Below are 57,017 nucleotides of genomic sequence, written 5' to 3'. Positions count from 1 at the left end.
GTCTCGTTCATACCGGCCATCTGCATCTCGTAGTCGAGATCGGTGCCGTCGCGCAGGCCACGGATCATGATCGAGGCGCCCTGCTTCCTGGCAGCGTCGATGACCAGCCCGTCGAAAGCGACGACCTTGATGCGCGCGCCGTCGCGACCGAATTCGGCCTTCGTCGCAGCTTCGATCAGGCCGACCCGCTCCTCGAACGAAAACAGCGGTTTCTTGCCCGGATGAACGCCGATCGCCGCATAGACGGTGTCCGCCACGGCCAGCGACGCCTTCAGCACGTCGAGATGGCCGTTGGTCAGCGGGTCGAAGGAGCCGGCATAAAGGGCGATGCGTTCGGTCATGGCAGGTGCTTCTAGCGAGCCTCTCTCGCAAAGGCAAATCCGATCGGCGAGCCGCCAATGCATGTCGCCGCAAAAGCATGCCCTCGGGCCTGACTCAGGGCCTGACCCGAGGGTGCGCAGCGGTTTGGAACAACGGCATCCATCCAAACGGGGACTTCAAGCCCATCGCCTGAGCCACGGTAATCGCAATGCGCTTTCAGTGAACGTTTTGGCCGAGATGAACGACCAATGAATGGGCCGATCACGAAGGCTTCACGCAGCGTTCATTAGATTGCAGCTTCAGAAGATGAAACCAAAACCCCATTTGATCGTTGCTAGGTGCAGGAGAACACGCACATGCTGATCTACATGCTCGCCACCGCAATGACCGTCGCCATGCTAATCGCCACCGTATTCGGGCTGCATCAGGAAGCAGAGCGCGTCCGCGCCAAGTCCAATGCCAAGCAGTTCGGAGGCTTCGGTATCCGCAATCCTCAACGGCACTTCTAAACCGGCCGCTATCTGTTGACGGCGCCGGTCCATCGGGCCGGCATTGCCCACCCATCAAGACCTACTCGGCGTTATTGTCCGGGCCAACGCCTTCAGTACCGGTATCCAGAGTTGCGTCGCCCTCGACACTCTCTTCGGCTTCCTCGTCCGGTTGCGGTTCGGATATCCGCTCCACCGAAACGACCTTCTCGCCGTCGGCCGTGTTGAAGATGGTCACGCCCTTGGTGGCGCGGCTGGCGAAGCGAATGCCATTGACCGGCACGCGGATGACGGTGCCGCCATCCGAGACTAGCATGATCTGGTCGTCATTGCCGACCGGGAAAGTCGCCACCAGACGGCCGATCTCAGCCACTTTCGACACATCGGTGGCGCGGATGCCCTTGCCGCCGCGCCCTGTCAGGCGGAAATCATAGGAAGACGAGCGCTTGCCGTAGCCATATTCCGTCACCGTCAGCACGAACTGCTCGTGTGCCTTAAGGAATTCGTAGCGCTCGTCGGACAGCTCCGTCTCCTCGCCGACCTCCTCGTTGGTGAGCTGGAAGTCTTCGTCCTCGCCCGCCGCAATGCCGGCGGCGAGCCGCCGTTCGGCCGCCACCCGCTTGAGATAAGCGGCGCGCTCGGCCGGCGGCGCATCGACATGTTCGATCACCGCCATCGAGATCACCCGGTCGGTGGCAGCCATGGCGATGCCGCGCACGCCGACCGAGTTGCGGCTCTGGAAAACGCGCACGTCGCTGACCGAAAAGCGTATGCACTGGCCGGAGCTTGCGGTCAGCAGCACGTCGTCATTGTCGGTGCAGGTTTCGACGCCGAGTATCTCGTCGCCTTCCTCTTCCAGCTTCATGGCGATCTTGCCGTTGCGGTTGACCTGGACGAAGTCCGACAGCTTGTTACGGCGCACCGTGCCGCGCGTTGTGGCGAACATCACGTCGAGCTCGCCCCAGCTGGTCTCGTCCTCGGGCAGCGGCATGATGGTGGTGATGCGTTCGCCCTGCTCCAGCGGCAGCATGTTGATCAGCGCCTTGCCGCGCGACTGCGGGTTGCCGATCGGCAGGCGCCACACCTTTTCCTTGTAGACAATGCCGCGCGAGGAGAAAAACAGCACCGGCGTGTGCGTGTTGGCGACGAACAGCCGGGTGACGAAATCCTCTTCCTTGGTCGACATGCCGGAGCGGCCTTTGCCGCCGCGGCGCTGCGCCCGGTAGAGCGACAACGGCACACGCTTGATGTAACCGGAATGGCTGACCGTCACGACCATGTCCTCGCGCTGGATCAGGTCCTCGTCTTCCATATCTGCCCCGCCCTCGGACAGCTCGGTGCGGCGCGGCGTGCCGAACTCGTCGCGCACCGCGGCAAGCTCGTCCTTGACGATCTGCTGAATGCGGGCGCGCGACGACAGGATGTCCAGGTAATCCTTGATCTCGTCGCCGATCGTGTTCAACTCGTCGGCGATCTCGTCGCGGCCGAGCGCGGTCAGCCGCTGCAGGCGCAGTTCGAGGATGGCGCGGGCCTGTTCCTCGGACAGATTGTAGGTGCCGTCCTCATTGATGCGGTGGCGCGGATCGTCGATCAGCAGGATCAGCGATTCGACGTCGCCCGAGGGCCAGCGCTGCTCCATCAACTGCTCGCGCGCCGTCTGCGGGTCCGGCGCGCTGCGGATCAGCTTGATGACCTCGTCGATGTTGGCGACGGCAATGGCAAGGCCAACCAGCACATGGGCACGGTCGCGCGCCTTGCGCAGCAGGAATTTCGTGCGCCGGCTGATCACGTCCTCGCGGAAGGCGACGAACGCCTTCAGCATGTCGGTCAGCGTCAGCAATTCCGGCTTGCCGCCGTTCAGCGCCACCATATTGGCGCCGAACGACGTCTGCAGCGGCGTGAAACGGTAGAGCTGGTTGAGGATGACGTCGGCGACCGCGTCGCGCTTCAGTTCGATGACCACACGGTAGCCCTGGCGGTCGCTCTCGTCGCGGATATCGGAAATGCCCTCGATGCGCTTGTCGCGCACCAGCTCGGCCATCTTCTCGATCATCGACGACTTGTTCACCTGGTAGGGAACCTCGGTGATGACGATCGATTCACGGTCGTTGCCGCGCGCCTCGACGTTGACGCGCCCGCGCATGACGATGGAGCCGCGGCCGGTCGAATAAGCGCTGTAGATGCCGGAACGGCCGAGCACGATGCCGCCGGTCGGGAAATCCGGCCCTGGAATGATCTCCATCAGCGCCGGCAGATCGATCGCCGGATTGTCGATGAGGGCAATGGCACCGTTGCAGACTTCGCCCAGATTGTGCGGCGGGATGTTGGTGGCCATGCCGACGGCGATGCCGCCGGAGCCGTTGACCAACAAATTGGGAAAGCGCGCCGGCAGCACTTTCGGTTCGCTGCCGGACGCATCATAAGTGTCCTGGAAATCGACGGTGTCCTTGTCGATGTCTTCCAGCAACTCATGCGCGACCTTGGTCAGCCGCGATTCGGTGTAACGCATCGCCGCCGGCGGATCGCCGTCGATGGAGCCGAAATTGCCCTGCCCGTCGATCAGCGGCACGCGCAGCGACCAGTCCTGCGCCATGCGCACCAGGGCGTCGTAGATCGAGGCGTCGCCGTGCGGATGGTATTTACCCATCACGTCGGCGACCGGACGCGCCGATTTCACATATTTGCGGTTCCAGTGATAGCCACTCTCATGGGCAGCGTAGAGGATGCGGCGATGCACCGGCTTCAGGCCGTCGCGCACATCAGGCAGCGCACGGCTGACGATCACACTCATGGCGTAATCGAGATAGGAGCGCTGCATCTCCTCGATGATGGATATCGGCTCGATGCCGGTGGGGCCGCCGTCGGCGCCGCGCGGTGTCTTCTGGTCGGTCAAATCAGGTCACAATCTAATCGGGAATCACCCGGTGCTTATATAGGAAGCCGGGTCGAAACTCCAACGTCCGCGGCAGTTTTCCAGTGTCGATTTTTGTGGTGATTTCAAAAGGATATCACTGATTGCGACGATATGGCCGAGGGGCTTTTCGTGTCCATCGCGGCAAAGCTCATTGTCAGGCCAATTTTGCTTCACAAAGCCGGAACGGCAGATGTGTTCGGCGCTTTATCGCCTCGCTGCCGGAGCCGGTAGGCGCCGGGCGCCTCTCCCATCACGCGCCGGAAACGGCGGTTGAAGGTCGACAAATCGTTGAACCCCGCTTCAAAGGCGATCGTCGAGATTGGCTCGTCCGACATGCGCAGCCGCACCGCTGCCCTGTGCAGCCGGGTTTTCAGCAGGAACTGGTAGGGCGTCATGCCCGCGACGTGTCGGAAGGTGCGCAGGAAATGGTAGGGACTGGTCGCAGTCTCGCTTGCAAGCTCGGCAAGCGAGACCGGCCTTTCGGCATCCTTTTCGATGCGCCGTACCGCCTCCGTGATACGTTACTGGTCGCGGCGGCTCGGTGCCTGGGCAGCAGGCGTGTCGCCGGAGGCGACGGCTGCGCCGGCAATCCGCAAACCGAGTTCCTCGAACGCCGCGATGTCGGCCATCTCGCGCGCGGCTTCCGCTTCGGCCAGCAGCGGTGCCAGCGCCGGCAAGGGCGGCAGTCGCGGCGTCTCGAAGGCCAGCTTCATCGTGCCCGGCGTGTCGGCGACGATCTGTTCCATATAGGCCGGCCCGAAATGGAAGGAGAGGCAGCGGTCGCCGGCGCCATGCTCGTGCCCACACTCGTAGCAAGTGCCAGGGTTGCCGAGCAGGAGCGCGCCCGGCATCAGCATCGCCGTGCCCTGGCGTACGCGGTAGCGGAAGGTGCCGTTGGTCACCACGGCGACGCAGAAGTTGCGATGCTCTTCCTCGAACGGGCGATCGGCGGCGCCGGCAGTGCAGACCACGTCCGACACCCGCCAGCCTCGTCCGGACGCCAGTGTTTGCGCGCTCGTTGTCATGGCTTGAAAGATAGCAATTTTTCCCAAGCACAGAACCCTGTTGCCACCTACTCGTTCGAGTCTCCTGACAAGATGAGGCCGAAATCATGTTCAATTCATCTTCCTTCGCCGAGGCCTTGCACAGCGACGGGCCAGCCGCGAACCTTGCCGAGAAACTGAACCTTTACGGCCGCTTCGTCGGCGCCTGGACGTTCGACGCCACGCGCCATCTCGAAGACGGGCAGGTGCTGACCGGGCGCGGCGAGGTGCATTTCGGCTGGGTGCTCGAGGGCCGCGCGATCCAGGACGTATGGATCCTGCCCGCGCGGAACACTGGCGCACAGGCTTCCCTCGGCGCCTGGACCTTCTATGGCACGACGCTGCGCGTCTATGACCCCGGCGTCGACGCCTGGCATATCTTCTGGAGCGATCCGCGCACCCAGTATTACAGCCGCCAACTCGCCCGCGCCGAGGGCGACACCATCGTCCAGCAAGGCGCTGACGGCAGCGGCGCCTCGGTGCGCTGGAGTTTTCTAGGCATTACCGAAAATTCGTTCCGCTGGCTGGGCGAACGCTCGCAGGACGGCGGCGCGACTTGGCGGCTTGAAGTCGAGTTCCTGGCTCGACGCGCCGCCAGCATTTGACCTGCACGGTTTCCGCTGACGCCGCTTTGCTCTACCAATGCTGGGGTCTCGGGCACGGCCCGGCGGGGAGGGTCAGAGATGCCGAGCTTCGACAGCCTGTTCAACGCCTTCGTCACCATTCTGGTGACCATCGACCCGCCTGGCCTAGCGCCGCTCTTCCTCGCCGTGACGCGCGGCATGAACCGCGAGGAGCGCAACCAGGTTTCCGTGCGCGCCTCTATCATCGCTTTCCTGGTTATGGCGCTGTTTGCAATCGCCGGCGCATCGATCCTGTCGGTGTTCGGCATCACGCTGCCGGCGTTCCGCGTCGCCGGCGGGTTCCTGCTGTTCTTCATCGCCTTCGAAATGGTGTTCGAGCGCCGGCAGGACCGCAAGGAGAAGATCGGCGACGTCGCCATCACCAAGGACATGATCCACAACATCGCCGCCTTTCCGCTGGCGATTCCGCTGATCGCCGGCCCGGGAGCGATTTCAGCGACCGTCCTGCTGTCCGGCTCGTTTCCAGGTTTTGGCGCGCAGGCAGCCCTTGTCGGCATCATCGCGATCTGCCTTGTGATCACCTACCTGGTGTTCGTGCTAGCCGAGCGCATCGACCGGGTCCTCGGCCAGACCGGCCGCTCGATCCTGACCCGGCTGCTCGGCGTCATCCTGGCGGCGCTTGCCGTGCAGTTCGTCGCCGACGGCGTCAAGGCACTGATGGCAGCATGAAAATGAAAGCGCCCTCGCGCTTGATTGCCGGCGCCGTCATTTTCGTCGTCCAGCTCGCGCGACGAACCGCCGCCACTGGGCGCTATCCTACTTCGCCGCTGTATCGACAACCTCGAAATCATGCGTGACGGTGGCGGTCTTGGCCATCATCGCGGTCGCTGAGCAGTATTTTTCGATCGACAGGTCGATCGCCCGCCTGACCTTGTCATGCGAAAGCGCTCGGCCCTTGACGATGAAATGCATATGGATGCGGGTGAACACCCGCGGCTCCTTCTCCGCCCGGTCGGCATCGAGTTCGACCACGCAGTCTTCGACCGCCTCGCGGCCCTTTTCGAGAATGTGGACGACATCATAGGCCGAGCAGCCGCCAGTGCCGAGCAGCACCAGTTCCATCGGGCTCGGCCCCGGCGTCTTACCATCCGGTCCGAACGCGGTTCCCAGCACCACCTTGTGACCGCTGCCGGACTCGCCGACGAAAGTGCGCTCCTCGACCCATTTGATCCGTGCTTTCACCTGATACGTCCTTTCACCGCACAACGCTCAAACGCACAACGTCCCGAAAATCCGAGACAGATTTTCGGGACGCCAATGCGTGGCCTCAAATAGCTGGGTGTCAGCTCGCGCAGAGCCGCTCGCTCCGAGGGATCAGAACGGAATTTCGTCGTCGAGTTCGCGCGACGAACCGCCGCCACCCTTGTTGCCGCCACCGCCGCCGCGATCGAAACTCTCGCCCGGGCCGGATTGGCCGAAATCGGAACCGCGGCTGCTGCCGCCACCGGCGTAGCTGCCGACCTGACCGCCCTCGCCTTGCCCGCGTGCGTCGAGCATCTGCAGCTCGCCACGGAATTTCTGCAGCACGATTTCGGTCGTGTAGCGGTCATTGCCGGTCTGGTCCTGCCATTTGCGCGTCTGCAATTGGCCCTCGACATAAACCTTGGCACCCTTCTTCAGATACTGCTCGGCGACCTTGGCGAGCTGCTCGTTGAAGATGACGACATTGTGCCACTCGGTCTTTTCCTTGCGCTCACCGGAAGTCTTGTCGCGCCAGCTTTCCGAGGTGGCGACGCGGATATTGACGACCGGCTCACCCGAATTTAAACGGCGGATTTCCGGATCCGCCCCGAGATTGCCCACCAGAATGACCTTGTTGACGCTACCCGCCATGATACTTCTCCGCGCTCATCCGAAACAAATTAATCTCGCTCTCACCTTATAGACTGCGGACATTCCCCGCCTGCCGTGGCTGGCTTTTCCCACAAGGTTTTTGTTCTCTTTTCGTTCTTAGGCTCATCAATCTCTACTGTCAAGGAATGTCAGCAATCGATTGGGTCCGCCGCTCCATTCCATACGGGCGCGAAAAAGACTGCTTGCCAAACCAATAAGTGTCCACTTATGCTTTGACCATGATCGAAGCAGAGATTTTTCGAGCGCTTTCCGACCCGACGCGACGCGCCGTCTACGAACGGCTCGCCGCCGGCGAGATGACGGTGTCGGAACTGCGCAGCGGCATGGCCGTGTCGCAACCGGCCGTCTCGCAGCATCTCGCGGTGCTGCGCGGCGCCGGCCTGGTGGCCGAGCGGCGAGCCGGCCGCAACGCCTATTATCGCGCCGATCCGCAAGGGCTTGACCCTCTGCTCGGCTGGATCGAGCGTTACCGAGCGTTCTGGCCCGAGCGTATCGAACGGCTCAAGGCGGTTTTGAAGGATATGGACCAATGACGGCAAAACAGCATTCAAACATGGCGGCAGACTCGATCGAGTTCGAGTGCGAGCTTCCGGACCCGCCGGAAAAAGTGTGGCGGGCGCTGATTGTGCCGGACCTGCTCGTAGCCTGGATGATGCCGAACGACATCAAGCCGGAGATCGGCAGCCGCTTTGCCTTTGCCACGGCTGATGGTCAGATCGAGTGCGAAATCCTCGACGCCGAGCCCGAACGCCTGCTGCGTTATTCCTGGCGGGAGCGGCCGGCGCCTGGCAATACCGCGGATCCGCTCACCAGACCGCTGGACAGCCCAATGGATAGCCCAATGGATAGCATCGTCACCTTCACGCTCGACCGCACTGTGTCGGGCGGGACGCATCTGCATATCGTCCACGACGGATTTGCGCGAGTAGTTACGCCTGCGGTTGCCGGCGCCGGTTGCCGGCTTTCACTCAACGCACACAACCCCAGACAGACCATACCCGCAAACACGCCTCGCCTCGTCCTGCGCGCGGCCTGAGCGGCACAACGGAGAAAAGCGATGAGCGGTTTTGCCAATCTGGTGCCGATGGTGATCGAGCAGTCGAGCCGTGGCGAACGCGCCTTCGACATTTTTTCGCGGCTGCTACGCGAGCACATCGTTTTCATCAACGGTCCGATCGACGATGGTGTGTCGGCGCTGGTCTGTGCCCAGCTCCTGTCGCTGGAATCCGACAATCCAGACAAGGAGATATCGCTCTACATCAACTCGCCGGGCGGTGTGGTGACCAGCGGCTTCGCCATCTACGACACGATGCAGTACGTTTCTTGCCCCGTATCCACCGTCTGCATGGGCTTTGCTGCGTCGATGGCCTCCTTCTTGCTGATGGCCGGCACACCGGGGCGACGCATCGCGCTGCCCAACACCAGCATCGTGCTGCACCAGCCGCTGGGCGGCTTTCAGGGCCAGGCTTCCGATATCCAGCGTCACGCCGAAGGCATCCTGCGCACCAAGAAGCGCATGACCGAACTCTATGCGCATCACTGCGGCCGCACCTATGAAGAGGTCGAACGCACGCTTGACCGCGACTATTTCATGACCGCCGCGGAGGCAAAGACATGGGGCCTTGTCGATCATGTCTTTGATAGGCGCAAACAGGCGGCTTGAAAGCTATGCGGCGATATGGTCGTTCAATGTTCGACAAGTTTTCACGCGCCCGCTTGAACCGGCTGATCGTCGGCATCACCGTCGCGGCGATGACCTCCGGCGCGGCGTTCGCCGAAGACAATTCGGCCCCTTTGCAGAACGGCACGCTGCCCGGCGTGGCCGACGACTATCGCATCGCCAAGCCGGCTCCAGAACCTCATGATGCCGTGCCCGCCGGCGGCAAGGCCAGGTCAAGATGGTGATACCGATGTCAGGATTTCCGGCAGCATGAGCTTCGGCGCCGGCGCGATCAAGGCGCCGCGCCGATAGGGTCCATCGGCCATCATTGCTGCTGGAATGCAGGCACTCGTGCGCGCTTGCACCACTACAAACGAACAGCCCCGCCGTTGCTTCCGCAAACGGTCGGGGCTTTCTTGGATCTGAAATCCAACTGCCGGGAGCGCACTGCCGGCTTTTGATCTCGGATGCTTCGCGGCGTTCGGCCGACGATCCGACTAGTAGTCTCTGATTTTTATTGGGATCGGCAGGTCACGGTTTGTCGGGCGGCGCAAACGCCTGGCCCTGGCACTTATGCCTGCCGCGGCTCCAGCGACAGGTGGAGCCTCAAGGGACTGTCCGGTGGAGTCATTCCTCTGCTCTCCTCTTCTGTCCATTGCGACTGGTGTCGTCCGAAGCGCATATCGCAAAAGCCTGCGGCGTCTCGCAGGCCGCCTTAGGCGGCGAGGCCATCGATAGACGGACGGCTTCGGGTGACGTCTGGAGTCTGACTCCCTGACGCGTAGACGTCAACAGTTGGATAGTCGATTTACCAAAAACGTGATCGCTTGTGTGGCGAATCCGAAATTTGCATCCGCTTTGAGCAGCGGCGTCGGCCGTGGATTACATGACGCATTTTGTCAGGAGCTTGTTCGGCCTTTGTTCTTTCCGCTTGCTCGCCCGCGCGAAAGACGGTTAAAGGCTTGGTCGAGAGTTGTGGCGTCTCTCGAAATGGTGGCGAAAATACCTACATGGGAGATGGCCGGGACAACCCGCCATCCCACGAGATTCCAGATCTGAGGCGGCGACCGGCGATGGCCGACCATAAATATCTTTCCATTCGCGGGGCGCGCGAACACAATCTGAAGAATGTCGATCTCGACCTGCCGCGTGACAGCCTGATCGTCATGACAGGCCTGTCGGGATCCGGCAAGTCGTCGCTCGCCTTCGACACCATCTATGCCGAGGGCCAGCGCCGCTACGTCGAGAGCCTGTCGGCCTATGCGCGGCAATTCCTCGAAATGATGCAAAAACCTGACGTCGACCAGATCGACGGATTGTCGCCGGCCATCTCCATCGAACAGAAGACCACGTCGAAGAACCCGCGCTCGACGGTTGGCACCGTCACCGAGATCTACGACTATATGCGGCTGCTGTTCGCGCGCGTCGGCATCCCCTATTCGCCGGCCACCGGCCTGCCGATCGAGAGCCAGACGGTGTCGCAGATGGTTGACCGCGTGCTGGCGGTCGATGAAGGCACGCGTCTGTTCATCCTGGCGCCGATGGTGCGCGGCCGCAAAGGCGAATATCGCAAGGAACTGCTGGAACTGCAGAAGAAGGGTTTTCAGCGCGTCAAGGTCGACGGTGTCTTTTACGAAATCGCCGACGTGCCGGCGCTGGACAAGAAGTACAAGCATGATCTCGACGTCGTCGTCGACCGCGTCGTCGTGCGCGGCGATCTGGCGACGCGGCTTGCCGATTCCATCGAGACCGCGCTGAAGCTCGCCGACGGGCTGGCGGTTGCCGAATTCGCCGACCGGCCGCTCGACGCCAGCCAGACCGGCGAGGATTCGGTCAACAAGTCGAAGAACGAGACGCATGAGCTCATCCTGTTCTCGGAAAAGTTCGCCTGCCCGGTGTCCGGCTTCACCATTCCCGAGATCGAGCCGCGGCTGTTCTCCTTCAACAACCCGTTCGGCGCCTGCCCGACCTGCGACGGCCTCGGCAGCCAGCGCGCCATCGACGCCAGCCTGATCGTGCCCGACGACAATCTGTCGCTGCGCGGCGGCGCCGTCAGCCCATGGGCGAAATCGACCTCGCCCTATTACGTGCAGACGCTGGAGGCGCTGGGCAAGGCTTATAGCTTCAAGCTCGGCGATAAGTTCCGGGACCTGACTGAAGAGGCAAAACAGGCCATTCTGCACGGCACCGGCGAGCGCGAGGTCACTTTCCAGTATGATGACGGCCTGCGCTCCTACCAGACGACAAAGACCTTCGAGGGTGTCATCCCCAATCTCGAGCGGCGCTGGAAGGAAACCGAATCCGCCTGGATGCGCGAGGAGATCGAGCGCTTCATGTCGGCGACGCCTTGCCCGGCATGCCACGGCTACCGGCTGAAGCCGGAAGCGCTTGCGGTGAAGATTGCCGGCAAGCACATCGGCGAGGTCACCGAGCTGTCGATCCGCAAGGCCGACCAATGGTTCACCGAGCTGCCCTCCGCACTCAGCGACAAGCAGAACGAGATCGCGGTGCGCGTGCTCAAGGAAATCCGCGAGCGGCTGCGCTTCCTCAACGATGTCGGGCTCGACTACCTGACGCTGTCGCGCAATTCCGGCACGCTGTCGGGCGGCGAGAGCCAGCGCATACGGCTGGCCTCGCAGATCGGCTCCGGCCTCACCGGCGTGCTCTATGTGCTGGACGAGCCGTCGATCGGCTTGCACCAGCGCGACAATGCGCGCCTGCTCGACACCCTGAAGCATCTGCGCGACATCGGCAACACGGTGATCGTCGTCGAGCATGACGAAGACGCCATCCTGCATGCCGATTATGTCGTCGATATCGGCCCGGCTGCCGGCATCCACGGCGGCCACATCATCGCGCAGGGAACGCCGCAGCAAATCATGGCCAGCCCGGCCTCGATCACCGGCAAATATCTGTCCGGCGAGCTCGAAGTGGCGACGCCGGCGGTGCGGCGCGAGGCCAAGAAGAACCGGCGCCTGAAGATCGTCGGCGCGCGCGGCAACAATCTGAAGAACGTCACCGCCGAAATCCCGCTCGGCACCTTCACCGCCGTCACCGGCGTCTCCGGCGGCGGCAAGTCGACCTTCCTGATCGAGACCTTGTTCAAGGCGGCGTCGCGCCGCATCATGGGCTCGCGCGAGCACCCGGCCGAGCACGACCGCATCGAGGGCCTCGAGTTCCTCGACAAGGTCATCGATATCGACCAGTCGCCGATCGGAAGGACGCCGCGCTCCAATCCCGCCACCTACACCGGCGCCTTCACGCCGATCCGCGACTGGTTCGCCGGCCTGCCGGAGTCCAAGGCGCGCGGCTATCAGCCGGGCCGCTTCTCGTTCAACGTCAAGGGTGGCCGCTGCGAAGCCTGCCAGGGCGACGGCGTCATCAAGATCGAGATGCACTTTTTGCCGGACGTCTATGTCACCTGCGATGTCTGCCACGGCAAGCGCTATAACAGAGAGACGCTCGACGTCCTGTTCAAGGGCAAGTCGATTGCCGACGTGCTCGACATGACGGTCGAGGAAGGCGTCGATTTCTTCGCCGCCGTGCCCGGCGTGCGCGACAAGCTGGAGACGCTGAAACAGGTCGGCCTCGGCTACATCCATGTCGGCCAGCAGGCGACGACTCTGTCGGGCGGCGAGGCGCAGCGCATCAAGCTGGCCAAGGAACTGTCGCGCAAGGCAACCGGCAAGACGCTCTACATCCTCGACGAGCCGACCACCGGCCTGCATTTCCACGATGTCGCCAAGCTGCTTGAGGTGCTGCACGAGCTGGTCGACCAGGGCAACACGGTGGTCGTCATCGAGCACAATCTGGAGGTGATAAAAACCGCGGACTGGGTGCTCGACCTCGGTCCCGAGGGCGGCGACGGCGGCGGCGAGCTGGTGGCCTCAGGCACGCCCGAGGATATCGTCCGCGAAAAGCGCAGCTATACCGGCCGGTTCCTTAGGGAACTTTTGGAGCGGCGGCCCGGAGGCAAGCGCGAAGCGGCGGAGTGAGTGAAGGCTGGCTGGCGTTTGAAAGAACCTTCAAATGAAGATCAGAAGAGCGCTTGCCGGTGATCTTGATGCTGTCGACCGGCTGACGGAAGCCGCCGATGCGCCGCCCTACGCCCAATCCGCTTTTCGACATGGCTAAAGCTGGGGAAACGATCGCTACGGCCTGATCTATTTCAACCCGGGAGGACGACAGTGACTCAATCTGGAAAAATCCGCGCCGGCATGGGCGGCTGGACCTTCGAGCCATGGGACGCGTCCTTCTACCCGGACAAGTTGTCCAAGGCGAAGCAGCTGCACTACGCAACCCGGCAGGTGCCGAGCATCGAGGTCAACGGCACCTATTATTCGAGTTTCAAGGAGCCGACCTTCGTCAAATGGGCAAACGAGGCGCCGGATGGCTTCGTCTATTCGCTGAAGGGCAACCGTTTCGTCACAAACCGCCGCGTGCTCGGAGAGGCCGGCGAGTCGATGACGCGTTTCCTGGGATCGGGCGTCGTCGCGCTCGGCGACAAGCTCGGGCCGATCCTGTGGCAGTTCGCGCCGACCAAAAAATTCGACGCGGACGATTTCGAGGCTTTCCTCAAGCTGTTGCCTGAAAAGCAGGACGGCATTGCGCTGCGCCATGCGGTCGAGGTGCGCAACGACAGTTTCGTCGTGCCGGAATTCGCCGCACTGGCGCGCCGATACAAGGTCGCGATCGTCTACGCCGACCACGCCAAATATCCGGCAATCGCCGACGTCACCGGCGATTTCGTCTATGCCCGGCTGCAGACCGGCAGCGACGACAATCCCGACTGCTACACGCCAAAGGCGCTCGACGAATGGGCGGCGCGGACAAAGACCTGGGCGCAGGGCAAGGCGCCGGCCGACCTGCCGCGCGCCGATCCCTCAACCGAAGCACAGGTCAAACCGCGGGATGTGTTCGTCTACTTCATCACCGAAGGCAAGGCCCGCGCGCCGTTCGGCGCCATGGCGCTGATGAAGCGCGTCACAGGCTGACGTTGGCGGCACAGCGCATCCACCTTCTGTCACGCCGCCACCACGACTTCGTTGTAGGCATCGAGATCGACGAAGAACACCTTGGTTAGCTCCGCGATCAGTTGGTCGTGGTCGTATCCTTGCGATTTCAGAATATCGATGGCGTTCATGATGTCGACGCGCTCGGTAAGCCGTCGTTTCTGGTAGTCCTCGAGGTAACGTTCCATCGGCTGCCCTGGCCAAGTGCCCCAAATGCGTTTGAACAACGATCAGATCGCAGTTGGGGGCTGCTTGCACGGAACGTGCCGGCTGAGCCTGCGCCTCACCTTGATCTGTCAACGAGACTGATACGGAAAGCGGCCGACTCAACAAGGCCAAGTAAAGCCTAGCATGCAATCTTCAGCGCGCCAGAGGCGTTCAGGAAAGACTGAGCGGGCCTTCGTGATTTTCGTCATCCTTGGGCGCAGCGACGCGAAGCGGAGCGAAGACCCAAGGATCCATCCGTAACTTCAGAGCGTCGCCACGGGGCAGAATCCAGGATGGGTGCGCCGGAGAACGGGGCTATCTTGACCGCTGCACTCTTTGGCTGACGGCACGGCATGGATCCTGGGGTCTCCGCCGCGTCGCTTCGCTCCTTGCTTCGCCCTAGGATGACGACGGGAGAGATGGTTCGGCTAATCTCGGGGGTCTGCGATTAAACGGTCAGGAACTTGCGGACATCCGCCCGGTCGAGATCCTCGGCCGGGCCGGTGTGGACGATCAGGCCGCGGTCCATGATGTTGACTTCGTCGGCCAGTTCCCGGCAGAAATCGAGATACTGTTCGACCAGCAGCACGGCGATGTCAGCCTGATCGCGCAGATAGCGGATGACGCGGCCGATATCCTTGATGATCGACGGCTGGATGCCCTCGGTTGGCTCGTCGAGCACCAGCAGTTTCGGCCGCATCACCAGTGCCCTGCCAATGGCAAGCTGCTGCTGCTGGCCTCCGGACAGGTCGCCGCCGCGGCGCGCGAGCATCTGCTTCAGCACCGGGAACAATTCGAAGACGTGGCCGGGAATGTTGCGGTCGGCGCGCTTCAATGGTGCAAAGCCCGATTCGAGGTTTTCCCGCACGGTGAGCAGCGGGAAGATCTCCCTGCCCTGCGGCACGAATGCGATGCCCGACCGGGCGCGATCATACGCCGCGCTCCGGTCGAGCGCCTTCCCCTCGAAGGCAACACTTCCACTCGTCAGCCGGTGGTGGCCGACGATCGATCTCATCAAACTGGTTTTGCCGACGCCGTTGCGGCCGAGCACGCAGGTGATCTTGCCGGCGCCGGCCTTCAGCGAGACGCCACGCAGCGCCTGGGCGGCGCCGTAGTGCAGCGTGGCGTTGGAGACTTCGAGCATGGTCAGCGCCTTCTCCAACGCCTGAAGAACGAAAGGTCGAAATGATGGAACGGAACGCGCCAGACCATGATCATCTCCCCAGATAGACTTCGACGACACGCTCGTCGGCCGAAACGAAATCGAGCGAGCCTTCGGACAGGACCGAACCTTCGTGCAGGCAGGTGACCTTGACGCCGAGCTCGCGCACGAAATGCATGTCGTGCTCGACGACGATGACCGAGTGGTCGCGGGCAATATCCTTGAGCAGCCGCGCGGTTTCCTCGGTCTCGGCGTCGGTCATGCCGGCGACCGGTTCGTCGACCAAAAGCAGCTTCGGATCCTGCGCCAGCAGCATGCCGATCTCGAGCCATTGCTTCTGTCCGTGGCTGAGATTGGCGGCGAGCTCGTCGCGCTTGTCGCCGAGCCGGATGATGCCGAGGATGTCGTCGATCTGCCGCGCCTCCGCCGCCGATCGGCGATGGAACAGTGCCGGGAAGATCGAGCGTGGGCCCTTCAGCGCCAGCATCAGGTTCTCCTCGATCGTGTGGCTTTCGAAGACCGTCGGCTTCTGGAATTTCCTGCCGATGCCCATCATGGCGATCTCGGCCTCGTCATGTTTCGTCAGGTCGACCTGCCCGTCGAAGTAAACCTCGCCCACGTCGGGGCGCGTCTTGCCGGTGACGATGTCCATCATCGTGGTCTTGCCGGCGCCGTTCGGACCGATGATCGCCCGCATCTCGCCCTTGTCGAGCACCAGGGACAAATTGTTGATGGCGCGAAAGCCGTCGAAGGAGACCGAGACCCCGTCGAGATAGAGGATGGTGTTGCTCTTAGACATCGCTCACTCCGCCGGCTGCGGTTCGGGGCCCGACGCGGACCAGTCGCCAGGCGTTCTCGCAGCCGAGCGAATGATCTTCGGCGGTGGCGGGACGGCAGGATGGGTGCCAGACTCCTCATTGATCGAGGCCGCGCGTAGCGCCCTGGCATTGCCCCGCCAGGAATCCCACATGCCGACAATGCCCTTGGGCAGGAACAGCGTGACGGCGACGAACAGTCCGCCCAGCGCAAACAGCCAGAACTCCGGCAGAACGCCAGTGAACCAGGATTTGCCGGCATTGACCACGAGCGCGCCGATGATTGGCCCGACGATGGTGCCGCGTCCGCCGACGGCCGCCCATACCACGACCTCGATCGAATTGGACGGCTCGAACTCGCCTGGATTGATGATGCCGACCTGCGGCACGTAGAGCGCGCCGGCAATGCCGGCCATGACGGCCGACACGGTGAAGGCGAACAGTTTGACGTTCTCGGCGCGCCAGCCGAGAAAGCGCGTGCGGCTCTCGGCGTCGCGCACCGCCATCAGCAGCTTGCCGTATTTGGAACCGACGATCGCCCAGGTGACGAGGACGGCGAGCGCCAGCGTGACGGCGCTGGCCGCGAACAATGCCGAGCGTGTCGCATCGGCCTGCACGTTGAAGCCGAGAATATCCTTGAAATCGGTCAGGCCGTTATTGCCGCCGAAACCCATGTCGTTCCGGAAAAACGCAAGCAGCAGCGCATAGGTCATCGCCTGGGTGATGATCGACAGATACACGCCGGTGACGCGGCTGCGGAAGGCGAACCAGCCGAAGACGAAGGCGAGCAGGCCGGGCACCGCCAGCACCATGATCGCGGCAAACCAGAAATGATCGAAACCGTACCAGAACCATGGCAATTCCCCATAATTCAGGAACACCATGAAGTCCGGCAGCAGCGGATTGCCGTAGACGCCGCGCGAACCGATCTGGCGCATCAGATACATGCCCATCGCGTAGCCGCCGAGCGCGAAGAAGGCGCCGTGGCCGAGCGAAAGGATGCCGCAGTAGCCCCAGACGAGATCGAGCGCCAAGGCGAGCAGCGCGTAGCAAAGATACTTGCCGGTGAGCGCGACGACATAGGACGGCACGTAGAAGGAACTTGTCGGCGCGACCGCAAGATTGAGCAGCGGCACGATGATGGCGACCGCCAAAAGGATGAAGATCGTGATGGCGATGCGGCGGTCGGCGCCGGCGGCGAAGAAGCGTCCCGTGATCATGCTTCCACCGACCTGCCCTTCAGCGCGAACAGGCCGCGCGGGCGTTTCTGGATGAACAGGATGATGAGGACCAGCACGACGATCTTGCCGAGGACCGCCCCGGCATAGGGTTCGAGAAACTTGTTGACGATGCCGAGCGAGAAGGCGCCGACCAGCGTACCCCAGAGATTGCCGACGCCGCCGAAGACGACGACCATGAAGCTGTCGATGATGTAGCCGCGGCCGAGATTGGGCGAGACATTGTCGATCTGGCTGAGCGCGACACCGGCGATGCCGGCAATGCCAGACCCCAGCGCAAAGGTCAGCGCGTCGACCCACGGCGTCCTGATGCCCATCGAAGCGGCCATGCGGCGGTTGGCGGTGACGGCGCGCATCTGCAGGCCCCAGGGGGTGCGCTTCATCACATAAAGCAGCACCGCGAACACGCCGAGCGCGAAAACCAGTATCCAGAGCCGGTTCCAGGTCACGGCAAGCTGGCCGATGCCGAACGAACCCGACATCCATGACGGGTTGCCGACCTCCTGGTTCGTCGGCCCGAAGATGGTGCGCACGGCCTGCTGCAGGATCAGCGAGACACCGCATGTCGCCAGCAGCGTCTCCAGCGGCCGGCCGTAGAGAAAACGGATCACGCCCCGCTCGATGACGAGGCCGACGAGCGCCGCGACCGAGAAGGCCAGCGGCAGCGCGATAACCAGCGACCAGTCGAACAGGCCGGGAAAGGAGTTTCGGATCACCTCCTGCACGACAAAGGTCGTGTAGGCGCCGAGCATTACCATTTCGCCATGCGCCATGTTGATGACACCCATGACGCCGAAGGTGATGGCGAGGCCGATCGCCGCCAGCAGCAGCACCGATCCGAGGGAAATGCCGTACCAGATGTTCTGGCCCGCATCCCACAGCGCCAGCGTCGAATTGATGTTGGCGATCGCCGCCGTCGCCGCGTCCTTGACCGCGCCTTCGGAATTGGCCTCGACGGCGGTGAGCAGGGACAGCGCGTTGCGATCGCCGCGCCCGCCGATCAGGGCGACCGCCGCCAGTTTGTCGGCCTCCGGCCTGTCGGAGACCAGAACCGATGCGGCGCGGGCCTGTTCGAGCAGCGCTTTGACGCTTGCCACGCCCTCGCTGGCGATGGCGGCATCGAGCGGCTCGATGTTTGTCGCGTCGGGCGTCTTGAACATGGTGTCGGCGGCGGCAATGCGCGCGGCCGGATCTTTCGCGCCGAGCGTCAGCGTGCCCAGCGCATCGCGGATGGCGCGGCGCAGCGTGTTGTTGACCTTGATCTTGGTGATCTCGCTTTTGGCCGCGTCGCCCGATTTTTCACCGCTCAGCGGGTCGAGCAGCGCAACGCTGCCGCCAGCTGCCTTGCCGATGAAAACCAGCGAATCGGCCTTGCGGACGTAAAGATCGCCCTCGGCAAGCGCGCCAAGCGGACGTTCGACGGCAGTGTCACCGGTGGCGACGAGCTCGCGCACGACAGCTTCGGTGGCCGAGAAATTCGAGGCAGTGGCAAATTTGGCGATGATGGCGCGCAGATCCGCTTCGGCAGCGTTCGACGGCGACAGCATCCCCAGGAGGAGCAGCAGCGTCAGGCCGATCGCGCGGGTGAAGACCATCGATTTCTGGCGACTCTTGAAGGTTGAAACTTCGCGTCCGGGCGGACTGGAGGAGAGGACGAGCTCGCCCGGACGCGTCGCGGTCCAGGTCGTGGAGAAATCCACGACCGTCAGACCCGGGAGGATCAGTTGGTTCCCTTGCCGCCGCACTTGCCGGTTGCGACATTGAAGTTGCCGCAGGACAGAGGCGCGCGCCAGTCGGAGATCAGGTCCTTCGAATCAGCCAGATAGTCGGACCATTCGTCACCCATCACCAGGCCAGGCGTCTGCGAGACGGTCTCGAACTGGCCGTCGGCCTGGATTTCGCCGATCAGCACCGGCTTGGTGATGTGATGGTTCGGCATCATGGTCGAATAGCCACCGGTCAGGTTCGGCACCGAGACGCCGATCACGGCGTCGATGACCTTGTCAGGATCGGTGGTGCCGGCCTTCTCGACCGCCTTCACCCACATGTTGAAGCCGACATAATGGGCTTCCATAGGGTCGTTGGTGGTGCGCTTGTCGTTCTTGATGAACTTGTGCCAGTCGGCGATGAACTTCGCGTTCGCGGGCGTATCGATGCTCTGAAAATAGTTCCAGGCGGCGAGATGGCCGACGAGCGGCGCGGTGTCGAGACCGGCAAGCTCTTCCTCGCCGACCGAGAAGGCCATGACCGGGATGTCCTCGGCCTTGATGCCCTGGTTGCCGAGCTCCTTGTAGAACGGCACGTTGGCGTCGCCATTGACCGTCGAGACGACGGCGGTCTTCTTGCCGGCCGAGCCGAACTTCTTGATCGCCGAGACCTCGGTCTGCCAATCGGAGAAGCCGAACGGCGTGTAGTTGACCATGATGTCTTCGGCGGCGACGCCCTTGGCTTTCAGATAGGCTTCGAGGATCTTGTTGGTGGTGCGCGGATAGACGTAGTCGGTGCCTTCAAGCACCCAGCGTTTCACCGAACCGCCGTCCTCGCTCATCAGATAGTCGACGGCCGGAATTGCCTGCTGGTTCGGCGCCGCACCGGTGTAGAACACGTTGCGCTCGCTCTCCTCGCCCTCATACTGGACGGGGTAGAACAGGATGTTGTCGAGCTCGCTGAACACCGGCAGCACTGACTTGCGCGACACCGAGGTCCAGCAGCCGAATACCGCCGCGACCTTGTCCTTGGAGATCAGCTCGCGCGCCTTTTCGGCAAACAGCGGCCAGTTCGAAGCCGGATCGACGACGACCCCTTCGAGTTTCTTGCCGAGAAGGCCGCCCTTTGCATTCTGCTCGTCGATGAGCATCAGCATGGCGTCCTTCAGCGTCGTCTCCGAAATCGCCATGGTACCCGACAGCGAGTGGAGAATACCCACCTTGATCGTGTCGTCAGCCGCCCTGGCCGGGAAACTCATCATCAGGCCGGCCGTGACCGCGCCTGCCGAAAGCATTTTTGTTATTGTCGAGAAACTGCCCCTCATATTTCAAAACTCCCTAGCTGGTTGATCGCATCGCAAACAGACCATGCAACGGCTGTGCCAATCGCGGGGGCAAAATCAAGTGGGCTTGGATTTCCCAGCCCTATCAGCCGGTTAATATATTAGCCGCCAAAGATAAGCGCCGCCGCCCGTGCTCTGCTTGAGAAAAAATTCCCCGCTCTCGCCTAATTTTTGATCACTCGCGAATTAACGCACCAATTTTGAGCAGAACCAGATCAAAGACGGCGAACCGTTGCAGCGCAGCAGGAAAATGGGGCAAGTTCGATCTTCAAACGAGCGACGTCATGGCCTCCAGGATTTCTTGTATTTTCAGCACCATGCTTCTGGCTGCAGCGAGCGGCAGTGCACACGCCGACTTCACAGATGGCAAATTGCCGGACGGCGCCTATCACTGCGAAGTCTATCTGCTTGGCATGTTCCTCAGCCTTGGCGACATCACCGTCAAGGGCAATGTCTATAGCGGCCCGGTGAGCTTCGGAACCGCCCGGCAGGGCTACAACTATCAGATGGATGCCAATGGCGAGATCACCTGGTTGGGCCCCTTGGGCGGCTACACGACCGGCGGCAACTCGATCTCGCTCACGCAAGCCACGTTGGACGGTCAGATCAGCCCGTCCTTCGACATCATCATGAAGCAGCCCGACGGCGCCTTCACCGCCTCGACCTGCACGAAGCGTTGAACAGCCGACAAGAAGAGGCGCGAAACCTTGTGGGGTTCCGCGCGAGCAGGCAGTCGGGAGGGTATGGCTAAATGCTTTTGGCCGACATTTGTCCGGCAATGTACTCGGCCTGACGGATCGCCAGCGACACGATCGTCAATGTCGGATTTTCAGCCCCGCCCGTGGTGAACTGGCTGCCATCCGACACGAACAGGTTCTTGATGTCGTGCGCCTGGCCATGCTTGTTGACGACGCCGTCGGCCGCCTTCTCGCTCATCCGGTTGGTGCCGAGATTGTGGGTCGACGGATAGGGTGGCGTCGGCAAGGTCCGCGTCGCCCCGACCGCCTCGTAGAGCGCCGAGCCCTGTTTGTAGGCGTGGTTGCGCATCGCCGTGTCGTTGGAATGGTCGTCGAAATGGACGTCCGCCACCGGCATGCCGTGCTCGTCCTTGATATCGGCATGCAGCGTGATGCGGTTTTCCTCGCGCGGCATGTCCTCGCCGACGATCCACATGCCGGCCATGTGGTCGTAGTGGTCGAGCGCCGTGGTGAAGGAACGCCCCCAGCCGCCGGGATTGAGGAAGGCGGCCATGAACGGCAGGCCGAGCGACAGCGTCTCGAGTTCGTAGCCGCCGACGAAGCCGCGCGAGGGATCGTTGCGGGCCTCATCGCGGATGATACCGGCCATGGTGGTGCCGCGATACATATGCACCGGCTTATCGAAGATGCCGTAGACCGAGCCGGTGGTGTGGCGCATGTAGTTCTTGCCGACCTGCCCCGACGAATTGGCAAGGCCGTCGGGAAACTGACTCGATGCCGAATTGAGCAGCAGTCGCGGGCTCTCGATCGAATTTCCGGCGACGGCGACGATGCGGGCCTTCTGTTCCCTCAGTCTGCCGTCCTTGTCGGCATAGACGACGCCGGTTACCTTGCCTGACGCATCGTGGTTGATGTTGATGGCCATGGCATTCGGCCTGACCTCGAGATGGCCGGTCGCCTCGCCCTTGGGAATTTCGCTGTAGAGCGTCGACCATTTGGCGCCCCATTTGCAGCCCTGGAAACAGAAGCCGGTCTGCTGGCAGGCATTGCGGTCGTCGCGCGGCTCGGAATTGATTGCCATCCGGCCGGTGTGGCACTCCTTGTAGCCGAGCTTGTCGGCGCCGGCCTTCATCACCTTGAAGTTGTTGTTGCCGGGAAGGCCTGGGATGTTGTTAGTGAGCGTCACGCCCAGTCTGTCTTCGGCCTTTGCGTAGTAGGGCTCCAGCTCGGCAAGCGTCATCGGCCAGTCGAGCAGGTTCGCGCCTTCCAGTTTTCCGTAGGTCGAAAGCGTTTTGAATTCGTGCTCCTGAAAGCGCAGCGAGGCGCCCGCCCAGTGCGTGGTCGAGCCGCCGACCGCCTTAACGATCCATGCCGGCAGGTTGGGGAAATCCTTCGCCACCCGCCAGTCGCCCGAGGTCGTGCGCTTGTCCGTCCAGGCGAGTTGGGCGAATGAATCCCACTCGTCATTGATGAAATCCTGGTATTCGTGACGGGCTCCCGCCTCCAGGATGACGACATCGATGCCCTTCTGCGCAAGTTCATTGCCGAGTGTGCCGCCGCCTGCGCCCGAGCCGATGATGACGACCACGCCGTCGTTCTTGAGATCAAATGGTGCTGCCATGGTATCCTCCCATGATGTCTGTTGTGTGCGGTTGCGACGGGGCTCAGAGCCACTCGATGTCGTCGAACCCGCGCGCCATGTAGCCGCCCTTGGAGTAGGATTCGCCCTCGTAGCCGAAGATCGGCCAGACCTGCTTCTGGTTGTAGAGGCCGACGACAAGCCCGCCGCGGACGGCCTGGAAGAACGGCGTGTCCTGGATACCTCTGAGCACCGCAACGCGCTGCTCCTCCCAGCCGAGACCGGTGTAGCCGTCCTTGCCCGATTTCAAATCGAGATCTGCGACACCCCTTTCGATAAGGTCCTTGTGGGCAGGGTCCTTGCCGGCCTGCTCATCATGAGCCTTGACGGCGATTGCGTAATATTTGTCGGGCACTTGGTCGTGCGGGTAGATGTCGCGCGCCATCTGGATCAGGGTCGCCATGGTTTCGGGCTTGAGCGCGGATGTTTCAAGACCCCAGGCATGTTCCGGGCTGATGACGGCACTGCCTGAAATGACCAGCAACGCGCCGACCCCGCCGCGCTTCAGAAGCTCGCGGCGCGATAGCCCTGGCGTCGTTTCATGGACCGGCTTGCTCTCATAAATCGTGACCATTTTGTTCCTCCCTTGCTTGCTATTTGCACCCGAAGGTGCCCTGGCTGGCGCCGCGCTGGCCGGCGCGGCTGTAGTACCTCCTATCTGAACCGGCCCTGACGCTGCAGGACCTCGATCTTGTAGCCGTCGGGATCCTCGATGAAGAAGAAGCGCGCGAGCAGCGCTCCGTCGCGGTTGAACTCGACGATCTTTTTCGGGCCGAGGCCAAGCGCGCCGAGCCGGTCATGTTCGCTGTCCAGATCGGCGACCGAAACCGCGAGGTGGCCGTAGCCGTCACCGAGCGCATAAGGCTCCTGGCGGCCCTTGTTGACGGTGAGCTCGACTTCGAGCTCCGCCTCGGCATTGCTCAGATAGACGAGCGTAAAGGTTTCGAAATCGAGCCGTTCGGCGACCTCCAGTCCAAACGCTTTCCGGTAGAAATCGACGGACCGGGCCTCGTCCAAAACCCGGATCATGGTGTGGATCGCCTTCGCCAAATGACACTCCGTGCGGTAAGCGCGATGCGCGCGTCGGCGTATTATGCGCGGGTTGCGGCAAACGTGGTGGCAGCCGATTACCACGCGCTAATCTAAAGACGGGGTGGGAAACCGCTAAGGACGAAAGTCCGATTGCTGTTTTCCGCTTTCCAGCTGAAGATAATTGGCCACGATAGGCACTGTTCAAAGGCGCGAATCGCTGCTGATTGCGCCCAAAATCAACAAGGATGGCCAGAACCAGCAAGAACGGCCAAACCAATAAGAACGGGAGGTAACGATGTGCAGGGTTTTTGCCGGGCAGGATCCGGAGGGTTACCGGCAGATCAACGGGTCGATCCGCATCGACGGGCATTCGACCAGCATTCAGCTCGAGGCGACGTTCTGGGCATTGCTCGACGAGATCGCCGACAGCCAGGGCCTGACAACGCCGAAATTCATTTCGAAGCTCTATGACGAGGCCATCGAGATCAATGGCCAGATTCCGAACTTCGCCTCTATGCTGCGCACGACCTGTGCTCTCTATCTGCGCGGCCATCGGCCCGGCATCGAAGAACACGCGGCGCCGAAGCGCCAAGCAGCTTAGCTTTCGATCGCGACATCGAGCGCCAGCCGGGTCATATCGGTGAAGAGCGCCTGGCGTTCGGAATAGTCGGTCTGCTCGCCGGTCACCACATTGTCGACGACAGTCAGGACCGACAGGGCCCTAGCGCCGAAATGCGCGGCGATGCGATAGAGCGCGCTGGTCTCCATATCTACGGCCAGCGCGCCCTGTGCCTGCGCTTCGGCGAAGCGGTCGCACCCCCGGGGATGATAGAATATGTCGCTGCAGATGGTCAGCCCCGCCCGATGTTCGATGCCGATTTCGGCAGCCCGGGCCAAGGCTTGGGAAAACAGCTCCGGATCGGGTCCGGCATCAGCATCATAGAGCCCAAAGACCTGGCCGCTCTCGGCACTTTCACCCCGCACCGATTGCGAGATCACTAAACTGCGCAGTTTAACCGCGGCAGTCAGGGCACCACAGGTACCGGTGCGGATCAGGGTCCTCACGCCATGGAAGTCGAGCAATTCATGCGCGTAGATCAGGAATGACGAGACGCCGATGCCGGTGGACTGGATGCTGACGGGCTTGCCGCGAAACAGGCCGGTAAAACCGAGGGCCTCCCTTCGACGGTTGACGCAGCGCCGCGCCTCGAGAAAGGTTTCCGCCATCCATTCGGCCCGCTGCGGATCGCCCGGCAACAGCACTGTTGCGGCATAATCGCCCTTGCCTGCCTCGTTGTGCGGCGTCACGGCATGCTCCCCCAAAACCCGCCGCCTGTTTCCCCCAATATCATGGCAGTCTCACGCCATTTCGCAAGTGCGAATTAGTGAGCCCTAAGATTCCAGCACATCCTTGACGATTGTGGCCAGTTGCTTGAGCGAAAACGGCTTCGGCAGGAAACCGAAATGCGCGTCTGCCGGCAGGTTCTTGGCAAACGCGTCCTCCGCGTAGCCGGAAACGAAGACGAATTTGATGTCCGGCTGCCGCTTGCGCAATTCGCCAAGCAGCGTCGGCCCATCCATTTCCGGCATCACCACATCGGAAACGACAATGTCGACCTTGCCGCCGAGCGCCTCGAAGATTTCCAGCGCCTCAACGCCCGAGGACGCTTCGTGGACGGTGTAACCGCGCGACGTCAGCGCCCGCATGCCGCCCATGCGCACGGCATCCTCGTCCTCGACGAGCAGCACCGTGGCCGAACCTGACAGGTCCTTGGCTGCGTCGGCGATCTTTGTCGGTGCAGCCGGCGCCTCGCCGGGCTCGCCTGCCGTTCTCGCCTCAGCAATGTAGCGCGGCAGGAAGATACGGAACACCGATCCTTTGCCGACCTCGGAATCGCAGAAGATGAAGCCGCCTGTCTGCTTGATGATGCCATAGACCATCGACAGGCCGAGGCCGGTGCCCTTGCCGACCTCCTTGGTGGTGAAGAAGGGTTCGAAAATCTTCTTGAGCACTTCGGGGGCGATGCCGCTGCCGGTGTCTTCAACTTCGACCACCACGTAATCGGCCGGCGCAAGTTCGCGGTAGGGAAGGCTCTTGCTCTCCTCTGTGGTCACGTTGCGGGTGCGCACGGTGAGTTCGCCGCCGTTCGGCATCGCATCGCGCGCATTGACCGCCAGATTGACCACCACCTGCTCGAACTGCCCGATATCGACCTTCACCGGCCACAGATCGCGGCCATGATCGACCTTCAGCTTGATGTCGTTGCCGACCAGACGGGCCAGCAGCATCCGCAGATCGGCAAGCACGTCGGTCAGGTTGAGCACCTCCGGCCGCAGCGTCTGCTTGCGCGAGAAGGCCAGAAGCTGCCGCACCAGCGAGGCCGCCCGGTTGGCGTTCTGCTTGATGTTCATGATGTCCGGGAAGGACGGGTCCGACGGGCGGTGGTTGGTCAACAAGAGGTCCGAGGCCATGATGATGGCGGTCAGCACATTGTTGAAGTCGTGTGCGATGCCGCCGGCAAGCTGGCCGACCGCCTGCATCTTCTGGCTTTGCGCCATCTGGCCCTCGAGCGCCTTCTGCTCGGTGGTCTCGACGGCGTAGACGATAGCCGATTCTTCGGCGCCCTCGCCGGTGCCGTCGGCAACCGCGTTGACGTAGAAGCGCATGTGCCGTTCTTCATTGCCGGGCAGCAGCGTATCGATCGGTTCGATATCGGCCTGCCGTTGTCGCGCTTTCTCGAACGCCGCCGCAAAGGCGGGGCGGTCGCGCTCATGGATCACTGTGTCCAGCCGCACGCGCCGATCGACCGCGTCCCCGTCGACGACGGAAGAAAACAGCGACAGGAAAGGCGCGTTGGTGCGCAAGATGCGCCCGCGGTTGTCGACAGCCGCTATCGCCATCGGTGTCGAATTGAAGAAGCGGGTGAAGCGGATCTCCGAGGCGCGCAGATCGGCGGAAGCGTCCTCGCCTTGCGTCCGGTTGAGCACGATGGTGCGCGTCGGACCGTTGGCGCCCTCGCGGCTGGCCGAAACCCGATGCATGAAACGCACGGGCAGCGCCTCGCCCTTCACTGTCGTCAGATCGAGATCGATGACCGCATTGCGGGTGGTGCCGGGATCGGCCTTGACCGAGCGGACCAGCGCCATGCCGTCGCCGGCGACGATCTCCGGAAGCGTGACGGCACCAGGCGTGAAGCTCGTCAGGTCGATGCCCAGCCACTCCGCAAGGGTGGCGTTGATGTAGGTGACGCGGCCTTCCTGGTCGGCCGAAAAGAAGCCGGCAGGCGCATGGTCGAGATGGTCGATGGCCTCCTGAAGATCAAGGAAGAACCGCTCCTGCTCGGCCCGTTCTTTCGAGATGTCGGCGAGTTGCCAGGCGAGCAAGGGCAGCCGCTGGCCGGGGACGCTGAAGGCGCGGGCGCGGACACGGTACCAGCGCGCGCCCGGCTCAGCGCCGGGTCGAATGGATTGGGCAAGCCGAAACTCACCGTCGCCGGGCTGGCCGTCGCGCAGGCCGGAGGCGAGCCGGTATATGGTCACCGAGGCCTCGGGAACATCGGACAGCAACCCTTCGACAGTCTTTAGATCCGCCGCAGAAGTCGCGCCCGTCATGTCGGCATAGGCCCGATTGGCGTAGACGACGCGACCCTTGGTGTCGGTGACCAGAAGGCCTTGCGACATTGAATCGACGAAGGCTTTCGACAGTTCGTCACTCGTCGAGCGCGGTGTGATCTGCACGAAGCCGATGGCGGTGGCGAACAGGAAGCCGACACCGATCATCGCCAGCACGCCAAGCATTCCAAGCAGGAATGGATCGCCAAGACGCTCTCGGAAAAGGCCGAAAACGATCGCGGCTCCTGTCAGGACAACGATGAAGACGATGAGCCGGGTGACCGCGCCCGGTCGCGTGTTCTGGTCGACGATCGGTACCGGATAGAAATCGCCGCGCGCTTCCTTGGCCATGTGCCCCCTGCTCGTGAATTCCGGTACTTGCCCCTGCCCGGTTGAATCACATTCTCAGGGTCCGGAAAAGGCCTTGGCGGCAAATGTGCGCTAAAAATGACACCCGTTCGGCGCTTGGTGCGGTGAATCCGAAATTCGCATCATCCTGGTCCGACGCGGAGCGAATTTCGGATTTATCACAGCAGCAACTTGCTGAAAAATCCAGTGTCGTGGATTGAAGTTCCGGAACGCTGACGCCCTCAATTCGCAGGAGCTTCAAATCCACACATCGGAGTTTCAAGCTGTTCACGAAGCGCGAAACGTAACTTGCAGTCGCGTGCCGCAACAGTCTAGTGTCGCGTCTTCTTCGAAAGCTGATTTTGGGGGCACCAATGCTGCAGTGGCTTGATAGCGTGGCGGGTCCTGGTTATGCCGCAGCAATCCTGTGGACCTTTGTCGCGCTTGTCCTTGTGGTCATCGTTCTCCTCATCATCAAGCTGGTCCGCAATCTGACCTTTGGAACGTTCGTTGCCGGCGGCAGGAACCGCAAGACGCGGCTGGCCGTGATGGACGCCACCGCAGTCGACAGTCACCGCCGGTTGGTGCTGGTGCGCCGCGACGATATCGAGCACCTGCTGCTGATCGGCGGCCCGACCGACGTCGTCGTCGAACGCGACATCAGGCTGTCGGCGCTGCGCCGTCCTGCACTGACCGGAGATGGCGGCGGCCATCAGCCGGCACCGCCGCCGCGCGCGCCTCAACCGGCTCCTGCGCCAGTGAGGCAAGCACCGTCTCCGCAGCCGCCAAGCACGGCCCCAACGCCTGTCCGGCCGCATCAGCCCGCACCGGCGCCGGCGCCGAGGCCAGCAGCGCAAAGCCCTCAATCGGCGACCGTTACGCCGCTGCCCGACTACGCCAATGCCGTTCGGTACGCGCCATCGCCGGCAAGACAGGATTCCCCGGCAAAAGAGGATTCCATTGACGATACACTGATGAGGGAACTCGAGGTCTCGTTGGATGAGCCGCACCCCGCCAAGCCGGAGAACAAGCCGGCGGCGAAAGCGCCGTCGTCTCTCGATGACGAGATGACGAAGCTTCTCGGCGAGTTGTCCAGCCAGAAAAGATGACCGGCCCAACCGGGCCAGCAACCGGCTAACAAAAATGGCCGGAGACCGGCCATGACAAATTCGCTATTGGCTGCTTCTTAGATGCTTCGCCGGTGCTTCAGTCGTCACGGTACACTTTTTCGCGGCGTTCGTGGCGCTCCTGCGCCTCGATCGACAGGGTCGCGATCGGACGCGCATCGAGCCGCTTCAGCGCGATGGGCTCGCCGGTTTCCTCACAATAGCCGTAAGTGCCTTCATCGATGCGCTGAAGCGCAGAATCAATCTTTGAAATGAGTTTTCGTTGGCGATCGCGGGCGCGAAGTTCGATGGCGCGGTCGGTTTCCGAAGAGGCGCGATCGGCGAGATCGGGGTGGTTGGCGTTTTCCTGCTGCAGGATTTCGAGAGTTTCGCGCGCTTCGCGCAGTATGTCGTTCTTCCAGGTGACGAGCTTCAGGCGAAAGTAGGATTTCTGCCGCTCGTTCATGAACGGCTCGTCTTCGGAGGGTACGTAATCGGCGGTAACGATGTCGTTCATTCGACTCACCCAACAGCCCCAATTTTGGCGCCTATATATTCGCGGACCGAATGCTGCACAAGCGCAATCGACGACAGTTTCACGCAATTGTTAATCTCGGCCAAAATGCTACGGGCCGCATCATTCGCATGAAGGGCGCCACCGAATTCGCGTATGATTCGTTGGGTTTGAAGGGTGCCGGCCATTGTGCGCAAGGCGTTTCTCATGACTAATCCCGCAGCGCCTTTTGACGAGTTTCGGTGTTTGGCACAAGCGAGGGACCGGTGAGCAAGCTTTATCTGCTCAGGCATGCGAAGGCCGGATGGGCCCTGCCGGGCATGCGCGATTTCGACCGTCCACTCGACGCTTCCGGCCTCGCCGACGCCGAAACGATGGGTGCGGTCATGCGAGCCTGCAACTACATTCCGGACCTAACCCTTTGCTCGAATGCAAAGCGAGCGCGCCAAACGCTTGAAGGCCTGGCCGGTCACACCGATACGGGCCGGGTTGTGTTCTTGGAGACGCTCTACAGCGAGGATGCCGCCGGTTATCTCAACGTCATTCGCGGCAATGGCGGGCCAGGCTCGCTGCTCGTCGTCGGCCACAATCCGATGACGGAAGATCTCGCCATCGCGCTTTCGGGCGACGGCGACGAGGCTGCCAGGGGAATGCTGAACTACGGCTTCCCGACCTCCGGCCTCGCGGTCGTCCGTTTTCCAGGCGGTCTTGCCAGCGCCGCGCAAGGCACCGGCTATCTCGAAGCCTTCCTGACGCCGGCCGATATCTGACGCCATTTCAAACGTAGGCGGCAGCGTCTATATCGGGGCGGACCGAAGCCCGAGAGACCGCATTTTGGCATCATCGCTGACCACTTTCACCGACGAGGCGAAGATTGCCCTGGATACGCTGTCGGGGCGCGCTACCGGGCTTTTTTCGCCATCGCTGCGGCTGGGTGTTACCGGCCTCTCCCGCGCCGGCAAGACGGTGTTCATCTCGGCCTTTGTCCACAATCTGATCCATGGCGGGCGATTGCCGCTGTTCGAGGCGCAGAAATCGGGACGTATCGCCCGTGCCTTCCTCGAAGAGCAACCCGATGACGCCGTGCCGCGATTCCAGTACGAGGACCACATCGCGGCCTTGGTCAACGACCGCCTGTGGCCGGATTCGACACGCGCCATTTCCGAGCTGAGGCTTACCATCGAATATGAATCGGCCTCTGGCTGGAGCCGCATGTTCTCATCAGGCAGATTGTCGGTCGATATCGTCGACTATCCCGGTGAATGGCTGCTTGACCTGCCGCTGCTCGGCAAATCCTATGCTGATTTCTCACACGAAGCCTTTGACATGGCCGTGCTGCGGGTGCGCGCCGACCTTTCGCAGGAATGGCGCGCGCTCTCCGCCGCAGTCGACCCGAATGCCGACGCCGACGAGATGACGGCGCGACGCCTCGCCGAGAGCTTCGCCGCATATCTCAAGGCATGCAAGCTCGACGAGCGGGCGCTTTCGACCCTGCCACCCGGCCGTTTCCTGATGCCCGGCGATCTTGAGGGCTCACCGGCGCTGACCTTCGCGCCGCTGCCGGGCCTGAGCGAGCGGCGGGCGCGGTCCGGGTCGCTTCAGGCGATGATGGAGCGGCGCTACGAGGCCTACAAGACGCATGTCGTAAAGCCGTTCTTCCGGGAGCACATTACGCGCCTCGACCGTCAGATAGTTGTGATAGACGCCTTGCAGGCCTTGAATGCGGGGCCAGGCGCGATGGCCGATCTCGAACGTGCGGTGACCGAAATCCTCGCCTGTTTCCGCCCCGGTCGCGGCAATTTCCTGACGGACTTTTTTTTAAGGCGCATCGACCGCATATTGGTAGCGGCGACAAAGGCGGACCATCTGCACCACGAAAGCCATGACCGGCTGCAGTCGATCGTGCGGCGGCTTGCCGACCGTGCTGTGGCGCGGGCGAATTTCACCGGCGCCGATGTCGACGTGGTCGCCCTGGCGGCGGTGCGAGCGACCCGGGAAGGCACGGTCAAGCAAGGCCGTGAGACGCTGCCAGTCATCATCGGCACACCGTTGAAAGGTGAGAAGATCAACGGCGAAACATTTGATGGTAGAACAGAAACAGCCATATTTCCCGGTGACTTACCGGAGAAAATTGATGCAGTGTTCGATGTCTCTGGACCAGACCGTCGGCAGAACCCAGGCCATCGGCAAAGCCCAGGCCATCGGCAGGGCAATGAGGACCCGGCGATCCGCTTCGTGCGCTTTCGCCCGCCAAAGCTCGAACGCACTGCCGAAGGCGTCACGCTGTCGCTGCCGCATATCAGGCTCGACCGCGCCCTGCAGTTCCTGATCGGAGATCATCTGGCATGACCGCGCCCCGCAAGCCGGCGGCATTTCGCATCGAACCGGAACCCCAGCCAAAGCAACAGGCAGCCTTGCGCCAGCCCGACGCCGCTGCGGCCAGAAAACCACGCACCGTGAACGCTGATCTTGCCGTCGTCACTCCGGCGGAAATCGACGTTTTCGACGAGCCGGACATCATCGCCGCCGAACCGCCGCCGGCGACCGCGCCGCGGAAGCGTTCGATATCAGGCAGCCTGTTCTTCGGCGCATTGGGCGTTCTGGTTTCGCTGGCCCTCGGCCTATGGACCGACCAGTTGATTCGCGATCTGTTCGCGCGTGCCGAATGGCTGGGCTGGCTGGCCGCCGGCATGGCCGTGATCGCACTGCTCGCGCTTCTGGTCATCCTTGCCCGCGAGTTCCTGGCGATCGCCCGCCTCGCCGAGGTCGAAAAGCTGCAGAAGCGGGCGCTCGACGCCATCGCCCGCGACGATCCGAAGGCCGCTCGCGCCGTGGTCGACGAACTCTCGGCCTTTGTCGCGGCCAAGCCCGAAACCGCGGCCGGCAGGCGCACCCTGGCAGACTTGCGCGACGAGATCATCGACGGTGGCAATCTGGTGCGCCTGGCCGAGACCGAAATCCTCGGCCCCCTCGATGCGCGCGCCAAGGTGATGATCCTCGAAGCGGCAAAGCGTGTGTCGCTGGTGACGGCGGTCAGCCCTCGCGCTCTGGTCGACGTCGCCTACGTCGTGTTCGAAGCCGGCCGGCTGATTCGCCGCCTCTCGGAGCTTTATGGCGGCCGGCCGGGCACGCTGGGATTCTTCCGGCTGGCACGCAGCGTTCTCGCCCATCTGGCGGTGACCGGCTCGATTGCCGTCGGCGACAGTTTCGTGCAGCAGATCGTCGGCCATGGCCTCGCCGCCCGGCTCTCGGCAAAACTTGGCGAAGGCGTCGTCAACGGCATGATGACGGCGCGCATCGGCATTGCTGCGATGGAGACCGCAAGGCCCCTGCCCTTCAGCGCCGCGAGGCGGCCCGGCATGGGCGATTTCCTGTCCGCCCTGACATCATTTGCAACCAAAAAGCAGAAGGAAACATCCGCTTCCGACACGTGACAACCGTCTCCGACGTCGCGCGTCCTGCTAGGCGGGCAAGGGGACGCTGCAGCACTTTGGTTTTGCCATGATCGCAGCGCAAATCGCTTCCGACTTTCGGGGTCACGCTCAAGCGGTGACGAAGCATTAACCAATCTTGTTCATGGTCGGACGGGTTCCAAACCAGTCTCTTTGTTGCCGGGTGTCGTCGATGAAAAGCGTGATCTTGTCTAGCGTCCTGCCCATGGCAGTCGTGGTTTCAACAACTGCTGGCATGGCCGAAAAGACCTTTGCAGCAGAACGGGACAAGAAGTTCTTTCAATCGGTGGAAGGCGAATGGGTCGGCCCAGGGGAAATCGTCGCCGGCAAATACAAGGGCACGAAATTCACCTGCAATTTCACCGGTTCGACGCCGGTCGGCAAGATCGGCATGTCGCTCGACGGCGGTTGCCGGGTCGGCATGTTCACCCAGCAGATGTCGGCAACGATCCAGCACAAGGGCCGCGAGGGCTACAAGGGCAGCTTCATGGGCGGTGCCGCCGGTTCCGGTCTCGACATCATCGGCGGCAACGTGGTCAGCGCCAATAAGGTCGTCTTCACCATCAACCGTAACCAGTTGCGCGGCGTCATGCAGGCTCTAGTCCCCAACGACAATTCGATGACAGTGACGGTTGCGGTGCGCGTCGACCAGCAATTGGTGCCGGTCATCGGCATGAAGCTAAAGCGGGTCGATACGCTCGAAGTCGGCTCCATCGCGCCGAACTGACCGCCATTTGCGCATCCAGTGGACGTGCGGCGCGGCGCTATAAAAAAGCGGCAGCCACGGCCACCGCTTCTTCTGCGAAACTCAAATCGATTCTCAGGCCTTGATGGCGGCAGTCAGCTCGTCATAGGCCTTGCAGGCCTCGTCCGCCGTCGTCGCGCCCTGATACTTGGTTGTGACCGCCTGAACCTTGGCCGTGAGATCGGCTGCTTTGGCCGGATCCTTGGTGATCGCCTCCTGAAGGGCTGCAGTCATGTCCTGGGCCTTCTTGGTCAGCATTTCGGTGGTGCAGTCCGGCGCCTTCGAGCAGGCCGAACCGGCAAGCGCCGCGATGCCAACGGCAACAAGCAAAAAAATCTTCATGTCAGTCGTCTCCCTCAAAAAGGCGGCTGACTTGATCGTCATCCGCCCTTCACCGCCAAAGCCGCGCGTCCTTAGCGCCCGATTGCTGCAACACGCAACACAGCGGATGCGTAAAGTTGGGGAGCCCGCCTGCCACACTGCCGCACCAGTTTCTGGATTCGGACTGTTCGATCTCAGCCGAAGCCCCTATCTTGGCTGCTCGATGCCGCAGCACGTGCAGCGGTCCTTAGAGAGAACGGAACGGCAGGCATGGCGGCAGAAGCAGCGGGCAGCGATCTGATCCACGTCGTGGCGCTGCTCGCCGCAGGTGTTATCGCCGTGCCGATCTTCAAGCGCATCGGGCTTGGCTCCATCCTCGGCTATCTGGCGGCCGGCGTGGTCATCGGCCCGTTCGGCATCGGCATCTTTACCGAATCGGAAGCCATTCTTCACGTCGCCGAGCTCGGCGTCGTCATGTTCCTGTTCATCATCGGGCTGGAGATGCAGCCGTCGCGGCTGTGGGGCCTCAGGCGAGAGATCTTTGGCCTTGGGGCATTGCAGGTCGGCGTGTGCGCGCTGTTGCTGACCGGAGTAGGACTGGCGGGAGGTTTTCCGGTCTCGCAGTCCTTCGTCGCCGGCGCCGGTTTCGTGCTGACCTCGACGGCGATCGTCATGCAGCTTTTGGAGGAACGCGGTGAGATCGCCGCGCCCAAAGGCCAGCGCATCGTCTCCATCCTGCTGCTCGAAGACCTGGCGATCGTCCCGCTGCTGGCCCTAATCGCTTTCCTGGCGCCGGGCGGCGCCGATATGAGCGTGACGCAGCGGCTGACGGAGGTGGGCATCGGTCTTGCCGCCATCGTCGGGCTGGTGCTGGCCGGGCGTTATCTGCTCAATCCGTTCTTCCGCATCCTGGCGGATGCCCGCGCCCGCGAAGTGATGACCGCCGCCGCCCTTCTGGTCGTTCTAGGATCGGCGCTTGCCATGCAGCTCAGCGGCCTGTCGATGGCGATGGGCGCTTTCCTCGCCGGCGTGCTGTTGTCGGAATCCACCTTCCGCCATCAGCTCGAGGCCGACGTCGAACCATTCCGCGGTGTGCTGCTCGGGCTGTTCTTCCTCGCTGTCGGCATGTCGCTCGACCTGCACGTGGTTGCCCAGAACTGGCGGCTTGTCGCCATCTACGTCGTCGCCTACATGGTGATAAAGGCGATCGGCATCTACCTCGTCGCCCGCATCCTCAAGACCGGCCACCGGGAGGCGCTCGAGCGCGCCGTCTTCATGGCGCAAGGCGGCGAATTCGCCTTCGTTCTCTATTCCGCTGCCGCGGCGGTCGGCATCATCGACAGCCAGGCTAACGCGACGCTGACCGCGATCGTCATCATCTCCATGGTGCTGACTCCGCTGGCCATTCTGGCATTGCGGTATCTGACGCCGCGCGACGAGCAGTCGCTCGAAGGCGTCGACATCGCCGATGGCCTAACCGGCAGCGTGCTGATCATCGGCTTCGGCCGCTTCGGCCAGATCGCCAGCCAGCCGCTGCTGTTGCGCGGGATCGACGTCTCGATCATCGACAATGAGGTCGAGATGATCCAGGCGGCGGCCGATTTCGGTTTCAAGGTCTATTATGGCGACGGCACGCGGCTGGACATTCTGCGTGCCGCAGGCGCCGGCCGCGCGCGCGCCGTGTTGATCTGCGTTGACAAGCCCGACGTCGCCGTCCGGATTGCAAAGCTCATCAAGGCGGAGTTTCCCCTGCTCACCGTGCTGGCACGCGCTTTCGACCGCGGAACCGCACTGCAGTTGATACGTGCCGACGTCGATTTCCAGATTCGCGAAACCTTCGAATCAGCGCTTGTCTTTGGCGGCTCCACGCTGGAAGCGCTGGGCGCCGACCCGGAGGAAGTCGCCGAGGTGATCGAAGATGTCCGCCACCGCGATGCCGCCCGTTTCGAGTTGCAGCTCGCCGAAGGCGTTCGCGCCGGAGCGCGCTTCCTCAAGGGCAATATCGGCACGCCCATTCCGACACCGCTCAGCCAGCCGCGCCGCACCGGTCAGGCACTCAATGAAGAAACCGCCGGCGTTCTGCATAAATCCGAGCCTGCGGACTAAACACGTGGAGGCAAACAGATGACCGAACTGGACGAGCGCGCGCTCTCCGTCACCAAATTCTGGCGTGACGCCGGGGAAGAAGCATGGTTCGAGAAGAATGACGCCTTCGACGCAGAGTTCCGCAACCGGTTTCTCGACCTGCATTACGCTGCCGCGCGGCGTGAATGCGACGACTGGTCGGAGCGTGCCGAAGGCTCACTGGCGCTGATGATCCTGCTCGACCAGTTCCCACGAAATTGCTTTCGCGGCACCGGCCATATGTATGCCACCGACCCGCTGGCAAGGCATTTTGCCGAAAAGGCGATCGCCGCCGGCCAGGATCTGGCGCTCGACGAAGACCTTCGCGTCTTCCTCTATTTGCCTTATGAGCATTCGGAGCATCTCGCCGACCAGCTCAAATCGGTGGACCTTACCACCGCCAAAGCCCAATCCTATCTGAAGTACGCGGTCGAGCACCTGGAGATCATTCAGCGCTTCGGCCGCTTTCCGCATCGAAACAGGATGCTTGGCCGCGAGACGACGCCGGAGGAACAGGTGTTCCTCGACGGCGGCGGGTTTTCCGGCTGAGATCAGTGCATCGGAGCCAAAAGTGGTGAGTGGTTTGGGGTCGATGCTTTAGGTCAGCCACCAATCCCGGCCGGACGGCAATTGCTCGATGCCGGCGCTGTCGAGAGCGGCAAGCCGCTCCGCCACGCTCCTGCCGTCGACGGTGAGGGCAGGCGCGATCTCGGCCAGCGGCGCCAGAACAAAAGCGCGCTCCAGCATGCGCGGATGCGGCACTTCCAGCCCGGTTTCGTGGATGATCCGATCGCCGAACACCAGTATGTCGATGTCGATCAGCCGTGGACCCCAGCGCTCCTCGCGCACCCGCTTCAGCCTGCGCTCGACGTCGAGACAGAGATCGAGCAATGCATGTGGTGCGAGCACGGTCGAAATTTCGGCGGCCGCATTGAGAAAATCCGGTTGGTCGAGCTTGCCCCAGGGCGGCGTGCGGTAAAGCGAGGAGACGACAACGACGCGCGCGTTCCCGTCGGCGTCCAGCATGCGCAGCGCCGCCCCCATCGACCTTGCCGGGTCGCCGAGATTGCCGCCAAGGCTGAGGTAGACCGTGTTATTGCGGCCAGGCAACGGTCACCTCGACATGATCGAGCACGCCGGGCACCGGCGCGTTCGGCTTGCGCACAGTGATCTCGGCCTTTTTTATCTGGGGAAAGCGGGCAGTCAGCGCCCGGGCCACCTCCAGCGCCAGCGCTTCAATCAGAAAACGCCTCTCCCCGGTGATGATCTTTTCGATCACCCCGAAAGCAACACCATAGTGGACGGTATCCTCGATGGAATCATCGACCAGCGCGCGGCCGGGTTCGACGGTGAGCGCAGCGTCGACATAGAAACGCTGGCCGAGCGTCTCCTCCTCATCCAGCACGCCGTGCCGAGCGAAGAAGGCGCAATTTTTCATGCGGATGATATACATCGCTCAGCGTCCTGCTCGATTGGAGCGACGCGCGTCCGGCTGGGCGCACAGACTACGCTCTAAGGCTTTTAATCTACGCATTTCGATTTGCGGGCTATGCGGCGGTTTCACGCGCCAGCATAGCATCCGCAACCGCCAGCGCATCCACATTGATTGCGACATCGTGGACGCGAAAAAGCTGCGCGCCCTTGAGCCTCAGTATGACGCTCGTCGCCGCTGTTCCGGTTCCCCTGGCCGAAGCGTCGCGGCCGGTGACGGCGCCGATGAAGCGCTTTCGCGATGTACCGGCCATCAGCGGAAAGCCCAAGGCATCGAGTTCGGAAAACCGTGCCATCAGGTCGAGATTTTCCTCCGCGGTTTCCTTGGCGAAGCCAAAGCCCGGATCGAGCACGATCTGGTCGTCGGCTACGCCGCTTCGCCGGGCGATTTCCAGGGACTTGCCGAGGAAGAAAAACTGATCCTCGATCACGTCGGGCAGTTTTTGCCTGTCACGTCCGGTGTGCATGATGACAAGTCCGGCGCCGGTCTCGGCCGCGACCCGCGCGATGCCCGGTTCGCGTTGCAGGCCCCAGACGTCGTTGAGGATATGCGCGCCGGCGGCGACGGCAAGCCGGGCGGTGTCCTCGCGATAGGTGTCGACCGAAATCAGCGCCTCGCCGAGCCCGGCGAGCGCCTCGATGACAGGCAGCACGCGGGCCTGCTCTTCCTCGATGGCTACCGGAGATGCGCCGGGGCGCGTCGATTCCCCGCCGACGTCAATGACGGAGGCCCCCTCTTCCACCATCCGGCGCGTCTGGGCGATCGCCTGTTCGGGCGCGACGAACAGCCCGCCGTCGGAGAAACTGTCTGGCGTGACATTGAGGATCCCGACGATCACCGCCTTGCCGGCAAGGTCGAGATGGCGCCCATGCGCCAACTGCCATCGGCCTGTTGTCATTGTCCATCAACCATGTGTGATCCGCCAAAGATCAATTCCGTTGCGCCGGCAGCGGCCGTAGCGCATGGTAGGCGAAGAGGCAACATGATGATGAAACGATCACTGCTTTGCGCCCTGATGCTTGCTTGTTCTGCCTTGCCGGCGGGCACGGCGAGTTTGGTAAAGACATATAGCTACTTCAGCATCGGCGGCGGAACGCTCGATGATATCGGATCCCAGCTTACGAAACTTGGACCTCGGGTGAAAAGCACCGGGATGCGGCATCCAGGCGCCACGCAGATGGCGTTCACTACCCGCGTCAGCTATGCGCAAAAATCGAATTCCTGCGCGATTGCTGACGCCGACGTCACTCTCAAGGTCAAGGTGATCCTTCCCGAGTGGCGCCGCCCGCGCAAGGCTGATGCCGGCGTAAGGCTGTTTTGGGACACATTGTCGGCCGACATCAAGCGCCATGAGGACCGCCATGTCGAGATCGCCAAGAACCATGCCAGCGCACTCGAGGCTGCGCTGAAGGCGACCCACCCGCGCAAGACTTGCCAGGAGGCCAAGGCCAAGGCAGCGGAGATCTCCGCCGCTATTCTTGCCAAGCACGACCGCGCCCAGATGCAATTCGATCGGGTCGAAACCATCAATTTCGAAAGCCGCATCCTGCGGCTGCTGCGCTATCGCATGCAGCGGATCGAGAACGGCCGGCTGCCGGGTTAGCTCAAGCCAGATATTAAGGTCGATTCTCGTGAAGTAAGAGCTCAGCCGGCGACGCCGAGCTTCTTCTGCAGGCTGGTCGACGACGTCGTATACTGGAACACGATGCGCTCGCCGGGGCTGACGATGCGCTTGGCCGCCTGCGCCATCAGCGCGACCTCATGGAAGCCCGACAGGATCAGTTTCAGCTTGCCTGGATACCAGTTGATGTCGCCGACGGCGAAGATGCCCGGTACCGACGTCTGGAATTTCTCGGTGTCGACCGGGATCAGGTTCTCATGAAGATTGAGCCCCCACTCGGCGATCGGTCCGAGCTTCATGGTCAGGCCGAAGAACGGCAGCAACCGAGTGCACGGCACCTCGGTGTCACCGTCAGGCCCCTTGATGGTCGCCGCCGAGAGATGGCCGTCCGTGCCGGTCAGCCCGGTCACCTGCCCGACCTGGAAATCCAGTTCCTTCATCTCCTGCATGGCGTACATCTTGTTGACACTGTCGGGCGCCGCGCGGAACTCCGGCCGCCGGTGGACCAGTGTCACGCTCTTGGCCACCGGCTGCAGGTTCAGCGTCCAGTCGAGCGCCGAATCGCCGCCGCCCACGATAACCAGGTCGTGGCCGCGGAATTCCTCCATCCGGCGAACCGAGTAGAAGACGCTCTTGCCCTCATAAAGCTCGATGCCCGGAATTGGCGGCCGCTTCGGCTGGAAAGAGCCGCCGCCGGCGGCGATAACCACAACCTTGGCTTCAAACACCTCGTTCTCGTCGGTGATGACGCGAAAGCTGCCGTCCTCGAGCTTTTCGAGGCTCGAGACCATGCGGTTGAAGGTGAAGTCGGGCTTGAACGGCGCGATCTGTTCAAGCAGTCTGTCGACTAGGCCCTGGGCCGAGATCGATGGCCAGCCGGGAATGTCGTAGATCGGCTTTTCCGGATAGAGTTCGGCGCATTGCCCGCCGGGCCGATCAAGTATGTCGATCAGATGGCATTTCATGTCGAAGAGGCCGAGCTCGAACACGGCGAACAGGCCGACAGGCCCTGCCCCGACAATCAATACGTCCGTCCTGATGATATCGGTCATGAATGCGCCTTCGATGCGCATGACCCCGAAAATCGGAATCGATTCTCGCCGGGGATCATGCGCCAAATCACGGTGCTACAGCGTGCTTTGCGTGTTCTAGTGCATGTCGCGAAAAAGTGTGCAGCGGTTTTGCGATAACGACATGCATAAACAACAACCTAAAGCGCGTCGCATGAGGCCGGTCAAACGCGACGCGCTTTAGGGAACGTGCGGCGCTGTAGAGAACGGCGCGACACTGCATGACCATTGGCCCGCTGCCAAGCCGGGCCCGGAAAAATCGGCTATATCCAGCGCTTAAGCCTCCACGCTTCAGCCTTCACGCTTCAGCCTTGGCGGGCAGGCACGCGCACAACCAGGCCGTCGAGAGCGTCGCGCACCTTGATCTGACAGGAGAGCCGTGAGTTCGGCTGGACGTCGTAGGCGAAGTCCAGCATGTCCTCTTCCATCGCTTCCGGCTCGCCGACCTCCGCCGTCCACGCCTCATCGACATAGACATGACAGGTCGCGCAGGCGCAAGCGCCGCCGCATTCGGCCTCGATCCCCGGCACGGCGTTGCGGATCGCGTTCTCCATGACGGTAGAGCCGTTTTCGGCATCCACGTCAAAATGTGTGCCGTCATGGGCGATGAAGGTCAGCTTGGTCATTTGTCACCTGAAGGGAGTCCCAGCCGAGATAATCACTCCCGCTGACAAGTCAACTGCGGCGCGAAAGCGGCGCTCTATGCCGTTTTTTTCGGAAATGGCTTTAACGGCTGATGGCGGCGACGAAATCGCGGACTTCTTCGATCAGGGAGCCAAGCCGCTTGAGGGTATTGGTATCTTCAGGTTGAAGTTCGATCGCGCCGGCGCAATCGGCAATACCGAAGGCGCCGACGCCGCGCGCCGAGCCTTTCAGCCCGTGCGCCAGGAGCAGTCTTTGCTTCACATCGGCGTCGACGATCCTGTCGCGAACCGACAATGCCTGCTGCACGAACAGCGCCAGCACCTCCTGTTCGAGGCTGCGGTCGCCCATCGTCTGGCGCGCCAGATGCGCCAGGTCCACGGGCCGCGACCCGGCCGTTCCCGACACATCGCCGCCGGGCATCGAGAAGGCAATGCCGTTTTCGCCACGCATGACTCTGCAACTCCGATCTTCCAGCCGCCAAAAAACAGGCAGCCGCCAAAAAATAGGCCCATCCTGTGGACGACGGGTTAATGATTGGCCCGGAAAAATGTTGCGATAGCGGCGCCGGAATCACAGTTCTGTTAACCTTATATTTAAAGTTTTACGTATCGCACCGAATGCAGGTTTTCTTTACCCCGGTGTGTCATTACGATACGAAAGGTCCATTTTCAGCCTCTTGCGTGGGACACGAAAAGCAACATCAACAAGTCCCGCGGCAGCTTGTACAGGGTAGCGAAGGCATGGCGAAGAAAACAACGACGACACGAACGCTCGACAACGACGTAGCCAGGGAACTCGAAAAAGCACTTGAAATCGATCTGAGCGGCGATGCCGGCGGCGACCTCGACATCGCAGCATCGATGGAGGATCTGGAAGCGCAGATATCGCAGGCCGCCGACGAGTTGGCACGCGAGGGCCGTGACCAGGATGCCGAGCCTGTCGCCAACCAGAACCAGAATGCCGAGCCTGTCGTCAACCAGAGCCAGAATGCCGAGCCTGCCGCCAATCAGGACCAGAAAGCCCAGGACCAGAGAGAAGCGGCAAACGCCAAGCCGGCTGAACCGGGCCCTGCTGAACTGCGCCCTGTTGAAACGCGCGCTGTTGAAATGCGCCCTGTGGAAACCCGCAATGGCACGCAGCCGGCCGGCTTCACGCCGGCCAACGATCCTCGTCAAAAAGATTACAAGACGCTGCTGCACACCCTCAATCGGCGTGCCTCGAACACGATCTACTGGGTCGTGGCGCTCGTTTCGCTCGCCTGGATCGCGGGCGCCGGTGCATTGGCCAATCTGCTGTTTGGCCCAGGCATTTGGCAAATCCGCACCCCCGACCAGTTTTTCGCCCGTCCCGAACTGATTGGCCTGGCGATCGCTGCGATCCTGCCCGTCCTCCTGTTCTGGGCGTTTGCAGCCATGATTCGCCGCGCGCAGGAGATGCGCATCGCCGCTCAGTCGATGACGGAAGTGGCTTTCCGCCTGACCGAGCCGGAACAAATCGCCCAGGATCGCGTCATGATGATCGGGCAAGCCGTCCGCCGCGAGGTTGCGGCCATGGGTGAAGGCATCGAGCGCACGCTTGCACGTGCCGTCGAGCTCGAAACCCTGGTCCACAGCGAGGTCAACCAGATCGAGCGCTCCTATTCGGAGAATGAATCCCGCATCCGCTCGCTTGTCGACGGGCTGGGCAGCGAGCGCGAAGCGGTGGTCAGCCACGCCGAACGCGTGCGCGCCTCGATCACCGGCGCGCATGAGACGCTTAAGGACGAAATCGGGGCTGCCAGCGACATCATTCGCGACAGCATCCTCAACGCCTCGACCAACCTGTCGATGACCATCACCAATTCCGGCGACACGCTGATCGACAGGATCAACCAAAGCTCGCTGTCGATCTTCGATTCGGTGGAAGGCCGGCTCGAATCCATCACTGACCGGCTATCAACCTCCGGCGAAGCCTTCGCCAGCCTTCTCGACACACGCATTGCCAAGCTGACGGAGACGACCGACGGCCTCACCCGGTCGCTGACCGATCTGCTCGACGATCGGACCTCCGGCATGGTGTCGCTGCTCGGCGGCGCCGCACGCACGCTCAACTCCGAATTTGAAGCCAGCCTTGACGGCATCGAGCGGACGCTGGCCGAACGCGGCCAGGTGCTGATCAGTGAGTTCCAGACCCGCGCCGAAGCGCTGGACACCGGCACCCAAAAGCTCAACGCCGCGCTCGAGGCCCGCGCACGCCAGATCAACGAGACCCTGGTCGAGCGCGCGCGCGAAATCGCCCATACCTTCCAGGAGAGCAAAGAGACGCTTTCGGCGATGATCGATCAGGGCAAGACCCAGATCGGCGCCGACATGGCCGACATCGTTTCGTCGACCTCGTCCATGCTCGAGGCACGCGCCGGTGATTTCGCCGGCCGCATGGAAGCGGCCCGTCATGTGGTGTCGCGCGCCTTCGACGCCGACATCCAGCGGCTTGCCGATGCCCGCGTCGGCATCGAGGAGGCTGTCGAGAACCACAGCCGCAAGCTTTCCGAAAGCCGCGAACACATGACGGCGGCCATGCAGGCCGATCTGGAGAAATTCGCCGAAAGCCGCGCCGGCATCGACGCGGCTGTCACCGACCAGGTGCAAAGGCTTGCCGAAGGCCGCAACCTGATCTCGCGGGCCCTCGAGGAGGATCTGCGCAAGGTCAACGAGTCGCGCGCCGCCATCGATGCGTCGCTCGGCAGCCATCTCGAACGGCTCGAAGAGGGCCGCAACAGGCTTTCGCAGGCCTTGAACGAAGACTCCGGAAAACTTGTGCAAGCCCGCACGATCATTGACGAAATGGTTGCCGGCCATGTTGGCAAGCTCGCCGAAGGCCGCAGCATTCTTTCACGCGCTCTCGATGCCGATCTCGGCAAGCTGGCCGACAGTCGCGCCAGCATCGATGGCCTGGTCGCTGGCCAGGTCGAGAAGATCGCCGAAGGTCGCGCCTTACTCGCCAAGGCGTTGGAAACCGACATTGTCGGCATCAAGGGTCTGATCGAGACCCATTCCGCCAAACTGGCGGAAGACCGCAGCGAGCTTTCGCGTTCGCTCGAAGACGACCTGTCGGGCATCCGAGGCCTGATCGAGGACCATTCGGGCAGGCTCGCCGACGATCGCAGCCTGCTTTCGCAAACGCTTGAGGCAGACCTTGCCAAATTGGCGGAAAGCCGGTCGAGCATCGACGGGCTGGTCGCCGGTCAGGTCGAGAAGCTGGCCGAAGGCCGCAACATCCTCAAGCGCGCGCTGGAATCCGATCTCAACACGATCAAGGAGGTCATTTCAGGGCAGGCGGAAAAGCTGGCGGAAGACCGTGGTCAGCTCTCGAAGGCGTTGGAGGCCGACCTGCAGAGCGTGAATGGCCTTATCTCCGATCACATGAACAGGCTCGCCGAGGACCGCTCAATCCTGTCGAAGGCGCTCGAAGACGATCTCGCCAAGCTGGCGGAAAGCCGGTCGAGCATCGACGGGCTGGTTGCCGGCCAGGTCGAGAAGCTGGCCGAGGGCCGCGACATCCTCAAGCGCGCGCTCGAATCCGATCTCAACACGATCAAGGAGGTCATATCAGGCCAGTCGGAAAAGCTGGCGGAAGACCGTGGTCAACTGTCGCAAGCGTTGGAGACCGACCTGCAGAATGTGAACGGCCTTATCTCCGATCACATGAACAGACTGGCCGAGGACCGCTCAATCCTGTCGAAGGCGCTCGAAGACGATCTCGCCAAGCTGGCCGAAAGCCGGTCGAGCATCGATGGGCTGGTTACCGGGCAGGTCGAGAAACTGGCCGAGGGTCGCGACATTCTCAAGCGCGCGCTCGAATCCGATCTCAACACGATCAGAAGCGTTATATCAGACCAGTCGGAAAAGCTTGTGGAAGACCGCTCAATCCTGTCGAAGGCGCTCGACGACGATCTCGCCAAGCTGGCGGAAAGCCGGTCGAGCATCGACGGGCTGGTTGCCGGCCAGGTCGAGAAGCTGGCCGAGGGCCGCGACATTCTCAAGCGTGCGCTCGAATCCGATCTCAACACGATCAAGGACGTCATATCAGGCCAGTCCGAAAAGCTGGCGGAAGATCGTGGTCAACTGTCGCAAGCGTTGGAGACCGACCTGCAGAATGTGAACGGCCTGATCTCCGATCACATGAACAGGCTCGCCGCAGACCGCTCGACGCTGTCGAAGGCGCTCGAAGACGATCTCGCCAAATTGGCGGAAAGCCGGTCGAGCATCGACGGGCTGGTTGCCGGCCAGGTCGAGAAGCTGGCCGAAGGCCGCGACCTGCTCAGACGCGCGCTGGAAGCAGACCTCAATACCATCAAGGGTGCGGTCGCCGACCAGTCTCAGCAGCTGACCGACAATCGCGCAGAGTTTGCGCGGGCGCTGGAGGCCGATCTCGGCAGCGTCAATGGTCTTGTAAACAGCCACGCCGAGAAGCTCATCCAGGACCGCTCGATCCTGTCCAAGGCGCTTGAAGACGATCTCGCCAAGCTGGCGGAAAGCCGGTCGAGCATCGACGGGCTGGTTGCCGGCCAGGTCGAGAAGCTGGCCGAAGGCCGCGACATCCTCAGACGCGCGCTGGAAGCAGACCTCAATACCATCAAGGGTGTCGTCGCCGACCAGTCTCAGCAGCTGACCGACAATCGCGCAGAGTTTGCGCGGGCGCTGGAGGCCGATCTCGGCAGCGTCAACGGTCTTGTAAACAGCCACGCCGAGAAGCTTATCCAAGACCGCTCGATTCTGTCCAAGGCGCTTGAAGACGATCTCGCCAAGCTGGCGGAAAGCCGGTCGAGCATCGACGGGCTGGTTGCCGGCCAGGTCGAGAAGCTGGCCGAGGGCCGCGACATCCTCAGACGTGCGCTGGAAGCAGACCTGCAGAAAATTGCGGCGAGCCGCAGCGACATAGACGACATCATCGCCGGGCACGTCGGCAAGCTGGCCGAAGGCCGCGACGCGCTGACCCGTGCGCTGGAGGACGATCTCTCCAGGCTCGCCGATACGCGCAAGGAAGTCGACCGGTCCCTGTCCGGCCATATCGACCAGATCGCCGCCAGAAGCACCGACATCTCGGACGCCATTGCCGCCGACGTCGAAAAGATCGAGCAGGCGTTCAGCCGCCAGACCGGTATCATCGAGGAGCGCGCCGGGACCATGGAGCGCGCGCTGTCGACCGGTGTCGACAACGTCCGCAACGTGCTCGAAAAGAGCGCAGTCTTCGTTGCCGGAGCGTTGCGCGAAAAGGTCATGGAAGTCACCAGTGCGCTGCATGAGCAGGCGGGTGCTGTGTTCAGCGACGCCGATCGCCAGATCGCCGAACGCGCCGAGCAGACCTCTACTGCCCTGCTCGCCAGGGCGGAGGATATCGCACGCACCTTCGAGGAAGCGGATCGCCGCCTCGCTGCACGTGCCGAAGACACGTCGAGCGCGCTCGTTGCCCGGGCCGAGGATACATCGAGCGCAATCATGGCCCGCGTCGACGACACCTCGAACTCGTTGCTGGCGCGCGCCCAGGAAACGGCCAACCAACTGGCTGCCCGTGCCAGCGAGATCGCCGGTACATTCGATGCGGCGGACCAGAAGCTGGTTGCCCGCGCGGTCGAAACGGCGCAGTCGCTGGCGGCACGCGCCGGCGACATCCTGCGCAATTTCGAAGGCGCCGACGAACGGCTCAGCGTGCGCATCGGCGAATCGGCCGAAGCGCTCGCAGCGCGGGCATCGGACCTTGGCCGCATTTTCGATGCCGCCGACCAACAGCTGATCTCGCGCATCGCCGAAGGTTCGGAAGCGCTCTCGGCCCGCGCGTCCGAGATCGGCCGTATTTTCGAGGAGGCGGATCACCGCCTGGTGTCCCGCATTGCCGACAGCACGTCGACGATCGGAGAACATGCCGACAACATCGTCGGGGCGTTTGCCAGCACCGAGCAGCGGGTTGCCGAACGTGCAAGGCAGACCGGTCAGGAATTGGCCGTCCACGCCCGTGAGATCGAGCAGGCGCTCGCCGGCGCCGACGAGCGCCTGGCCTCCAGCGCGGCGGCTGCGGCGGCTCGCGTCGAGGAACAGGTTGCCGGCGTCGAAAACCGTCTGGTCTACACCACCGAAACGATAGGCCAGAAGCTCAACGAGCAGGTTTCGACTGCCGAGGCGCAACTCATTTCGCGCGCCAACTCGATCGCCGAAACCTTCACTGCGGTCGGCCAGCATATCGGCCAGAGCACCAACGACGCGGCGAAGACCATCGGCACCAACACCCGCGAGCTCAACACCATGCTTGCGGCACGTTCGGCCGAGATCTCGAAAATCCTCGACGAAACGGCACGGCCTCTGGTCGAGCGCTTCGCCCTGGGCGGCTCGCAACTGCAAAAGAGCATGGAAGAGGTGACCGAACGCGCCACCGAGAAGCTGCGCAGCGAAAACGCCGCCTTGGTCGACGCGCTCGCCAGCCGCACGGCCGAAACATTGTCGGCTGTCGAAGGGGCGCGCTCGACGCTCGCCGACAGCGTCGCCGACCTCATCGGCCGCATGAGCACCTCGAGCGCACAGCTCGGCCAGCTGATCGAACAGGCGGCGGCCAATCTCGGCCAGGTCGACGAACGCCTGACCGGCAGCACGCAAAGCTTTGCGGCGACAACGGAAAAAGCCGCGCAGACCTTCGCCAGTTCGGCGCGTCTGGTCGATTCGAACACGACACGGCTTACCGAGCTGTCATCCTCGACCTTGCGCGAGGTTGCCTCGATCGCCACCAAGTTCGATGAGCACAGCCGGTTGCTGTCCAGTGCTTCGGACCTGTTGAGCTCGGCCCAGAGCAACCTCGAACACACGCTGGAAAGGCAGTCGTCGCTGGAGGACCTCGCCGTCGGCCTGGTCAAGAAGTCGGAGGATCTCGAAAAAGTCATGCGCTCGTTCGAGGATCTGGTCGGCCAGACGTTGCAGAACGCCGAAGGCAAGACGCTGGAGTCGGCGGACAAGATCCGTACCTCCATTGCCGACGTCGTCGATTCGGCAACCAAGCGCTTTGCCGACGCGACCGAGGAGATGCGACGCACCGCCAGCTCGATCAAGAGCGAGCTCGACCTTACCCGCGCTGAGCTCAAGAAGGGCGTCATCGAGATGCCGGAAGAGGCAAAGGAATCGACAACGGCCATCCGTCGTGCCGTTTCCGAGCAGATCAACGCGCTGAAGGAACTCTCGGAAATCGTTGCGAAATCTGGCCGCAGCACCGACTCCTCCGAGCCGCGCAACCTGCGTCCGGCACAGCAGACGCCTGCCCCGCGCGCCACTGAGCCGCTGCGCCGTCCTCCGGCACCGGAACCCCTTGCCCCGCAGGCGCCGTCGGGTGACACCGCACTGCGCGGCGACCTGGAACGTCCGTCGGAGACGGCGCCGCGCCAGCGCGACCCTAACGGCCGCACGCCGCAGGGCGGCTGGGTGCGCGATCTCTTGACCGGGGCGTCGCGCGAGGAGGCCGCCAAGCCCGCGGCACCTTCGGAAGCGCCACGCTCGGCGGCCCCTGCCCAGCGCTCGCCGCTTCATGTCGTGGAGTCGCTCAACTCGCTTTCCGTCGACATCGCCCGCGCCATCGATCACGACGCCTCGATCGAGCTGTGGAACCGCTACCGGAGCGGCGAGCGTGACGTGTTCACCCGGCGTCTCTACACGCTGAAGGGCCAGCAGACGTTCGACGAGATCCGCCGCAAATATCAAATGGAGGCGGAATTCCGCGCCGCCGTCGACCGTTACTGCGACGACTTCGAAAAGCTGCTCAAGGACGTGTCGCGCAACGACCGCGACAACATGATGGCGCAGACCTACCTGACGTCGGACACCGGCAAGGTCTATACGATGCTTGCCCACGCCAGTGGCCGCCTGCATTGATCAGCGTTGGCGCTGCCCCTCACCCGCCTGCCGGCACCTTCTCCCCGTAAACGGGGAGAAGCTCGATGACGGCAACCTCGGCACCCATTCTGCAACGCTGAAGATTGGCGAAATCCTCGGTGACGGCGTCCTTCTCTCCGTCACTATTCGGGCAGAGTGCCCGGCAGGGCGATGAGGGTCGGCGCCGGCTTCGACAATTGAGTGCCGTGCCCGGCAGTTCCGGCTTGGTCAGATCACCGAATCGGTCCAGCGGACGATGTCCTTGGCGGCAACGCCGAACGCCCTGTCGAGCGCGTCGACATAGGCCTGGTTGCCGCCGCCCGAGACGGGCGCGGTCGCGTTGAAGCTCTTGGAGGCGCGCACCTCGCCATTGCGGTCGTTCAATATCCGCACGAACAGCTCGACCTCGGCATGTTCGCCGCCGTCGACGCGGACTTCGAAGGAACGCACCTCGACGATCACCTGATAGTCGATCGCCAGGCCCTCGCCCGGCTTGCCGACGCCGGCGAAACTGCCCGAGCGCTGGAACGTCTCGGCCAACCGCGCCTGCACGATCAGCGGCAGCCGGTCGGCCCATTGCGCTCCCTTGAGGTACTGGATCGAGCGCACCGACGGCTTGATGACGATGTTCTGGCTGTCCAGCGCCTTGAGCGCGGAAGGCTGGGCGATGAGGATTTGCTGGCGGCCGCGGCCGCGCGCATCGAGCGACGGCGCCGACAGTTCGAATGTGTCTAGCGGCGCCGGCCCGCCGCCCGGCAAAAACGCGCAGCCGGCTAGTGAAAGCGCAAGCAATGCCACACCCGCTTTGAGCCCGCCCGATTTGACCCCGCCCAATTTAAGCACGACCGACTTCACACGCGATCCCCGTTGTCCCCGAATCGAATGAGCAAATCGCATCCGCAGCGTACTTGCCTGCCGTTCTTGGGGCCGGCGAAAGCCGAAGTCAACGCCGCGCCCTGCCATCGAATTGCCGAACCTCGCCTTCGCCGCCTGACAGGATTCGCTGCGGATTGCGGCTGAGATCCGTCACCGCCTCTTCGATGCGGTTGATCGAACGGCGGCTGTCCTGGACTAGCGCCTCGACGTCCTGCAGGCCCTGGCCGGAGAATCGCGCCAGATTGTCGGTGATGGTGCCGAGGCGGGCGTTCAGCGTGTCGGCAACCTGCTTGAACGATTTCAGAGTGTTCCTGGCATCGGCTATCATGCCGTCGGCCTGGCCTGAGCCGAGCAATGTATCGACCTTGGCGAGGATGCCGTCGACGCGCACCGAAGCGTCGTTGAGGTGCGCCGCGAGTTGCTGCGCGTCCTTGATCGTCTGGTCGATATCGTCGGCCCGGTTGGCGAATTTGCTGGTCACCTTGGCGATGTCGGCGGCAGCCTCGTTGGCGTTTTCGCTGGCCCTCTGGATGTTGGCCAGCGCGGTGCGAACCTGTGCCGGATCGATGCCGTCGAGAACGCCGTCGACCTTGGCCAGCGTGCCTTGCGTCCTTTGGGCGAAATCGTTGATCGACCCCACCGCGGTGTCGACATTCCTGACGACCGTGTCGAACTGCTTGCTGGTTTCCTTCAGGTTCGTGGTCACGGTATCGACATTGGCGACGATGCTCTTGATCTGATCCTTGTCGACGGCGTTGAGCAGCCCTTCCGCCGCCTTCAGCGTGCCGTCGAGCTTGCCGGAGACGCCCCTCAACTCCTCCGACAGCGAACTGACGCTGGCGAGGAATTTGTCGATGCCGTCGGAATTCTTGGCCAGCGCGTCGGAGAAGGTCTGCACATTGTTGACGGTCTGCGTCAGCGGCCCGCGAACGTCCCTGGTGAAGCCTTCGAGCTGGGTGAGAACCGTATCGGCGCGGGTGAAGATGTTCTGCGCCGTCTGCAACAGGTTGGTGACCGCCGACGGGTTGGCGACGATCTCGGCGACGCCGCCCTCCGCCTCCGCCTGGTCGAGAAGGTTGACCTCCTTGAGGTCGGCGCCCCTGAGTTCGATATTGGCCTGACCGGTGAGGGTAGCAAGGCCGATATCGGCCTGCGTCGATTTGGTGATCGGGGTGTTCCTGCCTATTTCGGCTTCGGCTATTGCGTTGTTCGGATTGGCGGGGTCGATATAGACGCGCCTGACATCCCCGACCCTGACCCCGTTGAACAGCACGAAACTGCCGCGGCCGAGGCCGGAAGCCGATCCCGGAATGCGCACCTTCAGCATCGCCGTCTCACCCCTGTCGCCAATCGCGGCCGTCCAATAGACGAACGCGAATGCTGCCAGGATCGCGGCTAGCGTGAAAATGCCGACAATGACGTAGTTGGCTCTGGTTTCCATTTACCCACTTATGGCTATGCGCGGGCTGCAAGATCAAGTTGCCGCGCACGTTTTCCGCGAAAATAGGATTTCACCCAGGGTTCCTCGCTTTTGAGCATGTCGTCGATCGTGCCTTCGACCAGCACCTTCTTGTTGCCGAGCACGGCCACCCGATCACACGCGGTGAACAGCGTGTCGAGGTCATGCGTGACCATGTACACGGTCAGATCCATGGTATCGCGCAGCTTGACGACCAGTTCGTCGAACTCAGCCGCGCTGATCGGATCGAGGCCGGATGTCGGCTCGTCGAGGAACACGATGTCGGGGTCGAGCGCCAGTGCGCGCGCCAGCGCCGCACGCTTGATCATGCCGCCGGAAAGCTCGGACGGGAATTTCTGCGCCGCATCCGGCGGCAACCCGACCAGTTCGACCTTGAGCATCGCCAGTTCGTCCATCAGCTTTTTCGGCAAGTCGAGATATTCGCGCATCGGCACCTGCACGTTTTCGAGCACCGTGAGCGCCGAAAACAGCGCGCCGTGCTGAAACAGGACGCCAAGGCGCATGTCGATGCGAAGACGCTCCCTCTCGCTCGCCTTTTCGACATCGACGCCGAACAGCTTGATCGTTCCCGACTGCTTGTGCACCAGGCCGAGGATAGTGCGCAGGAGAACCGACTTGCCGGCGCCCGAGGCGCCGACGAAGCCGAGAATTTCGCCACGCCGGATATGGAGCGACAATTTGTCGAGAATGACCTTGTCGGCGAAGGAGACGGTGATGTCGTGCGCGGAAAGCACGATCTCGTCCTCGTCGGCCGTTTGCGTAGTCCTGGTCGGCTTTGTGCCAAGCAGCGCCATGTCAGAACTCGATCGCTGCGTAGAACATGGCGAAAAGCCCGTCGAGAATGATCACCACGAAGATCGACTTCACCACCGAAGCAGTCACGTGCTGCCCGAGCGATTCGGCGCTGCCGCCGACCTTCATGCCTTCGACGGAGGCGATCGTGCCGATGATCATGGCCATGAACGGCGCCTTGATCAGCCCGGCAAAGATGGTGCTGAGATCGATGGCAACGCGCAGCCGGTCGATGAAGGCGGCCGGTGCGATGTCGGAATAGAGCCATGCCGCCGCGATGCCGCCGCCAAGTGCGGCGAAATTGGCGATGATCGTCAGGCAAGGCAGTGCGATCACCAGCGCGACCAGCCGCGGAAACACCAGAACGCCGATCGGATTAAGCCCGATGACCTTCAGCGCGTCGACCTCCTCGCGCATTTTCATCGAGCCGATTTCAGCCGTGATGGCGCTGCCCGAACGGCCGGCGATCATGATCGCAGTCATCAGCACGCCGAGCTCGCGCAGGATCAGCACGCCGACTAGGTCGACGACGAAGATATCGGCACCGAAATAGCTGAGCTGATAGGCGCCTTGCTGAGCGACGATCGCCCCGACGATGGCCGACATCAGCACGACCACCGGGATGGCGCCGACGCCCATGCGGTCCATCTGGTTGAAGATCGCCGCCGGATTGACCGCATGGCCGCGGCCAAGCTTCATCTGCGCGCCGCGTATCGTGGCGCCCAGTATGTTCATCGCGGCCAGGAAATCGTCACGCATCTCATAGACGCGCCGGCCAACCGCCTCGAGCCCTCGAATGATGATATTCGGCGGCCCAACGATGCCCGAATCAGGTTCGCGTCGAACGGCGTCACCGACGGCGCCGAGCAGGATCGAGGCAACCTCGCTTTGCCCCTGCATCGTGATTTTCACACCCTGCTTTTCGAAGGCGCTGACCAGACGGTCGATCACCCAGGCCCCGGCGGTATCCATCTTCTCGATATGCGAGAGGTCGAGCGCCAGCGTCTGAAAACCGCTGCGTTGCTCGATCTTGCGCATCTCGGCATCGACGAGCGCCACGGTGCGTGTCGTCCAGGTCCCGGAAAAAGCGCAGCCGAGAACGCCGCCGTCCTCGCCGACCACAACGCGCGGCTGGTGGTCGGCCTCCTTGGCGGTCGTGCCGCTTGCGTCGCGTTTGCGGATCGTCAACATGGCGTCCTGTTTAGTCTGACGGGCCATCTGTTTACCCCGACAGAACCCACCTGTCGATTTGCCGACAAGTTTGTTGTCGCACAGCCGGAGCAGAAAGATATGGCGCGTGTCATTTCGGTCGAGTCCGAGCGCTTTCCCATCGCCGGGTCCTTCACCATCTCGCGCGGTTCGAAAACCGAAGCCGAGGTCGTCACAGTGACGATCCGCGAGGACGGCCAGAGCGGGCGCGGCGAATGCGTCCCCTACAAACGCTATGGCGAAACCATCGAGAGTGTGCGCGACGCGATCGAGGCGATGCGGGAGCAGATTGCGGGCGGCATCAGCCGGGCCGCGCTGCTCGACACCATTCCGGCGGGCGCGGCGCGCAACGCCGCCGACTGCGCGCTATGGGACCTGGAGGCGAAGATCGCAGGCAAGCCGGTCGCTTCCAGCATCTGTATGGCGCCGCCGAGGGCGCTTGAGACGGCCTACACGCTGTCGCTCGCTGAGCCCGAGGCAATGGCAGCCCAGGCCCGCGCCAACGCCCTGCGCCCGCTGCTCAAGGTCAAGATCGGCGGCGACAACGATATGGCCCGCATCCGCGCGGTCAGGGAGGCGGCACCGGCGAGCCGCATCATCCTGGACGCCAATGAGGGCTGGAGCGACGACAACATCGTTGCAAACCTGGCCTTTGCCGCCGAGCACGGCATCGCGCTGATCGAACAGCCGCTGCCGGCGGGCCGTGACGGCATCCTTCGCCAAATCGCGCATCCGGTGCCGATCTGCGCCGATGAAAGCGTGCATGAGGCACAGGGCCTTGCCTCGCTTGTCGGCCTTTACGATGCGGTCAACATCAAGCTCGACAAGTCGGGCGGCTTGACCGCTGCCCTCGTCCTTCGCGATCGCGCCCGCGAACTGGGTTTTGGCGTCATGGTCGGCTGCATGGTCGGCACGTCATTGGCCATGGCGCCGGCCGTGCTGTTGGCCCAGGATGCCGATTTTGTCGATCTCGACGGCCCGCTGCTGCTGGCCCGCGACCGTGCGCCTGGCCTTGTCTACCAGGGTTCGCTGGTGTCACCGCCCGATCCGGCGCTGTGGGGCTGAACGCGCCGCAAGCCCGATCAGCACAAGGCCGACCAGGGCGATCGGGATCATGGCAAAAAAGCCGTCCACGCCGAAGCGGTCGTAAAGCGGGCCGGACAGCAGCGTCACCACGGCGGTGAAAAAGCCGTTGGAGAAATAGGCGATGCCTTGCGCGGCCCCGGTGCGTTCCTCCGCGACCGTCTCACCGATCATTTTCTGCAGGCCGATCAGCACCAGCGCCACCGAAACCGCGTGCAGCGTCTGGACTGCGAAAAACCCCCCAACGCCAAGGCCAAGCGGCCAGATCAAGGGAAAGGCAATCCAGCGCACGATCGCCCCTATTCCCGCCATCACCATGATCGACACGACCGAGACGGAACCGAAAACCCGGGTAAAGATCATGAACATGCCGATCTCGGCCAGGACACCCCAACCCCAAAGCAGCCCGACCACAGAATCGCCGATGCCGATCGATTTCCAGTAGATCGAGACGAAGCCGTAGAGAAACGCGTGGCTGGCGGTGATGACGCCGACGCCGACGGAGAAATACAGGAAATAGCCGTTGAGGAGTTTTGGCGCCGAGTGCTGGATGTCGGCAGCCGAAAGCGGCGAGGCACGGCGGGGACGGCCGAGCCGCGGTGCGATCAGTGCGACGACAAGTGCGGCGCCGAAGGCCACGAAGATGATCACCGGAACAGCCTGGGCGCCGGTCGCCGACAGGATGAAACCGCCCGCAAGATTTGCGCACAGATAGGAGATCGATCCCCATTTGCGCATGTTTGCATAGTTCGAGCCGAAGCGACGCACCCCCGACAGCGCCAGCGAATCGGCAATTGGCGAGTGCGGCGTCCAGGCGACGGTGAGCGCCAGCGAAACGGCCAGCACCATGGCATAGGTCGGCGTCAGGAAATAACCGGCGGACAGCGCCAGTGATGCGGCCATCAGCGCGACATAAACATGGGCGCGGTCGCTCGCCCTGTCGGCCAGTGCCGTAAGCAATGGCGTCGTCACCACGCGCAGGAACATCGGTGCCGCGAGAACCACCGCTATCTGCTCGGCATCAAAACCGTTTGCCTGCAGCCACAGCGGAAAGTATGGCAAATGTATCCCGAGCGGCACGAAAAGCGTGAAGAAGATCAGGCCCATGCGCAGTTCGAAATGACGCGGCTTGACGAGCTGTTCGGGTGAAAGCGGCGGCAGGGAGGACATCAACAGGCAATCCGTCGCGCAGCATTCGACCGGCCGGCCAACCAACGCACGCCGATCCCATAACATGCCGAAAAAAGCGATGAAACCGCCTGGACTAAAGCGCGTCGCGTTTGACCGGCCTCATGCGACGCGCTTTAGGTTCTTGTTTATGCATGTCGTTACCGCAAAACCGCTGCACACTTTTGCGCGACATGCATTAACACATTATCGCGTCAGGCAGCCTGGACTGCCCTGCCCTTGATGTCGACGATCTCGATCGGCACCAGCACTTCGCTGCCGACCGGAGCCTCCGGCAGGACATGCGACCAGTGCAGAATCTCCATCTGGCCGTCGAAATGCTCGACCACTGCGGTGCAGCTCTCGACCCAGTCGCCGGTGTTGATGTACTGCACGTCCTCGTAGCTCTCGATCGCGGCATGGTGGATGTGACCGCAGATCACGCCGTCGACATGCGAGCGGCGCGCTTCCTCGGTCAGCATGGTCTGGAACGAGCCGATGAAATTCACCGCCTTCTTGACGTTGACCTTGGCCCAGGACGAAAACGACCAGTATGGCAGGCCAAGCACCTGGCGCAGCCGCGTCACCACGCGGTTGACCAGCATCGCCGCGTCATAGGCGTAGTCGCCGAGATAGGCCAGCCAGCGCGCATTGTGGACGACGGTGTCGAACTGGTCGCCATGGATGACAAGAAAGCGTTTGCCGTCGGCGGTCTCGTGGATAACGCGATCGGCGACGACGATGCCGCCGAAATGCACACCCTGGAACTGGCGCGCGAATTCGTCGTGATTGCCGGCGATGTAGGTGATGCTGGCGCCCTTGCGCGCCTTGCGCAGCAATTTCTGGACGACGTCATTGTGGCTTTGCGGCCAGTGCCAGTTCCGTCTCAGCCGCCAGCCGTCGACGATGTCGCCGACGAGATAGATGATATCGGCGTCGTGATGGCGCAGGAAATCGATCAGGAACTCGGCCTTCGCCGCCTTCGATCCGAGATGGACGTCGGAGATGAACATGCTGCGGAATGTGCGGGGCTCTGCGCCAGGCATTGGATTCTCACCGTTGCTTCCGAACAGGCTATGCCTTGATTCATGCAACAACCGTATGACGGTTGCGATTGGTCCAGCCCCAAGAGTAGGTTGCGACCCTAATCAGAGGAAAAATCGCCATGGATCTCGGTATTCGCGGAAAAAAGGCCATAGTTTGTGCTTCGAGCAAGGGGCTTGGGCGCGGTTGCGCCATGGCGCTGGCCGAAGCCGGCTGTGACCTGGTCGTCAACGGGCGCAACGCCGACCAACTGGCCAAGACCGCCGCCGAACTGCGCGAAAGATTCGGCGTCAAGGTGACCGAGATCGTCGGCGACGTGTCGAAGCCCGAGGTGCAGAAGGCGCTGCTTGCCGCCTGTCCCGATCCAGATATCCTCGTCAACAACAATGGCGGCCCGCCGCTTCGCGATTTTCGCGAACTCGACCGCGAAAAAATCCTCGAAGGTGTCACCCAGAACATGGTGACCCCGGTCGAACTGGTTCAGGCTGTGATCGACGGCATGGCCGAGCGCGGCTTCGGCCGCATCGTCAACATCACCTCGCTGTCGGTCTATGTTCCCATTCCCGGCCTCGATCTGTCGTCCGGCGCGCGCGCCGGCCTGACCTCGTTCCTTGCCGGCGTCGCACGGACGGTGATCGACCGCAATGTGACGAT

Annotated in this window: 51 protein-coding genes and 1 pseudogene (2 of these 52 only partly in view); 22 read left to right on the top strand and 30 right to left on the bottom strand. The window is 62.6% G+C overall.

Features of this window, described 5'->3' with window-relative positions; genetic code table 11:
* Positions 1-341 carry the 5' portion of a pantetheine-phosphate adenylyltransferase gene (gene coaD / locus NMG70_RS18780; RefSeq protein WP_254025928.1) on the bottom strand. Its footprint begins 160 nt before the window's first position, so only the first 341 of its 501 coding nucleotides appear in the window; it begins with the start codon at positions 339-341; the stop codon falls past the left edge of the window.
* Positions 342-677: 336 nt separating this feature from the next.
* On the opposite strand from coaD, the gene NMG70_RS18775 reads away from it, so the two are divergent.
* Positions 678-830, top strand: a complete 153-nt coding sequence (locus tag NMG70_RS18775; RefSeq protein WP_254025927.1) for a hypothetical protein — start codon at positions 678-680, stop codon at positions 828-830.
* Between the two features lie 61 nt (positions 831-891).
* Here NMG70_RS18775 and gyrA read toward each other — a convergent pair whose 3' ends face one another.
* Together gyrA and NMG70_RS18765 are read right to left on the bottom strand one after the other, a co-directional pair.
* Positions 892-3,702, bottom strand: coding sequence for a DNA gyrase subunit A (gyrA, locus tag NMG70_RS18770; protein ID WP_254025926.1), 2,811 nt, complete (start codon positions 3,700-3,702; stop codon positions 892-894).
* A gap of 191 nt (positions 3,703-3,893) precedes the next feature.
* Positions 3,894-4,748 (bottom strand): annotated as a pseudogene (locus NMG70_RS18765) (helix-turn-helix transcriptional regulator).
* Positions 4,749-4,834: 86 nt separating this feature from the next.
* Between NMG70_RS18765 and NMG70_RS18760 the strand changes: the two are divergent.
* Positions 4,835-5,371 carry a hypothetical protein gene (locus NMG70_RS18760; protein WP_254025925.1) on the top strand — a complete coding sequence of 179 codons (537 nt, stop codon included), beginning with the start codon at positions 4,835-4,837 and terminating at the stop codon, positions 5,369-5,371.
* A gap of 78 nt (positions 5,372-5,449) precedes the next feature.
* Positions 5,450-6,079, top strand: a complete 630-nt coding sequence (locus NMG70_RS18755) for a MarC family protein (protein ID WP_128168113.1) — start codon at positions 5,450-5,452, stop codon at positions 6,077-6,079.
* A gap of 87 nt (positions 6,080-6,166) precedes the next feature.
* Here the strand turns inward: NMG70_RS18755 and NMG70_RS18750 are convergent, their stop codons facing one another.
* Together NMG70_RS18750 and NMG70_RS18745 are read right to left on the bottom strand one after the other, a co-directional pair.
* A complete protein-coding gene (locus tag NMG70_RS18750; protein ID WP_254025924.1) occupies positions 6,167-6,592 on the bottom strand; it encodes an OsmC family protein in 426 nt (141 codons plus the stop codon).
* Between the two features lie 132 nt (positions 6,593-6,724).
* Positions 6,725-7,243, bottom strand: a complete 519-nt coding sequence (locus NMG70_RS18745; RefSeq protein ID WP_301555163.1) for a single-stranded DNA-binding protein — start codon at positions 7,241-7,243, stop codon at positions 6,725-6,727.
* 239 nt (positions 7,244-7,482) lie between these two features.
* Here NMG70_RS18745 and NMG70_RS18740 point away from each other — a divergent pair, with 239 nt between their 5' ends.
* The 6 genes from NMG70_RS18740 (at position 7,483) to NMG70_RS18715 (ending at position 13,918) form a co-directional block, all read left to right on the top strand.
* Entirely contained in the window at positions 7,483-7,797 is a 315-nt protein-coding gene (locus tag NMG70_RS18740) for an ArsR/SmtB family transcription factor (protein WP_254025923.1), read from the top strand.
* Positions 7,794-8,300 (top strand): SRPBCC family protein, encoded by a 507-nt coding sequence (locus tag NMG70_RS18735; RefSeq protein ID WP_254025922.1) that lies wholly within the window; start codon positions 7,794-7,796, stop codon positions 8,298-8,300. Before NMG70_RS18740 ends, NMG70_RS18735 begins: the two co-directional genes overlap by 4 nt.
* Before the next feature lie 21 nt (positions 8,301-8,321).
* Entirely contained in the window at positions 8,322-8,927 is a 606-nt protein-coding gene (locus NMG70_RS18730) for an ATP-dependent Clp protease proteolytic subunit (protein WP_254025921.1), read from the top strand.
* 53 nt (positions 8,928-8,980) lie between these two features.
* On the top strand, positions 8,981-9,169 hold the full coding sequence (locus tag NMG70_RS18725; protein WP_367185552.1) for a hypothetical protein: 189 nt from the start codon (positions 8,981-8,983) through the stop codon (positions 9,167-9,169).
* A gap of 828 nt (positions 9,170-9,997) precedes the next feature.
* Positions 9,998-12,919 carry an excinuclease ABC subunit UvrA gene (gene uvrA / locus NMG70_RS18720; protein WP_254025920.1) on the top strand — a complete coding sequence of 974 codons (2,922 nt, stop codon included), beginning with the start codon at positions 9,998-10,000 and terminating at the stop codon, positions 12,917-12,919.
* Positions 12,920-13,111: 192 nt separating this feature from the next.
* Positions 13,112-13,918: a DUF72 domain-containing protein gene (locus NMG70_RS18715; RefSeq protein WP_254025919.1), complete on the top strand. Its 807-nt coding sequence runs from the start codon at positions 13,112-13,114 to the stop codon at positions 13,916-13,918.
* A 29-nt stretch (positions 13,919-13,947) separates the two neighbouring features.
* Here the strand turns inward: NMG70_RS18715 and NMG70_RS18710 are convergent, their stop codons facing one another.
* The 6 genes from NMG70_RS18710 to urtA all read right to left on the bottom strand — a co-directional run bounded on the left by NMG70_RS18710 (position 13,948) and on the right by urtA (position 20,389).
* On the bottom strand, positions 13,948-14,124 hold the full coding sequence (locus NMG70_RS18710; RefSeq protein WP_254020174.1) for a hypothetical protein: 177 nt from the start codon (positions 14,122-14,124) through the stop codon (positions 13,948-13,950).
* Between the two features lie 467 nt (positions 14,125-14,591).
* The gene (urtE, locus tag NMG70_RS18705; protein ID WP_254025918.1) at positions 14,592-15,287 is read right to left on the bottom strand and encodes an urea ABC transporter ATP-binding subunit UrtE; all 696 of its coding nucleotides are present in this window, start codon (positions 15,285-15,287) and stop codon (positions 14,592-14,594) included.
* Between the two features lie 70 nt (positions 15,288-15,357).
* Positions 15,358-16,104: an urea ABC transporter ATP-binding protein UrtD gene (gene urtD / locus NMG70_RS18700; RefSeq protein ID WP_254025917.1), complete on the bottom strand. Its 747-nt coding sequence runs from the start codon at positions 16,102-16,104 to the stop codon at positions 15,358-15,360.
* A gap of 3 nt (positions 16,105-16,107) precedes the next feature.
* Entirely contained in the window at positions 16,108-17,340 is a 1,233-nt protein-coding gene (gene urtC, locus NMG70_RS18695) for an urea ABC transporter permease subunit UrtC (RefSeq protein WP_254025916.1), read from the bottom strand.
* A complete protein-coding gene (urtB, locus tag NMG70_RS18690) occupies positions 17,337-18,953 on the bottom strand; it encodes an urea ABC transporter permease subunit UrtB (protein WP_254025915.1) in 1,617 nt (538 codons plus the stop codon). The genes urtC and urtB overlap by 4 nt, the downstream gene beginning before the upstream one ends.
* A 125-nt stretch (positions 18,954-19,078) precedes the next feature.
* Positions 19,079-20,389, bottom strand: a complete 1,311-nt coding sequence (urtA, locus tag NMG70_RS18685) for an urea ABC transporter substrate-binding protein (protein WP_254025914.1) — start codon at positions 20,387-20,389, stop codon at positions 19,079-19,081.
* A 302-nt stretch (positions 20,390-20,691) separates the two neighbouring features.
* On the opposite strand from urtA, the gene NMG70_RS18680 reads away from it, so the two are divergent.
* Positions 20,692-21,087 carry a hypothetical protein gene (locus tag NMG70_RS18680; RefSeq protein WP_254020180.1) on the top strand — a complete coding sequence of 132 codons (396 nt, stop codon included), beginning with the start codon at positions 20,692-20,694 and terminating at the stop codon, positions 21,085-21,087.
* A 67-nt stretch (positions 21,088-21,154) separates the two neighbouring features.
* Here the strand turns inward: NMG70_RS18680 and NMG70_RS18675 are convergent, their stop codons facing one another.
* The 3 genes from NMG70_RS18675 to NMG70_RS18665 form a co-directional block, all read right to left on the bottom strand.
* Entirely contained in the window at positions 21,155-22,726 is a 1,572-nt protein-coding gene (locus NMG70_RS18675) for a GMC family oxidoreductase (protein ID WP_254025913.1), read from the bottom strand.
* Between the two features lie 43 nt (positions 22,727-22,769).
* Positions 22,770-23,318: a gluconate 2-dehydrogenase subunit 3 family protein gene (locus NMG70_RS18670; protein WP_254025912.1), complete on the bottom strand. Its 549-nt coding sequence runs from the start codon at positions 23,316-23,318 to the stop codon at positions 22,770-22,772.
* An 80-nt stretch (positions 23,319-23,398) separates the two neighbouring features.
* The gene (locus NMG70_RS18665; protein WP_254025911.1) at positions 23,399-23,794 is read right to left on the bottom strand and encodes a VOC family protein; all 396 of its coding nucleotides are present in this window, start codon (positions 23,792-23,794) and stop codon (positions 23,399-23,401) included.
* 277 nt (positions 23,795-24,071) lie between these two features.
* Between NMG70_RS18665 and NMG70_RS18660 the strand changes: the two genes are divergently transcribed.
* Entirely contained in the window at positions 24,072-24,377 is a 306-nt protein-coding gene (locus tag NMG70_RS18660; protein ID WP_254025910.1) for a ribbon-helix-helix domain-containing protein, read from the top strand.
* Here the strand turns inward: NMG70_RS18660 and NMG70_RS18655 are convergent.
* Positions 24,374-25,084 (bottom strand): purine-nucleoside phosphorylase, encoded by a 711-nt coding sequence (locus NMG70_RS18655; RefSeq protein WP_254025909.1) that lies wholly within the window; start codon positions 25,082-25,084, stop codon positions 24,374-24,376. The two genes, NMG70_RS18660 and NMG70_RS18655, sit on opposite strands and share 4 nt — an antisense overlap.
* 84 nt (positions 25,085-25,168) lie before the next feature.
* On the bottom strand, positions 25,169-27,739 hold the full coding sequence (gene cckA / locus NMG70_RS18650; RefSeq protein ID WP_254025908.1) for a cell cycle histidine kinase CckA: 2,571 nt from the start codon (positions 27,737-27,739) through the stop codon (positions 25,169-25,171).
* A 371-nt stretch (positions 27,740-28,110) separates the two neighbouring features.
* Between cckA and NMG70_RS18645 the strand changes: the two genes are divergently transcribed.
* Positions 28,111-28,845, top strand: a complete 735-nt coding sequence (locus tag NMG70_RS18645; protein ID WP_254025907.1) for a flagellar biosynthetic protein FliO — start codon at positions 28,111-28,113, stop codon at positions 28,843-28,845.
* A 97-nt stretch (positions 28,846-28,942) separates the two neighbouring features.
* Here the strand turns inward: NMG70_RS18645 and dksA are convergent, their stop codons facing one another.
* On the bottom strand, positions 28,943-29,359 hold the full coding sequence (gene dksA, locus NMG70_RS18640) for an RNA polymerase-binding protein DksA (protein WP_006202025.1): 417 nt from the start codon (positions 29,357-29,359) through the stop codon (positions 28,943-28,945).
* A gap of 263 nt (positions 29,360-29,622) precedes the next feature.
* On the opposite strand from dksA, the gene NMG70_RS18635 reads away from it, so the two are divergent.
* From NMG70_RS18635 to NMG70_RS18620, 4 genes are all read left to right on the top strand, one after another.
* On the top strand, positions 29,623-30,126 hold the full coding sequence (locus NMG70_RS18635; protein ID WP_254025906.1) for a SixA phosphatase family protein: 504 nt from the start codon (positions 29,623-29,625) through the stop codon (positions 30,124-30,126).
* Positions 30,127-30,190: 64 nt separating this feature from the next.
* On the top strand, positions 30,191-31,705 hold the full coding sequence (locus tag NMG70_RS18630) for a YcjX family GTP-binding protein (protein ID WP_254025905.1): 1,515 nt from the start codon (positions 30,191-30,193) through the stop codon (positions 31,703-31,705).
* Positions 31,702-32,790, top strand: a complete 1,089-nt coding sequence (locus NMG70_RS18625; protein ID WP_254025904.1) for a YcjF family protein — start codon at positions 31,702-31,704, stop codon at positions 32,788-32,790. Before NMG70_RS18630 ends, NMG70_RS18625 begins: the two co-directional genes overlap by 4 nt.
* Positions 32,791-32,980: 190 nt before the next feature.
* Positions 32,981-33,535 (top strand): hypothetical protein, encoded by a 555-nt coding sequence (locus tag NMG70_RS18620; RefSeq protein WP_254025903.1) that lies wholly within the window; start codon positions 32,981-32,983, stop codon positions 33,533-33,535.
* 93 nt (positions 33,536-33,628) lie between these two features.
* On the opposite strand, the gene NMG70_RS18615 is transcribed toward NMG70_RS18620, so the two are convergent.
* Positions 33,629-33,895: a hypothetical protein gene (locus tag NMG70_RS18615; protein WP_254025902.1), complete on the bottom strand. Its 267-nt coding sequence runs from the start codon at positions 33,893-33,895 to the stop codon at positions 33,629-33,631.
* A gap of 249 nt (positions 33,896-34,144) precedes the next feature.
* On the opposite strand from NMG70_RS18615, the gene NMG70_RS18610 reads away from it, so the two are divergent.
* The gene (locus NMG70_RS18610; protein WP_254025901.1) at positions 34,145-35,980 is read left to right on the top strand and encodes a monovalent cation:proton antiporter-2 (CPA2) family protein; all 1,836 of its coding nucleotides are present in this window, start codon (positions 34,145-34,147) and stop codon (positions 35,978-35,980) included.
* A gap of 18 nt (positions 35,981-35,998) precedes the next feature.
* Entirely contained in the window at positions 35,999-36,547 is a 549-nt protein-coding gene (locus NMG70_RS18605) for a DUF924 family protein (RefSeq protein ID WP_254025900.1), read from the top strand.
* Positions 36,548-36,595: 48 nt separating this feature from the next.
* Here NMG70_RS18605 and folK read toward each other — a convergent pair whose 3' ends face one another.
* The 3 genes from folK to folP all read right to left on the bottom strand — a co-directional run bounded on the left by folK (position 36,596) and on the right by folP (position 38,388).
* The gene (gene folK / locus NMG70_RS18600) at positions 36,596-37,108 is read right to left on the bottom strand and encodes a 2-amino-4-hydroxy-6-hydroxymethyldihydropteridine diphosphokinase (RefSeq protein ID WP_254025899.1); all 513 of its coding nucleotides are present in this window, start codon (positions 37,106-37,108) and stop codon (positions 36,596-36,598) included.
* Positions 37,092-37,451: a dihydroneopterin aldolase gene (gene folB / locus NMG70_RS18595; RefSeq protein ID WP_027151983.1), complete on the bottom strand. Its 360-nt coding sequence runs from the start codon at positions 37,449-37,451 to the stop codon at positions 37,092-37,094. Before folB ends, folK begins: the two co-directional genes overlap by 17 nt.
* Before the next feature lie 94 nt (positions 37,452-37,545).
* A complete protein-coding gene (gene folP, locus NMG70_RS18590; RefSeq protein ID WP_254025898.1) occupies positions 37,546-38,388 on the bottom strand; it encodes a dihydropteroate synthase in 843 nt (280 codons plus the stop codon).
* 87 nt (positions 38,389-38,475) lie between these two features.
* Here folP and NMG70_RS18585 point away from each other — a divergent pair, with 87 nt between their 5' ends.
* Positions 38,476-39,093, top strand: a complete 618-nt coding sequence (locus tag NMG70_RS18585) for a DUF922 domain-containing Zn-dependent protease (protein ID WP_254026233.1) — start codon at positions 38,476-38,478, stop codon at positions 39,091-39,093.
* A 41-nt stretch (positions 39,094-39,134) separates the two neighbouring features.
* Here the strand turns inward: NMG70_RS18585 and NMG70_RS18580 are convergent, their stop codons facing one another.
* The 3 genes from NMG70_RS18580 to NMG70_RS18570 all read right to left on the bottom strand — a co-directional run bounded on the left by NMG70_RS18580 (position 39,135) and on the right by NMG70_RS18570 (position 41,276).
* Entirely contained in the window at positions 39,135-40,163 is a 1,029-nt protein-coding gene (locus tag NMG70_RS18580; RefSeq protein ID WP_254025897.1) for an NAD(P)/FAD-dependent oxidoreductase, read from the bottom strand.
* A gap of 323 nt (positions 40,164-40,486) precedes the next feature.
* Positions 40,487-40,807, bottom strand: a complete 321-nt coding sequence (locus tag NMG70_RS18575) for a 2Fe-2S iron-sulfur cluster-binding protein (protein ID WP_006334837.1) — start codon at positions 40,805-40,807, stop codon at positions 40,487-40,489.
* Between the two features lie 100 nt (positions 40,808-40,907).
* Entirely contained in the window at positions 40,908-41,276 is a 369-nt protein-coding gene (locus tag NMG70_RS18570) for an Hpt domain-containing protein (protein WP_254025896.1), read from the bottom strand.
* A 290-nt stretch (positions 41,277-41,566) separates the two neighbouring features.
* Here NMG70_RS18570 and NMG70_RS18565 point away from each other — a divergent pair, with 290 nt between their 5' ends.
* Positions 41,567-48,712 (top strand): kinesin, encoded by a 7,146-nt coding sequence (locus NMG70_RS18565; protein ID WP_254025895.1) that lies wholly within the window; start codon positions 41,567-41,569, stop codon positions 48,710-48,712.
* A gap of 228 nt (positions 48,713-48,940) precedes the next feature.
* Here the strand turns inward: NMG70_RS18565 and NMG70_RS18560 are convergent, their stop codons facing one another.
* From NMG70_RS18560 to NMG70_RS18545, 4 genes are read right to left on the bottom strand one after another with little or no spacing between them, the layout of a single operon-like run.
* Complete coding sequence (locus NMG70_RS18560) at positions 48,941-49,609, bottom strand: ABC-type transport auxiliary lipoprotein family protein (protein ID WP_254025894.1); 669 nt, start codon at positions 49,607-49,609, stop codon at positions 48,941-48,943.
* Between the two features lie 46 nt (positions 49,610-49,655).
* Entirely contained in the window at positions 49,656-51,029 is a 1,374-nt protein-coding gene (locus NMG70_RS18555) for an MlaD family protein (protein ID WP_254025893.1), read from the bottom strand.
* Between the two features lie 14 nt (positions 51,030-51,043).
* Positions 51,044-51,862 carry an ABC transporter ATP-binding protein gene (locus NMG70_RS18550; protein ID WP_254025892.1) on the bottom strand — a complete coding sequence of 273 codons (819 nt, stop codon included), beginning with the start codon at positions 51,860-51,862 and terminating at the stop codon, positions 51,044-51,046.
* Between the two features lies 1 nt (position 51,863).
* A complete protein-coding gene (locus NMG70_RS18545) occupies positions 51,864-53,051 on the bottom strand; it encodes an ABC transporter permease (protein WP_254026232.1) in 1,188 nt (395 codons plus the stop codon).
* Positions 53,052-53,150: 99 nt separating this feature from the next.
* On the opposite strand from NMG70_RS18545, the gene dgcA reads away from it, so the two are divergent.
* Positions 53,151-54,134 (top strand): N-acetyl-D-Glu racemase DgcA, encoded by a 984-nt coding sequence (gene dgcA / locus NMG70_RS18540; RefSeq protein WP_254025891.1) that lies wholly within the window; start codon positions 53,151-53,153, stop codon positions 54,132-54,134.
* On the opposite strand, the gene NMG70_RS18535 is transcribed toward dgcA, so the two are convergent.
* Positions 54,105-55,322, bottom strand: coding sequence for an MFS transporter (locus NMG70_RS18535; RefSeq protein WP_254025890.1), 1,218 nt, complete (start codon positions 55,320-55,322; stop codon positions 54,105-54,107). The genes dgcA and NMG70_RS18535 overlap by 30 nt on opposite strands.
* Before the next feature lie 212 nt (positions 55,323-55,534).
* Positions 55,535-56,365: a UDP-2,3-diacylglucosamine diphosphatase gene (locus tag NMG70_RS18530; RefSeq protein ID WP_436798421.1), complete on the bottom strand. Its 831-nt coding sequence runs from the start codon at positions 56,363-56,365 to the stop codon at positions 55,535-55,537.
* A gap of 119 nt (positions 56,366-56,484) precedes the next feature.
* On the opposite strand from NMG70_RS18530, the gene NMG70_RS18525 reads away from it, so the two are divergent.
* A protein-coding gene (locus NMG70_RS18525) for an SDR family oxidoreductase (RefSeq protein ID WP_254025889.1) crosses the window boundary here: on the top strand, positions 56,485-57,017 show its 5' portion. 247 nt of this gene lie beyond the right edge of the window; the window shows 533 of its 780 coding nt (coding positions 1-533); the start codon lies at positions 56,485-56,487; its stop codon lies beyond the right edge, outside the window.

This window comes from Mesorhizobium ventifaucium, from assembly GCF_935822925.1.
GTDB lineage: Bacteria > Pseudomonadota > Alphaproteobacteria > Rhizobiales > Rhizobiaceae > Mesorhizobium > Mesorhizobium ventifaucium.
Note: the sequence above shows the minus strand (reverse complement) of the source record. Positions and strands in the feature narration are given on the sequence as shown.

Bases quoted from the DNA above. Each gene is read 5' to 3' on its own strand.
- NMG70_RS18775 (WP_254025927.1), top strand. From the start codon at position 678: ATGCTGATCTACATGCTCGCCACCGCAATGACCGTCGCCATGCTAATC.
- NMG70_RS18760 (WP_254025925.1), top strand. From the start codon at position 4,835: ATGTTCAATTCATCTTCCTTCGCCGAGGCCTTGCACAGCGACGGGCCA.
- NMG70_RS18755 (WP_128168113.1), top strand. From the start codon at position 5,450: ATGCCGAGCTTCGACAGCCTGTTCAACGCCTTCGTCACCATTCTGGTG.
- NMG70_RS18745 (WP_301555163.1), bottom strand. From the start codon at position 7,243: ATGGCGGGTAGCGTCAACAAGGTCATTCTGGTGGGCAATCTCGGGGCG.
- NMG70_RS18740 (WP_254025923.1), top strand. From the start codon at position 7,483: ATGATCGAAGCAGAGATTTTTCGAGCGCTTTCCGACCCGACGCGACGC.
- NMG70_RS18735 (WP_254025922.1), top strand. From the start codon at position 7,794: ATGACGGCAAAACAGCATTCAAACATGGCGGCAGACTCGATCGAGTTC.
- NMG70_RS18730 (WP_254025921.1), top strand. From the start codon at position 8,322: ATGAGCGGTTTTGCCAATCTGGTGCCGATGGTGATCGAGCAGTCGAGC.
- uvrA (WP_254025920.1), top strand. From the start codon at position 9,998: ATGGCCGACCATAAATATCTTTCCATTCGCGGGGCGCGCGAACACAAT.
- NMG70_RS18710 (WP_254020174.1), bottom strand. From the start codon at position 14,124: ATGGAACGTTACCTCGAGGACTACCAGAAACGACGGCTTACCGAGCGC.
- urtE (WP_254025918.1), bottom strand. From the start codon at position 15,287: ATGCTCGAAGTCTCCAACGCCACGCTGCACTACGGCGCCGCCCAGGCG.
- urtD (WP_254025917.1), bottom strand. From the start codon at position 16,104: ATGTCTAAGAGCAACACCATCCTCTATCTCGACGGGGTCTCGGTCTCC.
- urtC (WP_254025916.1), bottom strand. From the start codon at position 17,340: ATGATCACGGGACGCTTCTTCGCCGCCGGCGCCGACCGCCGCATCGCC.
- urtB (WP_254025915.1), bottom strand. From the start codon at position 18,953: ATGGTCTTCACCCGCGCGATCGGCCTGACGCTGCTGCTCCTCCTGGGG.
- urtA (WP_254025914.1), bottom strand. From the start codon at position 20,389: ATGAGGGGCAGTTTCTCGACAATAACAAAAATGCTTTCGGCAGGCGCG.
- NMG70_RS18680 (WP_254020180.1), top strand. From the start codon at position 20,692: ATGGCCTCCAGGATTTCTTGTATTTTCAGCACCATGCTTCTGGCTGCA.
- NMG70_RS18675 (WP_254025913.1), bottom strand. From the start codon at position 22,726: ATGGCAGCACCATTTGATCTCAAGAACGACGGCGTGGTCGTCATCATC.
- NMG70_RS18670 (WP_254025912.1), bottom strand. From the start codon at position 23,318: ATGGTCACGATTTATGAGAGCAAGCCGGTCCATGAAACGACGCCAGGG.
- NMG70_RS18660 (WP_254025910.1), top strand. From the start codon at position 24,072: ATGTGCAGGGTTTTTGCCGGGCAGGATCCGGAGGGTTACCGGCAGATC.
- cckA (WP_254025908.1), bottom strand. From the start codon at position 27,739: ATGGCCAAGGAAGCGCGCGGCGATTTCTATCCGGTACCGATCGTCGAC.
- NMG70_RS18645 (WP_254025907.1), top strand. From the start codon at position 28,111: ATGCTGCAGTGGCTTGATAGCGTGGCGGGTCCTGGTTATGCCGCAGCA.
- dksA (WP_006202025.1), bottom strand. From the start codon at position 29,359: ATGAACGACATCGTTACCGCCGATTACGTACCCTCCGAAGACGAGCCG.
- NMG70_RS18625 (WP_254025904.1), top strand. From the start codon at position 31,702: ATGACCGCGCCCCGCAAGCCGGCGGCATTTCGCATCGAACCGGAACCC.
- NMG70_RS18620 (WP_254025903.1), top strand. From the start codon at position 32,981: ATGAAAAGCGTGATCTTGTCTAGCGTCCTGCCCATGGCAGTCGTGGTT.
- NMG70_RS18615 (WP_254025902.1), bottom strand. From the start codon at position 33,895: ATGAAGATTTTTTTGCTTGTTGCCGTTGGCATCGCGGCGCTTGCCGGT.
- NMG70_RS18610 (WP_254025901.1), top strand. From the start codon at position 34,145: ATGGCGGCAGAAGCAGCGGGCAGCGATCTGATCCACGTCGTGGCGCTG.
- NMG70_RS18605 (WP_254025900.1), top strand. From the start codon at position 35,999: ATGACCGAACTGGACGAGCGCGCGCTCTCCGTCACCAAATTCTGGCGT.
- folB (WP_027151983.1), bottom strand. From the start codon at position 37,451: ATGTATATCATCCGCATGAAAAATTGCGCCTTCTTCGCTCGGCACGGC.
- folP (WP_254025898.1), bottom strand. From the start codon at position 38,388: ATGACAACAGGCCGATGGCAGTTGGCGCATGGGCGCCATCTCGACCTT.
- NMG70_RS18585 (WP_254026233.1), top strand. From the start codon at position 38,476: ATGATGAAACGATCACTGCTTTGCGCCCTGATGCTTGCTTGTTCTGCC.
- NMG70_RS18580 (WP_254025897.1), bottom strand. From the start codon at position 40,163: ATGACCGATATCATCAGGACGGACGTATTGATTGTCGGGGCAGGGCCT.
- NMG70_RS18575 (WP_006334837.1), bottom strand. From the start codon at position 40,807: ATGACCAAGCTGACCTTCATCGCCCATGACGGCACACATTTTGACGTG.
- NMG70_RS18570 (WP_254025896.1), bottom strand. From the start codon at position 41,276: ATGCGTGGCGAAAACGGCATTGCCTTCTCGATGCCCGGCGGCGATGTG.
- NMG70_RS18565 (WP_254025895.1), top strand. From the start codon at position 41,567: ATGGCGAAGAAAACAACGACGACACGAACGCTCGACAACGACGTAGCC.
- NMG70_RS18560 (WP_254025894.1), bottom strand. From the start codon at position 49,609: ATGCGATTTGCTCATTCGATTCGGGGACAACGGGGATCGCGTGTGAAG.
- NMG70_RS18555 (WP_254025893.1), bottom strand. From the start codon at position 51,029: ATGGAAACCAGAGCCAACTACGTCATTGTCGGCATTTTCACGCTAGCC.
- NMG70_RS18550 (WP_254025892.1), bottom strand. From the start codon at position 51,862: ATGGCGCTGCTTGGCACAAAGCCGACCAGGACTACGCAAACGGCCGAC.
- NMG70_RS18545 (WP_254026232.1), bottom strand. From the start codon at position 53,051: ATGTTGACGATCCGCAAACGCGACGCAAGCGGCACGACCGCCAAGGAG.
- dgcA (WP_254025891.1), top strand. From the start codon at position 53,151: ATGGCGCGTGTCATTTCGGTCGAGTCCGAGCGCTTTCCCATCGCCGGG.
- NMG70_RS18535 (WP_254025890.1), bottom strand. From the start codon at position 55,322: ATGTCCTCCCTGCCGCCGCTTTCACCCGAACAGCTCGTCAAGCCGCGT.
- NMG70_RS18530 (WP_436798421.1), bottom strand. From the start codon at position 56,365: ATGCCTGGCGCAGAGCCCCGCACATTCCGCAGCATGTTCATCTCCGAC.